At 58.7% G+C, this 56,287-nt stretch carries 54 protein-coding genes and 1 tRNA gene (1 of these 55 only partly in view); 31 read left to right on the forward strand and 24 right to left on the reverse strand.

The features are described 5' to 3' along the window. Together dnaK and dnaJ are read left to right on the forward strand one after the other, a co-directional pair. Positions 1–576, forward strand: the final stretch of a protein-coding gene (gene dnaK / locus ACYVI2_RS13950) for a molecular chaperone DnaK (RefSeq protein ID WP_415822495.1). It extends 1,347 nt beyond the left edge of the window; only the last 576 of its 1,923 coding nucleotides appear in the window; its start codon lies off the left edge, out of view; the stop codon is at positions 574–576. Between the two features lie 118 nt (positions 577–694). Beyond that, the gene (gene dnaJ / locus ACYVI2_RS13955) at positions 695–1,825 is read left to right on the forward strand and encodes a molecular chaperone DnaJ (RefSeq protein WP_415822496.1); all 1,131 of its coding nucleotides are present in this window, start codon (positions 695–697) and stop codon (positions 1,823–1,825) included. Between the two features lie 120 nt (positions 1,826–1,945). Here the strand turns inward: dnaJ and ACYVI2_RS13960 are convergent, their stop codons facing one another. The 4 genes from ACYVI2_RS13960 to ACYVI2_RS13975 form a co-directional block, all read right to left on the reverse strand. Further along, positions 1,946–2,284 carry a DUF4148 domain-containing protein gene (locus ACYVI2_RS13960; protein ID WP_415822497.1) on the reverse strand — a complete coding sequence of 113 codons (339 nt, stop codon included), beginning with the start codon at positions 2,282–2,284 and terminating at the stop codon, positions 1,946–1,948. A 398-nt stretch (positions 2,285–2,682) separates the two neighbouring features. Beyond that, positions 2,683–3,012, reverse strand: a complete 330-nt coding sequence (locus tag ACYVI2_RS13965; RefSeq protein ID WP_415822498.1) for a DUF4148 domain-containing protein — start codon at positions 3,010–3,012, stop codon at positions 2,683–2,685. A gap of 307 nt (positions 3,013–3,319) precedes the next feature. Then, positions 3,320–3,901, reverse strand: a complete 582-nt coding sequence (locus ACYVI2_RS13970; protein WP_415822499.1) for a DUF4148 domain-containing protein — start codon at positions 3,899–3,901, stop codon at positions 3,320–3,322. A gap of 639 nt (positions 3,902–4,540) precedes the next feature. After that, on the reverse strand, positions 4,541–7,306 hold the full coding sequence (locus ACYVI2_RS13975; RefSeq protein ID WP_415821941.1) for a M16 family metallopeptidase: 2,766 nt from the start codon (positions 7,304–7,306) through the stop codon (positions 4,541–4,543). 270 nt (positions 7,307–7,576) lie between these two features. Between ACYVI2_RS13975 and ACYVI2_RS13980 the strand changes: the two genes are divergently transcribed. Continuing rightward, on the forward strand, positions 7,577–8,134 hold the full coding sequence (locus tag ACYVI2_RS13980; RefSeq protein WP_415821940.1) for a GNAT family N-acetyltransferase: 558 nt from the start codon (positions 7,577–7,579) through the stop codon (positions 8,132–8,134). A 6-nt stretch (positions 8,135–8,140) separates the two neighbouring features. Here the strand turns inward: ACYVI2_RS13980 and ACYVI2_RS13985 are convergent, their stop codons facing one another. Together ACYVI2_RS13985 and ACYVI2_RS13990 are read right to left on the reverse strand one after the other, a co-directional pair. Further along, the gene (locus ACYVI2_RS13985; RefSeq protein WP_415821939.1) at positions 8,141–9,313 is read right to left on the reverse strand and encodes a vWA domain-containing protein; all 1,173 of its coding nucleotides are present in this window, start codon (positions 9,311–9,313) and stop codon (positions 8,141–8,143) included. 1 nt (position 9,314) lies between these two features. After that, a complete protein-coding gene (locus tag ACYVI2_RS13990; protein ID WP_415821938.1) occupies positions 9,315–10,187 on the reverse strand; it encodes an AAA family ATPase in 873 nt (290 codons plus the stop codon). 153 nt (positions 10,188–10,340) lie between these two features. Between ACYVI2_RS13990 and ACYVI2_RS13995 the strand changes: the two genes are divergently transcribed. Beyond that, a complete protein-coding gene (locus tag ACYVI2_RS13995; protein WP_415821937.1) occupies positions 10,341–10,682 on the forward strand; it encodes a c-type cytochrome in 342 nt (113 codons plus the stop codon). Between the two features lie 14 nt (positions 10,683–10,696). Further along, positions 10,697–11,059, forward strand: coding sequence for a c-type cytochrome (locus ACYVI2_RS14000; protein WP_415821944.1), 363 nt, complete (start codon positions 10,697–10,699; stop codon positions 11,057–11,059). A 76-nt stretch (positions 11,060–11,135) separates the two neighbouring features. On the opposite strand, the gene ACYVI2_RS14005 is transcribed toward ACYVI2_RS14000, so the two are convergent. Further along, positions 11,136–11,561 (reverse strand): DUF1841 family protein, encoded by a 426-nt coding sequence (locus tag ACYVI2_RS14005; RefSeq protein ID WP_094820078.1) that lies wholly within the window; start codon positions 11,559–11,561, stop codon positions 11,136–11,138. Between the two features lie 193 nt (positions 11,562–11,754). Between ACYVI2_RS14005 and icd the strand changes: the two genes are divergently transcribed. From icd to ACYVI2_RS14025, 4 genes are all read left to right on the forward strand, one after another. Then, entirely contained in the window at positions 11,755–13,011 is a 1,257-nt protein-coding gene (gene icd, locus ACYVI2_RS14010) for an NADP-dependent isocitrate dehydrogenase (RefSeq protein ID WP_415821936.1), read from the forward strand. Positions 13,012–13,619: 608 nt separating this feature from the next. Then, the gene (locus ACYVI2_RS14015; RefSeq protein WP_415821935.1) at positions 13,620–14,756 is read left to right on the forward strand and encodes a porin; all 1,137 of its coding nucleotides are present in this window, start codon (positions 13,620–13,622) and stop codon (positions 14,754–14,756) included. 438 nt (positions 14,757–15,194) lie between these two features. Further along, positions 15,195–15,473: a DUF4212 domain-containing protein gene (locus ACYVI2_RS14020; protein ID WP_415821943.1), complete on the forward strand. Its 279-nt coding sequence runs from the start codon at positions 15,195–15,197 to the stop codon at positions 15,471–15,473. Further along, a complete protein-coding gene (locus ACYVI2_RS14025) occupies positions 15,473–17,554 on the forward strand; it encodes a sodium:solute symporter family protein (protein WP_415821934.1) in 2,082 nt (693 codons plus the stop codon). The genes ACYVI2_RS14020 and ACYVI2_RS14025 overlap by 1 nt, the downstream gene beginning before the upstream one ends. An 84-nt stretch (positions 17,555–17,638) precedes the next feature. Here the strand turns inward: ACYVI2_RS14025 and ACYVI2_RS14030 are convergent, their stop codons facing one another. The 3 genes from ACYVI2_RS14030 to trxB all read right to left on the reverse strand — a co-directional run bounded on the left by ACYVI2_RS14030 (position 17,639) and on the right by trxB (position 19,708). After that, complete coding sequence (locus ACYVI2_RS14030) at positions 17,639–17,968, reverse strand: DMT family transporter (RefSeq protein ID WP_415821933.1); 330 nt, start codon at positions 17,966–17,968, stop codon at positions 17,639–17,641. A 77-nt stretch (positions 17,969–18,045) separates the two neighbouring features. Beyond that, positions 18,046–18,762, reverse strand: a complete 717-nt coding sequence (locus ACYVI2_RS14035; protein WP_415821932.1) for a Smr/MutS family protein — start codon at positions 18,760–18,762, stop codon at positions 18,046–18,048. Next, the gene (gene trxB, locus ACYVI2_RS14040) at positions 18,752–19,708 is read right to left on the reverse strand and encodes a thioredoxin-disulfide reductase (RefSeq protein WP_415821931.1); all 957 of its coding nucleotides are present in this window, start codon (positions 19,706–19,708) and stop codon (positions 18,752–18,754) included. The genes ACYVI2_RS14035 and trxB overlap by 11 nt, the downstream gene beginning before the upstream one ends. Positions 19,709–19,750: 42 nt before the next feature. Between trxB and ACYVI2_RS14045 the strand changes: the two genes are divergently transcribed. The 6 genes from ACYVI2_RS14045 (at position 19,751) to ACYVI2_RS14070 (ending at position 27,283) form a co-directional block, all read left to right on the forward strand. Beyond that, a complete protein-coding gene (locus ACYVI2_RS14045; RefSeq protein ID WP_415821930.1) occupies positions 19,751–22,111 on the forward strand; it encodes a DNA translocase FtsK in 2,361 nt (786 codons plus the stop codon). Next, on the forward strand, positions 22,111–22,758 hold the full coding sequence (lolA, locus tag ACYVI2_RS14050; protein WP_415821929.1) for an outer membrane lipoprotein chaperone LolA: 648 nt from the start codon (positions 22,111–22,113) through the stop codon (positions 22,756–22,758). The genes ACYVI2_RS14045 and lolA overlap by 1 nt, the downstream gene beginning before the upstream one ends. Before the next feature lie 47 nt (positions 22,759–22,805). Continuing rightward, positions 22,806–24,143, forward strand: coding sequence for a replication-associated recombination protein A (locus ACYVI2_RS14055; protein ID WP_415821928.1), 1,338 nt, complete (start codon positions 22,806–22,808; stop codon positions 24,141–24,143). Positions 24,144–24,283: 140 nt separating this feature from the next. Continuing rightward, entirely contained in the window at positions 24,284–25,633 is a 1,350-nt protein-coding gene (gene serS, locus ACYVI2_RS14060; protein WP_415821927.1) for a serine--tRNA ligase, read from the forward strand. A gap of 14 nt (positions 25,634–25,647) precedes the next feature. After that, the gene (locus ACYVI2_RS14065) at positions 25,648–26,835 is read left to right on the forward strand and encodes an HPP family protein (RefSeq protein ID WP_415821926.1); all 1,188 of its coding nucleotides are present in this window, start codon (positions 25,648–25,650) and stop codon (positions 26,833–26,835) included. Positions 26,836–27,034: 199 nt separating this feature from the next. Next, positions 27,035–27,283 (forward strand): hypothetical protein, encoded by a 249-nt coding sequence (locus ACYVI2_RS14070; protein WP_415821925.1) that lies wholly within the window; start codon positions 27,035–27,037, stop codon positions 27,281–27,283. Positions 27,284–27,490: 207 nt separating this feature from the next. Here ACYVI2_RS14070 and ACYVI2_RS14075 read toward each other — a convergent pair whose 3' ends face one another. Then, positions 27,491–27,814: a virulence factor gene (locus tag ACYVI2_RS14075; RefSeq protein ID WP_415821924.1), complete on the reverse strand. Its 324-nt coding sequence runs from the start codon at positions 27,812–27,814 to the stop codon at positions 27,491–27,493. A 278-nt stretch (positions 27,815–28,092) separates the two neighbouring features. Here ACYVI2_RS14075 and ACYVI2_RS14080 point away from each other — a divergent pair, with 278 nt between their 5' ends. Continuing rightward, complete coding sequence (locus tag ACYVI2_RS14080) at positions 28,093–28,290, forward strand: hypothetical protein (protein ID WP_415807065.1); 198 nt, start codon at positions 28,093–28,095, stop codon at positions 28,288–28,290. 23 nt (positions 28,291–28,313) lie between these two features. Here ACYVI2_RS14080 and ACYVI2_RS14085 read toward each other — a convergent pair whose 3' ends face one another. Genes ACYVI2_RS14085 through ACYVI2_RS14095 form a run of 3 tightly spaced genes read right to left on the reverse strand, consistent with a single transcriptional unit; the run spans position 28,314 to position 31,158 of the window. Next, positions 28,314–29,018: a MarC family NAAT transporter gene (locus ACYVI2_RS14085; RefSeq protein WP_415821923.1), complete on the reverse strand. Its 705-nt coding sequence runs from the start codon at positions 29,016–29,018 to the stop codon at positions 28,314–28,316. Next, complete coding sequence (locus ACYVI2_RS14090) at positions 29,015–30,445, reverse strand: sensor histidine kinase (protein WP_415821922.1); 1,431 nt, start codon at positions 30,443–30,445, stop codon at positions 29,015–29,017. The genes ACYVI2_RS14085 and ACYVI2_RS14090 overlap by 4 nt, the downstream gene beginning before the upstream one ends. Continuing rightward, positions 30,442–31,158, reverse strand: a complete 717-nt coding sequence (locus tag ACYVI2_RS14095; RefSeq protein ID WP_415821921.1) for a response regulator transcription factor — start codon at positions 31,156–31,158, stop codon at positions 30,442–30,444. The genes ACYVI2_RS14090 and ACYVI2_RS14095 overlap by 4 nt, the downstream gene beginning before the upstream one ends. Positions 31,159–31,314: 156 nt before the next feature. Between ACYVI2_RS14095 and ACYVI2_RS14100 the strand changes: the two genes are divergently transcribed. Then, the gene (locus tag ACYVI2_RS14100; RefSeq protein ID WP_415821942.1) at positions 31,315–31,749 is read left to right on the forward strand and encodes a MarR family transcriptional regulator; all 435 of its coding nucleotides are present in this window, start codon (positions 31,315–31,317) and stop codon (positions 31,747–31,749) included. On the opposite strand, the gene flhC is transcribed toward ACYVI2_RS14100, so the two are convergent. The 5 genes from flhC to ACYVI2_RS14125 all read right to left on the reverse strand — a co-directional run bounded on the left by flhC (position 31,743) and on the right by ACYVI2_RS14125 (position 34,383). Then, entirely contained in the window at positions 31,743–32,366 is a 624-nt protein-coding gene (gene flhC / locus ACYVI2_RS14105; protein ID WP_415821920.1) for a flagellar transcriptional regulator FlhC, read from the reverse strand. The two genes, ACYVI2_RS14100 and flhC, sit on opposite strands and share 7 nt — an antisense overlap. 1 nt (position 32,367) lies before the next feature. Then, positions 32,368–32,727, reverse strand: coding sequence for a flagellar transcriptional regulator FlhD (gene flhD, locus ACYVI2_RS14110; protein ID WP_415821919.1), 360 nt, complete (start codon positions 32,725–32,727; stop codon positions 32,368–32,370). A 262-nt stretch (positions 32,728–32,989) separates the two neighbouring features. Then, positions 32,990–33,643: a YiiX/YebB-like N1pC/P60 family cysteine hydrolase gene (locus tag ACYVI2_RS14115; RefSeq protein WP_415821918.1), complete on the reverse strand. Its 654-nt coding sequence runs from the start codon at positions 33,641–33,643 to the stop codon at positions 32,990–32,992. A gap of 112 nt (positions 33,644–33,755) precedes the next feature. Further along, positions 33,756–34,073: a HigA family addiction module antitoxin gene (locus tag ACYVI2_RS14120; protein ID WP_415821917.1), complete on the reverse strand. Its 318-nt coding sequence runs from the start codon at positions 34,071–34,073 to the stop codon at positions 33,756–33,758. Between the two features lie 10 nt (positions 34,074–34,083). Then, entirely contained in the window at positions 34,084–34,383 is a 300-nt protein-coding gene (locus ACYVI2_RS14125) for a type II toxin-antitoxin system RelE/ParE family toxin (RefSeq protein ID WP_415821916.1), read from the reverse strand. A 165-nt stretch (positions 34,384–34,548) separates the two neighbouring features. Here ACYVI2_RS14125 and ACYVI2_RS14130 point away from each other — a divergent pair, with 165 nt between their 5' ends. Continuing rightward, positions 34,549–35,121: a hypothetical protein gene (locus tag ACYVI2_RS14130; RefSeq protein ID WP_415821915.1), complete on the forward strand. Its 573-nt coding sequence runs from the start codon at positions 34,549–34,551 to the stop codon at positions 35,119–35,121. A gap of 267 nt (positions 35,122–35,388) precedes the next feature. On the opposite strand, the gene gcvA is transcribed toward ACYVI2_RS14130, so the two are convergent. Further along, positions 35,389–36,318 (reverse strand): transcriptional regulator GcvA, encoded by a 930-nt coding sequence (gene gcvA, locus ACYVI2_RS14135; protein WP_415821914.1) that lies wholly within the window; start codon positions 36,316–36,318, stop codon positions 35,389–35,391. Positions 36,319–36,495: 177 nt separating this feature from the next. Between gcvA and ACYVI2_RS14140 the strand changes: the two genes are divergently transcribed. Then, the gene (locus ACYVI2_RS14140; protein WP_415821913.1) at positions 36,496–37,935 is read left to right on the forward strand and encodes an amidase; all 1,440 of its coding nucleotides are present in this window, start codon (positions 36,496–36,498) and stop codon (positions 37,933–37,935) included. Positions 37,936–38,008: 73 nt separating this feature from the next. Continuing rightward, positions 38,009–39,250: an MFS transporter gene (locus tag ACYVI2_RS14145; protein ID WP_415821912.1), complete on the forward strand. Its 1,242-nt coding sequence runs from the start codon at positions 38,009–38,011 to the stop codon at positions 39,248–39,250. A gap of 110 nt (positions 39,251–39,360) precedes the next feature. Here the strand turns inward: ACYVI2_RS14145 and ACYVI2_RS14150 are convergent. Further along, positions 39,361–39,450 (reverse strand) — tRNA-Ser (locus ACYVI2_RS14150). Between the two features lie 223 nt (positions 39,451–39,673). On the opposite strand from ACYVI2_RS14150, the gene ACYVI2_RS14155 reads away from it, so the two are divergent. The 3 genes from ACYVI2_RS14155 to ACYVI2_RS14165 are packed head-to-tail and all read left to right on the forward strand — an operon-like array spanning position 39,674 to position 42,495. After that, positions 39,674–40,456: a 3-hydroxybutyrate dehydrogenase gene (locus tag ACYVI2_RS14155; protein WP_415821911.1), complete on the forward strand. Its 783-nt coding sequence runs from the start codon at positions 39,674–39,676 to the stop codon at positions 40,454–40,456. A 30-nt stretch (positions 40,457–40,486) separates the two neighbouring features. Further along, a complete protein-coding gene (gene yaaA, locus ACYVI2_RS14160; protein WP_415821910.1) occupies positions 40,487–41,257 on the forward strand; it encodes a peroxide stress protein YaaA in 771 nt (256 codons plus the stop codon). A gap of 14 nt (positions 41,258–41,271) precedes the next feature. Beyond that, complete coding sequence (locus ACYVI2_RS14165; protein ID WP_415821909.1) at positions 41,272–42,495, forward strand: MFS transporter; 1,224 nt, start codon at positions 41,272–41,274, stop codon at positions 42,493–42,495. Between the two features lie 37 nt (positions 42,496–42,532). Here ACYVI2_RS14165 and ACYVI2_RS14170 read toward each other — a convergent pair whose 3' ends face one another. Beyond that, positions 42,533–44,758 (reverse strand): FUSC family protein, encoded by a 2,226-nt coding sequence (locus ACYVI2_RS14170; protein WP_415821908.1) that lies wholly within the window; start codon positions 44,756–44,758, stop codon positions 42,533–42,535. 790 nt (positions 44,759–45,548) lie between these two features. Between ACYVI2_RS14170 and ACYVI2_RS14175 the strand changes: the two genes are divergently transcribed. The 4 genes from ACYVI2_RS14175 (at position 45,549) to pssA (ending at position 49,977) form a co-directional block, all read left to right on the forward strand. Beyond that, positions 45,549–47,264, forward strand: coding sequence for an acetolactate synthase 3 catalytic subunit (locus ACYVI2_RS14175; protein ID WP_415821406.1), 1,716 nt, complete (start codon positions 45,549–45,551; stop codon positions 47,262–47,264). Positions 47,265–47,274: 10 nt separating this feature from the next. After that, on the forward strand, positions 47,275–47,766 hold the full coding sequence (ilvN, locus tag ACYVI2_RS14180) for an acetolactate synthase small subunit (protein WP_415821405.1): 492 nt from the start codon (positions 47,275–47,277) through the stop codon (positions 47,764–47,766). A 63-nt stretch (positions 47,767–47,829) separates the two neighbouring features. Continuing rightward, a complete protein-coding gene (ilvC, locus tag ACYVI2_RS14185) occupies positions 47,830–48,846 on the forward strand; it encodes a ketol-acid reductoisomerase (RefSeq protein ID WP_415821404.1) in 1,017 nt (338 codons plus the stop codon). Positions 48,847–49,203: 357 nt separating this feature from the next. Next, on the forward strand, positions 49,204–49,977 hold the full coding sequence (gene pssA / locus ACYVI2_RS14190; protein WP_415821403.1) for a CDP-diacylglycerol--serine O-phosphatidyltransferase: 774 nt from the start codon (positions 49,204–49,206) through the stop codon (positions 49,975–49,977). A gap of 91 nt (positions 49,978–50,068) precedes the next feature. Here pssA and ACYVI2_RS14195 read toward each other — a convergent pair whose 3' ends face one another. Further along, positions 50,069–50,590 carry a hypothetical protein gene (locus ACYVI2_RS14195; RefSeq protein WP_415821402.1) on the reverse strand — a complete coding sequence of 174 codons (522 nt, stop codon included), beginning with the start codon at positions 50,588–50,590 and terminating at the stop codon, positions 50,069–50,071. 283 nt (positions 50,591–50,873) lie between these two features. On the opposite strand from ACYVI2_RS14195, the gene rpsO reads away from it, so the two are divergent. From rpsO to ACYVI2_RS14215, 4 genes are all read left to right on the forward strand, one after another. After that, positions 50,874–51,143, forward strand: coding sequence for a 30S ribosomal protein S15 (gene rpsO / locus ACYVI2_RS14200; RefSeq protein ID WP_012248532.1), 270 nt, complete (start codon positions 50,874–50,876; stop codon positions 51,141–51,143). 90 nt (positions 51,144–51,233) lie between these two features. Next, positions 51,234–53,393 (forward strand): polyribonucleotide nucleotidyltransferase, encoded by a 2,160-nt coding sequence (gene pnp / locus ACYVI2_RS14205; protein WP_415821401.1) that lies wholly within the window; start codon positions 51,234–51,236, stop codon positions 53,391–53,393. A gap of 148 nt (positions 53,394–53,541) precedes the next feature. Further along, complete coding sequence (locus tag ACYVI2_RS14210) at positions 53,542–54,267, forward strand: hypothetical protein (protein WP_415821400.1); 726 nt, start codon at positions 53,542–53,544, stop codon at positions 54,265–54,267. A 35-nt stretch (positions 54,268–54,302) separates the two neighbouring features. After that, the gene (locus ACYVI2_RS14215) at positions 54,303–55,520 is read left to right on the forward strand and encodes a threonine ammonia-lyase (protein WP_415821409.1); all 1,218 of its coding nucleotides are present in this window, start codon (positions 54,303–54,305) and stop codon (positions 55,518–55,520) included. 23 nt (positions 55,521–55,543) lie between these two features. Here the strand turns inward: ACYVI2_RS14215 and ACYVI2_RS14220 are convergent, their stop codons facing one another. Continuing rightward, positions 55,544–56,092, reverse strand: a complete 549-nt coding sequence (locus ACYVI2_RS14220) for a PIN domain-containing protein (RefSeq protein ID WP_415821408.1) — start codon at positions 56,090–56,092, stop codon at positions 55,544–55,546. Positions 56,093–56,287: the final 195 nt, after the last annotated feature.

Genomic DNA, 56,287 nt, shown 5'->3' on the forward strand with positions numbered 1-56,287 from the left:
GCGGGCAACAAGAGCCTGGGTGAGTTCAACCTCGAGGGTATTCCGCCCGCGCCGCGCGGTCTGCCGCAAATCGAAGTCACGTTCGACATCGACGCCAACGGCATTCTGCACGTGTCTGCAAAGGACAAAGGCACCGGCAAGGAAAACAAGATCACCATCAAGGCCAACTCTGGTTTGTCCGAGGACGAAATCCAGCGCATGGTCAAGGATGCCGAGGCGAATGCCGAGGAAGATCACCGCATTGCCGAGCTGGCTCAGACTCGCAACCAAGCCGATGCGTTGGTGCACGCCACCCGCAAATCGCTGACCGAGTATGGCGACAAGCTCGAGGCCTCTGAAAAAGAGTCCATCGAAGCCGCCATCAAGGAAGTCGAGGATGTGCTCAAGGACGGCGACAAGGCTGCGATCGACGCCAAGGTTGAGGCGCTGTCGACGGCTTCGCAGAAACTCGGCGAAAAGATGTACGCCGATATGCAAGCTGCTCAGGCCGCCCAGCAGGCTGACGGCGCAGAAGCCAAGCCGGCTGACGACAACGTGGTCGACGCTGACTTCAAAGAAGTCAAGCGCGATCAATAAGTCGGGCAATAACGGCCGTCTATGACGCCTGATCTCGCCCGGTACCCGGATTTTCCGGTTACCGGGCGGATTCGTTCTGTATCACCGAGGTTATAGCTCGTTTTTGAGCTTATTCAATATGGCAAAACGCGATTACTACGAAGCTTTAGGCGTGGCAAAAAACGCCACGGACGACGAGCTGAAAAAGGCCTACCGCAAGCTGGCCATGAAATACCATCCGGACCGTAATCCGGACAGCAAAGACGCCGAAGAAAAGTTCAAGGAAATCAAGGAAGCCTACGAAGTCCTGGGCGACGAACAAAAGCGTGCGGCTTACGACCGTTATGGGCATGCGGGCGTTGACCCCAATGCCGCGGGCATGGGCGGCGCAGGCATGGGCGGTGGTTTCGCCGATGCCTTTGGCGACATCTTTGGCGAGATTTTTGGTGGAGCCGGCGGCCGTCGCGGCGGCGGTGGCCCGCAGGTCTATCGGGGCGCCGACCTCAAGTACGGTTTGGAAATCACGCTCGAGCAAGCCGCCCAAGGCTTTGATACCGAAATCCGTGTGCCGAGCTGGGAAAATTGCGATACCTGCCATGGCAGCGGCGCGAAGCCCGGTACCTCGCCCAAGACCTGCCATACTTGCGGCGGCTCAGGGGCCGTGCGGATGCAGCAAGGCTTTTTCAGCGTGCAACAGACTTGCCCGACCTGCCACGGCAGCGGCAAAGAAGTCACCGATCCATGCGCTGCATGCGATGGTGTCGGCCGCATTCGCCGGAACAAGACCCTGCAGGTCAAGATCCCGGCCGGTATCGACGATGGCATGCGCATTCGATCGAGCGGCAATGGCGAGCCCGGCATCAACGGCGGACCGTCGGGGGATCTCTACGTCGAGATCCACATCAAGCAGCACAAGATCTTCCAGCGCGACGATGATGATCTGCATTGCGAATTGACCATTCCGTTCACCACGGCGGCATTGGGTGGCGAGCTGCAGGTGCCGACGCTCGGCGGCAAGGCCGAAATCTCGATCCCCGAGGGGACGCAATCGGGCAAGACCTTCCGGCTGCGTGGCAAGGGTATTCGTGGCGTGCGCGCCAGCTATCCGGGTGATCTGTATTGCCACGTGGTTGTTGAAACGCCGGTGCGGCTGAGCGACGAGCAGAAAGCGATTCTGCGCCAGTTCGAGGCCTCGCTTAGCGATGGTGGCGAGCGGCATTCGCCGCAAAGCAAATCCTGGACGGATCGGGTCAAGGAGTTTTTTAGCTGATCCCTGACTGATCCTGGTTCTGTATGAAGAAAGCCCCCTGTCACATCACGTGACAGGGGGCTTTTGCCTTTGCACTGCGCTCCGTACTACTTGCTTCACATCGCTCGGAACGCTTTGCAATTAGCGGGCAACGGGCGGGTAGTCCAGTTCACCGAACGTGTATTGGCCCGTGGCTTTGGCTTCGGCCAGCTCGGCACGTACTTGTTCGCGGGTCTTGCCGGACGTGGCGGAGACTTGAGGGGTAGGCGGGTAGTCTTCTTCGCCAAAACTCACCAGGCCAGCAGCCTTGGCTTGGGCCAGATCGGCTACGACTTGGGCGCGGGTCGGGGCGTTGGGATCGACGCGACCATAAACGCCTTGGAAAGGCACGTTGTTAGGTTCGATATTGGGCGAGGCGGCGTAGGCGCCGGCGCTCAACAGGCTCATCGAAACTAGCAGGGCAGAAGTTAGGGTTTTCATGATAAGACCTCCATTTGTCTGAATTTGGGATGGAATCCGGCGGTCTTCCGTCGTGGTTCGTGTTTGTTTCCCGATGACTTCATTGTCCTCTTGCCAGAACCTGGGATAAACCCGGGTTTGTTGGAAATATTTTTCCATTTTTGTCGGAAATCCAATTGGTTTTAATGATTATCGGTAAAAATGGAATTGATACGTTGGCGTGATGAACAAATAAAAGCCCCGCCACACGGGTGTGACGGGGCTCGGCTTGCTACTACAACCATCAGGACTGCAACTTCAACTACCTACTTCAACTGCGTACAGCACTTTCACTACTTGGTACTGCTACTGCTCGGTACTGCTACATCAACTGCAGGCACTGCTACCGCCACGCCTTGTGAGCGGGCGACGCTTACTGCTTAGCGAACAATGGGATAGTCCAGTTCGCCGAAGGAGTATTGGCCATTGGCCTTGGCTTGAGCCAGCTCGGCAACGACTTGGTCGTGGCTCTTGTTCGAGTGGCTGGCGATTTCTACGGGGTACTCTTCTTCGCCGTAGGTCACCAGGCCAGCGGCCTTGGCTTGGGCCAGATCGGCCACAACTTGGGCGCGGGTCGGAGCGTTGGTATCGACTTGGCCATAAACGCCTTGGAAAGGCACATTGTTAGGTTCGATATTGGGGGAGGCGGCGTAGGCGCCAGCGCTCAACAAGCTCATCGAAACTAGCAGGGCAGAAGTTAGGGTTTTCATGATAAGACCTCCATTTGTCTGTGAATGTGGGATGGAGTCCGGCGGCTTTCCGTCGTGGTCCGTGTTTGTTTCCCGATGACTGAATTGTGCGCTTGTCAGTACCTGGGATAAACCCGGATTTAATGAAAATATTTTTCCATTTTTACGAGTAATCAAATAAATAACGTGGATTTTTGGTGAAAATGGAATTGATATGTTGGCGTGACCAACAAATAAAAGCCCCGTCACGTGCACGTGAGGGGGCTGGGGCGCTGCGCGAAGCTATCGATATGGCGCGTCTGCTAATAAGAAAATGCCGGAATATCAGCTATTTACCGTATCCCCACAGCGTTTTGAGCGTGTCTCGGAGTTTATCGATTAGTGACGACCCAGGAGCAGGCTCGCCGATCTTGGCCTGAGCAGGCCGGGCCGGTGTCGCCGGGTATTCTTGTTCGCCATAGGTCACCAGGCCGGCGGCCTTTGCCTCGGCCAACTCCGCGCGTACTTGTTCACGGGTCTTGCCGGGCGCCGATGAGGTTGCCGGCACGGGATATTCTTGTTCACCGTAAGTCACTTGGCCGGCGGCTTTGGCATCGGCCAGCTCAGCGATGACTTGTTCCCGGCTTTTGCCGGGAACGGATGATGCCTTGGGCATGGGGTAAGGCTGCTCGCCGCGGGGTATCTCGCCTGCCTTGTTCGCTCGGACTGCCTCAGCGTGAACCTCTGCGCGGGTCGGGGCATGGGGGTCGACCCGGCCGTAAACCCCTTGGAAAGGAATATTGTTCGGTTCGATATTGGGCGAGGGCGTTTTGATTTGATTAGGTGAGGGCGTCTCACGGTCGAGGGGCGCCTCGATGTCGGCATCTGCTACGTTGGTTGGGAGTGGCTGGCCTGAGGTTACGGGTCTCATGGGGGATCTCCATTTGTCTTGGACCTTAAAACAATTCAGCGGCTTTTCCATGTCTCGTGCCTCGTGATAACAAGGGCCTCGCCGCTTATCCGAACCTGGAGACGATCAGGCTGGCTGGAAAATATATTCCCATCGCCCATGGTAAGGGATTTCATCGCGCACCTTTGGCTCCGAAATCGGACGCTTGTAGTGCGGAGTTCTTTTGGCGCAGGAGGTCGGTGTGTAAGAGCCCCACCGGGCCTATCGCATTAGCAAAGACAGCTTTAAAAAAATGCTGATGGCCATCTGCCCTCGTTGCATTCCCTCATCATGAGTCCCTGTCGCGTGCCTGGGCGTGGTGCCGGGCCGTTGAGCACGGATTTAGTCCGCGCAGCGGACCGAGGCCCCTGGTCATGGGCCGAGTCCGTGCGATAGGCCCGGCGCCACGCCCAGGCACGCGGCAGGGACGCCTTCAGAGAGACAATCAAGAGCAGCAAACGCCCCACAACACCAACAGCGATAAAAAATGCCCCCACGCTGCGCCTTCGGCTTGCTGCCCCAAGGGGGGGCGGCCCCGGCAACAAAAAACGCCGGCATCAAGCCGGCGTTCCGAGGGAATTACACCCATCGATTTAGACGGGTGTTTGATGCAGCAAGCGGCTAGGGCGCCTTCTTTTTCTGTTGAGCGGCAAAATCCCCCGCCACAGCCGTGCTGAAGGCTGAAGGCTGCAGATACTTGCGCAAAGCGGCATTGACCGAATCGGGGGTGAGTGCCTCGATTTTCTGGTCGAACTGCGCAGACCATTCGAACGTCCGGCCACGGCTCAGGTAGTCGACCCAGGCAGAGGCCAGCACGCTGTCTTGGGCGCGGGACAGCTTGCGATAGTTCAGCAGGGCGGTGATGCCGTCTTCGATTTCTTTGGCCGTGAAGCCGTCTTTCACCGCGCGGGCGAGTTCCTCTTTGATGGCGGTTTCCAGGCGCTCACGGTTTTGCGGCGCGTAGATTGCATAGACCGTCCAACTGCCCGAAGGCTCGTACGAGGACACCGACAGATTGCTGCGTACGTTGTACGAGAGGCCTTCTTTTTCGCGGACGCGTTCCCACAGGCGTGAGGTTTCCGAGGTGCCCAGCAGGAAATTCGCCAAATAAAGCGCCGGGAAATCCGGATCGGTATCCTGCAGCTTGAGAGGCAACCGCGAAATGTAGAAGGCATTGGCCTTGTCGGGCGTCTCGATATCGAAGTTCTGCGCTTTGATGTCGTGGTAAGGATCATCCAGGCGGGTGTACGCTGGTGCCTTTTGCCAGCCTTTCAGCCCCTCGGTCAGGGATTGCTTGACCGCATTGGCGTCAAATTCACCCACCGCGGAGAACTTCACCGTGCCTGCGCCGTAGAACCGCTTGTGAAACGCCGCCAGTGCATCGCGTTTGATGGCTTCGGTCTGCGCCAGCGCCTCGTCAAAGGTAGGTACATAGCGCACGTCGTCGGCAGGCCACGGGTTGTCCTGGCGCGCCAGCGCACGCGAGGCCAGAGCCGTAGGCTCGGTCATGGCGCTGCGTATCGAGGTCAGTGCTTGACGTTGATACTCCTCGATTTCGGCTTCCGGGAAATTGGCATTGCGCACGATATCCAGCACCAGGCTGACCAGCGCGGGCAAATGTTCGCCAGCGGCTGACATCGAGACGGTCAGGTCGGTGCCGGAGCCGCTGAACGAGACCTGCGCTTGCAGCGCGTCGAAACGATCCTGAATTACCTGGCGCGACAAGGCAGGCGTGCCGCGTTCGAGCAGATCGGCGACCGCCGCGGCATTGATACGCTGGCCGCGCAGGCTCGCCGCATCGCCAAATTGGACAAGCAATTCGGCCTGCACGCGCCCACCGCGCGTGGTTTTGGGCAGCAAGGCCAGTTGGACCGCGCCATTGGGCAGATCCAGGCTGTCGCGTTGCGTCAGTTTGTCGATGTTGGCCGGTGAGGGGTCAAAGGCATCGGCTTGTTTGAAGTCGGTATCGCCTTTGTAGTCTTTCAGTGCCGCACTCAAATCGGCGCGCAGCAGTTGCGGCGAGCGTTTGGGTTTTTCCGTGGGGATGTAGCGGCCTTCGGTGCGATTGCTGGCGGTCAAATACTCGGTCGCAACGCGTTGTACGTCTTCGAGCTTGGCTTGGCGCACGCGGTCACGGTGCAAAAAGAGCAGGCGCCAGTCACCGCCCGCAATGGCCTCTGACAGCGCGACGCCGATTTGCTCGGGGTCTGCGTAGAGCTGTTGCCATGCGGTCAGCCACTTGCTGCGGGCGCGATCCAGTTCCTCTTTGGTAAAAGGCTTTTTATCCAGCGATTCCAGGGTGGCGGTGAGGGTTTGCAGCGCTTTGTCCTGATCCATGCCTGGCTGCAACTGAGCGCCGAACATGGCGACACCGGGATCGTGTTGATCCATGGTGAAACCGAAGACTTCCGCGGCCAACTTGGTCGGCACCAGGGCCTGGTACAGACGGCCCGATGGCGTATCGGCCAGGATGGTCGCGGCCAGGTCAAACGGGATGTAGTCGGGACTGCCGGCCGAGGGAATGTGGTACATCGCGGCCACCAGCGGCGTGCCGCCCGCGCGTCGCAGGGTCACGGCACGCTCGCCGTCCTGCACCGGCTCGACCGTGTATTCCGGCGGAAGCTTGCGTTCCGGTTTGGGCAATTTGCCCAGCGTTTCGCTGATGGCTTCGAGCGTCGTTTGCGGATCGAAGCTGCCGGCCACGATCAGGACGGCGTTATCGGGTTGGTAATACTCATGATAAAAGGCGCGCAATTGCCCGACATCGACGTTTTCTACATCGGTGCGCGCGCCGATGGTGCTCTTGCCATAGCTGTGCCACTGATAGGCGGCGGCTTGCATTTTCTGCATCAGCACGCGAAAGGGGTTGTTTTCACCGCTTTCCATTTCGTTGCGCACCACGGTCATCTCGGAGTCGAGATCCTCTTTGGCAATCAAGGAGTTGACCATGGCGTCGGCCTGCCAGCCCAGATACCATTTCAGCGTCTCGGGGTTGGCCGCGAAGCTGGCAAAGTAATTGGTGCGATCGCTGGAGGTCGAGCCGTTGGCCTGCAGGCCGCGGCGGGAAAACTCACCCAGCGCATTACGCGTGGTGGGCGTGCCCTTGAACAACATGTGTTCCAGCAAATGCGCCATTCCGGTCTGGCCGTAGTTTTCCTGGCGTGACCCGACCAGATAGGTCATGTTGACCGTGGTGGTGGGCTTGGAGGCATCCGGCGCCAGCAGCACGCGCAGTCCATTGGATAGCCGGTATTCCGTGATGCCCTCAACAGAGGTGACCTCTGTGATCCCAGTGGGTGTGGGCGCGGCACCTGCCTGAAAGGCGAGAAATGACGTGACCAGCAGGGCGTTCAAGCGGGCGAATAGCCCCGAAAGCGAAAAACGCATAGCAAGCATCCATAACGGGCGAAAGTCGTTGGAGTGTATACGCAACGGATGGTTCCTATCGCCACGCCGTGATCAAACGGTTCAGTTCCATACAAGACTGAGCGAAGGCGCAGGCTGTCTCGCGGTATAAGTTGCGTCGCTTTACAGTCAGAGAAACCCTGCAAACCTCGCCGTTATAATTCGTTCGAATCAGCATGGCGCCTGGCTTGGCTAAAGGCCGATATGTATGTCGTCGTCTCACCCAGAGAGGTGGGCCTCACGGACTTTCAGATGAATTCTTTCCTATCTCATGCATTGCCTGCCGGGGCCGTGTTGGTCGAGTGCACTTGCGAACGCCATGGTCCGGCGATTCTGGAAATTTTCAACGACGCTATCCTGACCTCGACGGCCCTGTACGACTACAAACCGCGCACGTTGGCCTCGATGCAAGCCTGGTTTCAGGCGAAAGCGGCGGGCGGCTTCCCGGTTGTTGGCTTTGAAAACGAAGCAGGCGAGTTGATGGGCTTTGCCAGTTACGGCTCATTTCGCGCCTATCCTGCCAACAAATATACAGTCGAGCATTCGGTGTATGTCCAGAGCCGTTTTCGTGGCAAAGGACTGGCCGAGGCGCTGATGCGTATCGTGATTGATCGCGCCCGGCAAGCGCAATTGCATGTGTTGGTCGGCGGAATTGACGCCACGAATGCAGGCAGCATCAGGCTGCATGAAAAACTCGGCTTCGTGCATGCCGGGACGATCCGGCACGCAGGGTTCAAATTCGGACGCTGGCTGGATCTGGCGTTTTACCAGTTGATCCTGGATACGCCCGTCGAGCCAGTCGACGGTTGAGCGGGATCATTTCGATAACTGCCGCATCGCCTGTTCCAGGCCTGCTACCGTCACCGGGTACATGCGCTGTTGCATGATGTCGCGCAGCAGTGCGATGGACTGGCGATACTGCCACGATGCCGTGGGCTCGGGGTTGAGCCAGGCGGCCTTGGGCCAGGTATCGAGCAATCGGCGCAGCCAGACTGCGCCAGGTTCTTTGTTGTAATGCTCCACCGAGCCGCCGGGTTGCAGAATCTCGTACGGGCTCATGGTCGCGTCGCCCACGATGATCAGCCGCCAATCGGGGTTGTATTTGCGCAGCACGTCCCAGGTGTCAAAGCGTTCGCTGTTGCGCCGGCGGTTGTTTTGCCACAGCGTCTCGTAAGGGCAGTTATGGAAGTAATAGACGTCCAGATTGCGAAACTCGCTGCGTGCAGCGGAAAACAGCTCTTCGACACGCGCGATATGGTCGTCCATGCTGCCGCCGACATCCAGCAGCATGAGGACTTTGACCGTGTTGTGGCGTTCGGGCACGAGCCGCAAATCGAGGTGACCCGCATTGCGTGCGGTGCTGGTGATGGTGTCGTCCAGATCCAGTTCGAGCTCAGCGCCTTCGCGTGCAAAACGGCGCAGGCGTCGTAATGCGACTTTGAAATTGCGCGTCCCCAGTTCGATTTGATTGTCGTAGTCGCGGAACTGCCGCATGTCCCAGACTTTCACGCCGGTGCGGTTGCCGGCGGAGTCGCCGCCTACGCGGATGCCTTCGGGGTGATAGCCGCCATTGCCAAAGGGGGATGTACCGCCTGTGCCGATCCATTTGCTGCCACCGGCATGGCGTTCTTTTTGTTCTTCGAGGCGCTCTTTGAAGAGCTCCATCAGTTTGTCCCAGCCGTGCTTTTCGATCGCGGCTTTCTCTTCGGGTGTCAGGCTTTTTTCGAATTGCTTGATCAACCAGTCGAGCGGAATGTCCTTGTCGGCGGGCAACGCCGCCTCGATGCCGCGATAGTATGCGCCAAAGGCGGCATCGTAGCGGTCGTAGAGCGACTCGTCTTTTACCAGTGCAGTGCGCGCCAGGAAATAAAAGTCATCGAGCGTGGGCGACATGACCTGGTGTTGCAGGGCTTCCAGCAGGGTCAGGTATTCCTTGACCGAGACCGGCAGCTTGTGTGCGCGCAGATGGTAGAAGAAGTCGATCAGCATATCAGCGCCGGGCGTTGCCGCGGGTCATGGCCGCCAGGCGTTCCAGCAGTTGCACGTCCTGTTCGTTCTTGAGCAGCGCGCCTGCCATCATCGGGACGGAGGCTGCGGCGTGCGCATCGATTTGCGACGCCGTCGCGCCCTCGGCCAACAGCAGGCGCAGCCAGTCCAACAGCTCGGACGTGGAGGGCTTCTTTTTCAGCCCGGGGGCTTCACGCAAGGCAAAGAAGGTGTCCATCGCCGCACGCAAGACGTCTTGCTTCAGATCAGGAAAATGCACCCCGACAATGTCGCGCATCGTTTCGCGATCCGGGAACCGGATGTAGTGGAAAAAGCAGCGGCGCAGAAACGCGTCAGGCAGGTCTTTTTCGTTGTTCGAGGTGATGATCACCAACGGGCGGTGCCGTGCGGCAATGGTTTGACGCGTTTCGTAGACATGGAATTCCATGCGATCGAGTTCGCGCAGTAAATCATTGGGGAATTCGATATCGGCTTTGTCGATCTCGTCGATCAACAGCACCACGGGCTCGGGGGCGTCAAAGGCCTGCCATAGCGTGCCTTGCACAATGTAGTTGCGGATGTCGCGCACCTTTTCGTCACCGAGTTGCGAGTCGCGCAGGCGCGATACGGCGTCGTATTCATACAGGCCCTGATGCGCCTTGGTGGTGGACTTGATATGCCATTGCAGCAGGGGGCGCCCCAGCGCGAGCGCGACTTCTTCGGCGAGCATGGTCTTGCCGGTGCCGGGTTCGCCCTTGATCAGCAAGGGGCGTTGCAGCGTCAGCGCAGCGTTGACGGCTAGTTTGAGATCGTCGGTCGCGACGTAGCGGTCGGTTCCTTCGAAGCGGGATGCAGCAGGGCTCTGGGCAGCGGACATAGGCGATGGCAGCGAAAGAAGGGCGGAGGAAGTCCCCGCGTGGGTTAGTATGGCTCAGCAACAATTATCGTACAATCGACCGGGTTTGTAGCTGGGTTCAGGCCCGGCCGCTCATCCCGAGCACAGTTTTCAGCCTTACAAAGAGCCATTCCAATGAAGTTGAAAACCTTTCTGTCCTCGCTGGTTGTAGTGGTGTCCTGTGCTATCGCTGGTCAGGTGGCTGCTGCTGAGGCAGCACCGACCGGCAATATCCAGAACGCCAAAAGCAAAGTGTCCATGTGCATTGGATGCCATGGCATTCCTGGCTACAAAGCCAGTTTTCCCGAGCTCTATCATGTGCCGATGATTGCTGGCCAAAACGCCAAATACATCGAAGCCGCCCTCAATGAGTACAAAAAAGGCGCGCGCAGCCATCCGACCATGGATGCCATCGCGGGCAGCCTGAGCGACCAGGACATTGCTGATCTGGCCGCTTATTACTCTAATCTCAAGTGATGCGAGGGCACATGATGAAACGCTATACGTTGATCCTGGCAGGGGCCATGCTGGCCGCCGCCAGTGGTGGTGTGCAAGCCGGGGATCTGGCTGCCGGTAAAGCGGTATTTGATAAATTCAACTGCGCCTCGTGTCATGGCGCTGATGCCAAGACATCTGTTGACCCGGCTTACCCTGTACTGGCCGGGCAGCACGAAGACTATCTTATCCAGGCACTGAAGGCTTACAGGCGGGGTGCTGCCGGCACGCCGGCCACGGCCAACGTGCGCAAAAATCCCATCATGGGAGCTTTTGCGGCGCAGCTGTCGGATCAGGATATCGAACACGTGGCGCAGTGGCTGTCCGCGCAGCCGAGCGATCTCGGTGTGCGCAAATAACGCACGCCAAGTATCGCCGCGCCAGACTGGCTGATTTCTGTTCTGGGTTGTTATGGCCGCCGGTTTACGGTGGCCCTTAACGCTCGGCGCGTTGCCGGATCAGGTCGATGTAGACATCGCTATCGAGTTCGGTGCCAAGTCGTTGGGCTTCCCAGACGACCTGGCCCAGACAGTCCATGATGTCGTGCGCGGCCTGATGCGCGTCACTGCGCGCGACCAGTTTTTGGTAGGCGGCACGAATGCCGCGCGGGTGGTCGATCGACAATTGTTCTGCGATGGCCAGATGCATCGACAAATGCAAAAACGGATTCGTACGGCCTTTTTCGACTGGATATTCCGCTGTCATGGCTTCGGGATGTTCCAGATCGCCGTGATATTCGGGGTGCTCGATGATCCAGTCCAGCGCCATCGATTCCAATGGCGTCAGAATTTCATTGGCACGGTGTTTGCGCCAAGTCTCGATAAAGAACTCGCGGACTTGATCCCGGGACGGGTTGAACATGTGACGTAACGTCTATAAAGACAGAAAGGAAAGTCTTCATTTTACGCCGGCGGGATTTCATCCCCGCACGGGCGTCAGAATGGGCGCTAGAATGAGCTACGGCCCGCCGTCTGGCTCGGTGGCTAGCGATATCATGCTGGCCACAGCGATCTGGTGGCGAGCGAGCAACCCCCCAGGAGCAATAGGAGCATTCATGTCCTACCAACATATCAAGGTTCCCTCTGCGGGCCAGAAAATCACGGTCAATGCTGATTTTTCTCTGAACGTGCCTGATCAGGCCATCATTCCATACATCGAGGGGGACGGTACGGGGGCGGACATTACGCCTGTGATGATCAAGGTCGTGGATGCTGCAGTTCAAAAGGCGTACGGCGGCAAGCGCAAGATCCACTGGATGGAAGTCTACGCTGGCGAGAAAGCCACCAAGGTCTACGGGCCGGACGTGTGGCTGCCTGATGAAACGCTGGATGTAGTCAAGGATTATGTGGTGTCGATCAAAGGACCGTTGACGACGCCGGTGGGAGGTGGGATCCGTTCGCTGAACGTGGCGTTGCGTCAGCAGCTCGACCTGTATGTCTGCCTGCGTCCGGTACGTTACTTCAAGGGGGTGCCTTCGCCTGTGCGCGAGCCCGAAAAGACCGATATGGTGATCTTCCGCGAGAACTCGGAAGACATCTACGCCGGGATCGAATACGAAGCGGACAGCGAGCAGGCCAAGGAACTGATCCAGTTCCTGCAGACCAAGCTGGGTGTCAAAAAAATCCGTTTTCCCAATACCTCGTCTATTGGCATCAAACCGGTGTCGCGCGAAGGCACCGAGCGCCTGGTGCGCAAGGCCATTCAATATGCGATCGACAATGACCGGGCATCGGTCACGCTGGTGCACAAGGGCAACATCATGAAGTTCACCGAGGGTGGCTTCCGTGACTGGGGCTATGCGTTGGCACAAAAGGAATTCGGTGCGCAATTGATCGACGGCGGTCCGTGGTGCAAATTCAAAAACCCCAAGACGGGCCGGGAAATTACTATCAAGGACTCCATTGCCGATGCCTTTCTGCAGCAGATTCTGTTGCGCCCGGCAGAGTACGACGTCATTGCCACACTGAATCTGAACGGCGACTACATCTCCGACGCCCTTGCCGCGCAGGTCGGTGGAATCGGGATCGCCCCGGGCGCCAACCTGTCTGACTCGGTGGCGATGTTCGAGGCGACCCATGGCACGGCACCCAAATACGCCGGCAAAGACTATGTCAATCCGGGATCAGAGATCTTGTCCGCTGAAATGATGCTGCGACATCTGGGCTGGGTCGAGGCCGCCGACCTGATTATTTCCAGTATGGAGAAATCGATCCTGTCCAAGCAGGTCACCTATGACTTTGCCCGTTTGCTCGAGGGGGCGACCCAGGTGTCGTGCTCCGGCTTTGGTCAGGTGATGATCGACAATATGTGAGGTGCTTTGCGCGAAACCATGGTTTCGCTGCCAGGTCGTCATGAAAACCGCCCCAAAAGGGGCGGTTTTTGTTTTGGGCCGCCCCCAAAACAAAAACGCCCCCTTGGGGGCAGCAAGCTGAAGGCGATGCGCCGCGTGAAGCGGTTCTGTGGCCTGAACGAATCCTGTCAGATGGTAGCGTTTGTGAGCGATGGCGGCGCACTTTATTGCAGATCTTTGCGTCTCAATCTGTCATGTGATGAGTTATTACCCGGACATATTTGATCGAAAACACCCCTTATCCCGCAATATCTACACCGTAAATAGGCCTAATACCAAAAGAGAGGTTCTTGCATGGAGTGAGTTTATAAGTCGGACTATGTCGCCCCATGGCTGTTGTTAACACGCAATAAAGACGTGATTTCTAAATGTGTATTACGTAACTTAATAATTTACACAAAAGCCATTATTCCCATAAAAAACAATGAATTAATGCTTTTGTAAGAAATATTTAGATTCATTATGTAGTTCCTGGTTTTGGGGCGGACAAAACGTTTCCCTAAGGTATGGGTTCTGGCAGTCTCCACGGGTGGGGACTAGCGGCTTTCTCTACTGATCGGGATGAGGATATGAAACTAACAAAAACTCTGCTGGCTGGCGCGATCCTCGCCGGCATGGCCGGCACTGCGTACGCTGAGACGCAAGTGACCTTGTACGGCTTGATCGACGTGGGTATCACCTATCAACGCAACAAGGTTGGCACTGAAGACAGCAACCGTGCGTTGTACGGCGGTAACTACCAGTCTCGTATCGGCATGACCAACGGCATCCAGAGCGGCTCGCGCTGGGGTCTGCGTGGTACCGAAGATCTGGGCGATGGCCTGCAAGCTGTGTTCGTGCTGGAAAGCGGTTTCGGCGCCAGCAATGGTAACAGCGCTCAAGGCGGCCGCCTGTTCGGTCGTCAAGCCACCATCGGTCTGCGCAGCGAATCTTGGGGTCAAATTGATTTGGGCCGCCAAACCAACATCGCTTCCAAGTACTTTGCCAGCATCGATCCGTTCTCGCTCAGCTACTTGAACTCGACCATGGGTTCCGCGTTCAGCGCCGCCAACACGGTTCGCTACGACAACATGGTCATGTATCAAACCCCGTCGTTCAGCGGTTTCCAAGCCGGTATCGGTTACTCGTTCAACGTGGATGACGAAGAGCGTCCGGGCGAATTCAAGACCAGCGACAACAGCCGTGCTATCACCGCTGGTATCCGTTACGCCAATGGCCCGTTGAACGTTGCTTTGACGTACGACCGCCAATTCCTGTATCCGAGCCAACCGCAACCCCAACAGTTCATCATTGGTGGTTCGTATGACTTCGAAGTGCTGAAGCTCGCATTGGCCTACGGCCGCACCTCCGACGGCGTGTTCGCTGGTCAAGACTTTGACGTGATGGGCGGTCTGGGCAATCCCAACACCCCCGCCAAGGGCCAAGGCGGCACGAACGACGCCTTCACCTGGGACGGTCTGAAGATCAATTCGTACTTGGTCGGTGTCAGCGCTCCGATCGGCGGTGCCAGCAACATCTTCGCTTCGTGGCAACGTGCTGATCCTAACAAGGGTCTGGAAGCCATGGACATCTACAGCCTGGGCTACACCTACGACTTGTCCAAGCGCACCAACCTGTATTCGGTCGCTTCGTATGCTGACGCTGCTGATTTCGTAGACGGCAACAAGGCGCTGACCGTTGGCGTTGGTATCCGTCACCGCTTCTAAGATCTAGGTACGGGTCGCCCTTTTTCCGAGCGGAGTCGGGGCACCTTGTTCTTAGCCACCTACTTTGTAGGTGGCTTTTTTTTATCTTCAAAAAGGGTTTTTGCTGGAAAAGCGGTGCCGTCAGGACGGGACGATTTTTTCGTCTAAAATGCACCAAACTGGTGCGACAAGGGAGATGTATTTGCGCCACCTTAGGGCATTCCCCTAGTGTGACAATCCCGCTCATGGTGCACAATCATGTTCATGCAGGTGAGGAGACAAATAGCCCAAAAAGGGCAACCGGCGGCACCGGTATAAATAAACTGGCAGTACCCTAATAAGAGCAAAACGCACAACGGCCGGCACCCATCAGGTGCCGGCCGTTGTCGCATATAAGCCCGCCCGGCCCGATGTTGCAAAAATGGGCATACTGCGGCAACGTGGATACGAATGAATAATATGCCGGATTCCCCGAGTTCCACTCCCTCTGCGATGCGGCGCTATTGGCGGCGTAATCTGATCTTGATCGGCGTGCTTGTCCTCTGTTGGCTGGCGCTGACGTTTCTTCCTGCTTATTTCGCCCGCGAGCTCTCTTTCGACTTCATTGGCTGGCCGTTTGCGTTCTGGATGGCTGCCTACGGGGCGCCGTTGTCTTATTTGGTGCTGATCGGCATCTACGCCCGTTTGATGAATCGGGCCGATGCGCAGGCCCGCAGTGACGCCGAGCGGGGCGATTGATGCCGTTTTCCGGAGACAACGCACGCGAGTTCAAGATCCGGCTGCGCCGCATTTACGTGTTGTATACCGCAGGTTTCGCCTTGCTGATCGTACTGCTGGCATTAGCCGAGATCGCGGGCATGGCGCGCGACTGGATTGGCTATGTTTTCCTCTTGGTCACGGTCAGCCTGTATGCCGGTATCGGTATCGTGTGCCGTACGTCCGATCAGGTGGAGTACTACGTCGCGGGCCGCCGCGTTCCGGCGGTCTATAACGGGATGGCCACCGCCGCCGATTGGATGTCGGTAGCCTCGTTCATCGGGGTGGCGGGAACGCTGTACCTGACGGGATACGGCGGCCTGGCGTACATCATGGGATGGACGGGGGGCTATGTGCTGGTGGCCCTGTTGCTGGCGCCTTATCTACGCAAATTCGGCCAATACACGATTCCGGATTTCATGGGCGCCCGTTATGGCGGTAATTTGGCGCGTTTGGCCGGGGTGGCGTGTGCGGTGCTGTGCTCGTTTACGTATCTGGTTGCCCAGATTTACGGTGTAGGGATCATCACGACCCGTATGACGGGTATTTCGTTCGAGCTCGGCATTTTTGTCGCGCTGGGCGGCATGTTGGTGTGTTCCTTTTTGGGGGGCATGCGCGCGGTGACGTGGACACAAGTCGGTCAATACATCATCTTGGTGGTGGCGTATCTGGTGCCTGTCGTGTGGTTGTCGATGAAGCATACCGACATGCCGCTGCCTCAGTTGTCCGCAGGCAAGGTGCTGCAAGAAATCACTGAGCGCGAAGCGCAAATGGGCAAGGATGTGTCCGAGTTGCAGGTACGCCAATTATGGAAAGCGCGCGCGGATGAAATGACGCAGCGGCTGCAGGCCCTGCCGCAATCCTGGGCCCAGGAAAAAGACCGGTTGCGCAGCCGTCTGGCGCAACTGACGGCTGCGAACGCGCCCATGATCGATATTCGTACGCTGGAGCGCGAACTCGAAACCTATCCGGCCAGTGTCGAAGAAGCCCGTGCCGTGTGGTCGCAAGCCAGGGCGATTTACGAGGCACGCGGATCGCCGCCTGTGCCTCATGCCGAGCCGTTCCCGTCGAAAGATCCCCAAGAACGGCAGGATATGCGTACCAATTTTCTGGCGCTGGTGTTATGCCTGATGCTGGGGACAGCCGGCATGCCACATATTTTGATGCGTTCATACACGACGTCGTCGGTGGTCGAGGCGCGGCGTTCGGTGTGCTGGTCGTTGTTGTTCATCCTGCTGCTGTATTTCATGGCGCCGGCGCTGGCGCTGCTGATCAAATACGAGGTCTATACGCAGGTGGTGGGCTCGAAATTCGCGTCCCTACCGAGTTGGGTGCATGCCTGGAGTGCGGTGGACGTCAATTTGCTCGATCTGGTCGATGTAAATCGTGATGGCCGGGTACAGTTGGGTGAGCTCAGCATGGGGGCCGATGTGGTGGTGTTGGCCATGCCCGAGATCGGTGGCCTGCCCTATGTGATTTCTGGTTTGGTGGCCGCAGGCGGGCTGGCCGCTGCGTTGTCGACGGCCGACGGCTTGTTGCTGACCTTGTCGAATTCCCTGTCGCACGATATGTGGTATCGAGTCGTATCGCCACGCATGTCGGCAGCGCGTCGCGTCATGGTGTCCAAAATACTCTTGCTGGTGGTGGCGTTCGGCGCGGCCTGGGTGGCGGCGCGCAAGCCCGCAGATATTCTGTTCATGGTGTCGGCGGCTTTTTCTTTTGCGGCGTCATCGTTTTTCCCCGCATTGGTCATGGGCATCTTTTGGCGCCGGGCGAATAAATGGGGCGCCACGTTCGGCATGGTTGTCGGATTGGCGGTGACATTCACCTATATGGCGCACACGCATCCTTGGTTGCGGGAATGGGTGTTCGGGATTGACCGGGCCCAACCAATGGATCTGTGGTGGGGAATTCAGCCGATTGCGGCGGGGGTATTTGGCGCGCCAGCGGCGTTCTTGACGATCATCGTGGTGTCATTGCTGACGCCGCTGCCCGATCGGGCGACGACGATGTTGGTGCAGTATTTGCGCGAACCGGACGGCAAGCCGCCCACATCACCGTGAGCGCGCGAGGTGGGCAATAGCTCTGTGAGCGTGTCATTGTCCAGAGAGCAGTGCGGCGCGTGGATCTGCTCTCAGTTCCACGTGTCAGTGGCTGACGGATTTCGAAAACACGTTCATGATCACTACCCCTGCGATGATCAACGCAATGCCCAGGATCGCCGGGGCATCAAGGTGCTGTTTAAAAAACAGCGCGCCCACCAGCGAAATCAGCACAATGCCCACGCCAGACCACACGGCGTAGGCAATACCCACGGGTATTTCGCGCAAGGTCAGGGCCAGAAAATAAAAGGCCACGGCATAACCTGCCACCGTGATTACCGATGGAACCAGCCGAGTAAAACTGTCGGAGCTTTTTAGTGCGCTCGTGGCAATGATCTCAGCCACGATGGCGATGCCCAGATAAACCCATTTCATCTTTGAATCTCGCAAAGCATTGGTGCTCGTGCCGAAGTAGAGCAGGCCGCAGGCGCGGCGTTGCCCGATGATTCTGATCAGCGCCTGGCCCCGGTCTGGCGCAGCAGAACCAGCAAAGCTCCCGCGCCGCCCTCACGTTCCGAGGCCTGAGAAAAAGCCATGACTTCGGCTTTCTGGACCAGCCAGGTCCGAACTTTGTCTTTGAGTACTGGTTCCAGGCCTTGCGAACCATGGCCCTTGCCGTGCACGATGCGCACGCAGCGGATGCCATGTTCCAGGCATTCGTCTAAAAAGGACAGGACGGCATGGCGAGCCTGCTCGACACGCAGGCCGTGCAGGTCCAGTTCCGCACCGGCGGGCCATTGGCCCCGACGCAGGTTGCGGGCGGTATCGGGCGCCGCGTCAGCGCGTACAAAAGCGGTGCCACTCTCTGAGAGCAGGTGGGCGACTTCGGTCCCGTCAGAGACACCGGCATCGGCGCGGTTAGGCGTCTCGCCCATGGCCGCTGCGCGGCGCATGGCGACGGCAGCGCTGACCGGGGCAAGTCCGGCAGGGGGCTTTCCAGGCTGAGGCGAGGCGGCAGGACTGGCCGGCTCGGGTATGCGACGCCCGGATTGCTTGAGGGGCGTGACGGCCTTGGCCGCACGACGGAACGCATGGGGATCGCTGTCTGCTGCATTGGCCTCAGCCGTCTGGCGCGCAATCCGTGTCGCCTGCTCGGCCCGCGCCCGGGCTTGTTGCGAGGCCTGGTGCAAACGTTTCAGATCGCCCAGGCCGCCTTTACTATTGCGCATTCTCCAGCCACCGCTGTGCGTCCAGAGCCGCCATGCAACCCGTGCCGGCGCTCGTGATGGCCTGGCGATATACGTGGTCTTGCACGTCGCCAGCCGCAAAGACACCGGGCACCGAGGTCATCGTTGCCATGCCCGACAGACCGCTCTTGGTCACGATATAACCGTCTTTCATTTCGAGTTGTCCCTCGAAAATGCCGGTATTCGGTTGGTGGCCGATCGCAATGAAGGCGCCCATGACGTCGAGGTCTTCGGTTTCGCCGGTTTCGGTGCTGCGAATACGCACGCCGGTCACGCCGCTATCGTCGCCCAGGACTTCGTCCAGCGTATGGAACAGCTTGAGCTCCATATTGCCGTTGGCGACCTTGTCCATCATCTTGTCGACCAGGATGGGTTCGGCGCGGAATTTGTCACGGCGATGAATGACGGTGACCTTGCGGCAGATATTGGACAGATAGAGGGCTTCTTCGACCGCGGTATTGCCGCCGCCCACCACCACGACGTCCTTGTTGCGGTAAAAGAACCCGTCGCAGGTCGCGCAGCCCGACACGCCGCGGCCCATGAAGGATTCCTCGGATGGCAGGCCGAGATATTTGGCCGAAGCCCCCGTCGCAATAATCAGTGCATCGCAGGTATACAGATTGCCGGTATCGCCCGTCAGTGTGAAGGGGCGCTTGGACAAATCCACCTTGGCGATATGGTCAAACACCATCTCGGTGTTGAATCGCTCGGCATGCTGCTGAAAGCGCTGCATCAGGTCGGGGCCTTGTACGCCGTCGACGTCAGCAGGCCAATTATCGACGTCGGTGGTGGTCATCAACTGGCCGCCTTGGGCCAGACCTGTAACCAGGACGGGGGACAAATTTGCCCGTGCCGCATAGACGGCAGCCGTGTAACCGGCCGGGCCGGATCCTAGTATCAAAACTTTAGCGTGTTTGGGCGTGGACATAGGTCATTATCTTTAAGGGGATGCCCAATTATAATGAGCCCTATGCCGCGTATTTCAACTGCTTCTCCGCGCGCCTCGCGCAACACCCGTAACGGCCCTTCGCCGCTGCAAACGCGTATTTCCGCTTTGCTGCGAGAGGCCCGCTGGATCTTGTTCGCCGCCCTGGCCGCCTGGCTGACACTGGTGCTGGCCACCTGGTCACCCTCCGACCCGGGATGGTCGCATTCTGTGACCAATGGTGCGATTCACAACCGAGGGGGCACCTTTGGGGCCTACCTGTCGGACATTTTGTTGTATTTGTTCGGGTATTCCGCCTGGTGGTGGGTGGTGTTGCTGTTGCATCGAGTGCGGGCCGGCTATCGCCGCCTGGCCAGCCAACTGCGCGCCGATGGCAAGCAGCCCGAAGTCCTGCCGCGTGTCCACTGGGAAGAAGGCGTCGGATTTTTCCTGGTATTGATCGGGTCGCTCGGCATCGAGGCATTACGGCTGTATAGCTGGGGCATGCATTTGCCGGGCGGTACCGACGGTGAAAGCGGTGCAGGCGGCGTGATCGGTCAGATGCTGGCCAGCAACTTGGCGCAGGGCGTCGGTTTCACGGGGGCGACCCTGGCGCTGCTGGTATTGATAGCGATTGGCCTGAGCCTGTTTTTCTCATTCTCGTGGCTGCATGTGGCCGAGCGCGTCGGCACCTGGCTCGAGGGCGTAATACGTCGTATACGCGAGTCCTATACCGCCCGCCAGGACCGCAAGGTCGGCGAGGTCGCCAAGGCCGTACGTACCGAGCAGGTCGAAGCCAAACACGAAAAACTGACGCACGAACAGCCCGTGCGCATCGAGCCCGCGATCACGGTGGTGCCGCGCTCGGATCGGGTCGAAAAGGAAAAACAGCAGACTTTGTTTGCTCCGCCGTCAGGCGAGGGCGATCTGCCCGCGATCAGTTTGCTGGATCCTCCTACGCAGAACCAGGAAACGGTGTCGGCCGAGACTATCGAGTTCACGTCTCGCCTGATCGAAAAGAAGCTCGCCGACTTTGGCGTGAGCGTCACCGTGGTGGCCGCCCAGGCTGGGCCTGTCATTACTCGTTACGAAATTGAGCCCGCCACCGGGGTGAAAGGCAGCCAGATCGTCAATCTGGCGAAAGACCTGGCGCGTGCGCTGAGTCTGGTCAGTATCCGTGTGGTGGAAACCATTCCCGGCAAGAACCTGATGGGGTTGGAACTCCCCAATCCGCGCCGTCAGATGGTCAAGCTCTCGGAAATCCTGGGCTCGCAAACCTATCACGCCAGCCATTCTGTCGTGACGATGGCCTTGGGCAAAGACATCGCCGGTAATCCCGTGGTCGCCGATTTGGCCAAAATGCCTCACTTGCTGGTGGCCGGTACCACAGGCTCGGGCAAGTCGGTCGGGATCAATGCCATGATCCTGTCGCTGCTGTACAAGGCCGGCCCGGCCGACACGCGACTGATCCTGATCGATCCCAAGATGCTTGAAATGAGCGTCTACGAGGGCATCCCGCATCTGCTCGCGCCGGTGGTCACGGACATGCGCCATGCCGCCAACGCGCTGAACTGGTGCGTAGGCGAAATGGAAAAACGCTATCGCCTGATGAGCAAAATGGGCGTGCGCAACCTGGCCGGCTACAACACCAAGATCCGTGACGCGATCAAGCGTGAGGCCCCGATCCCTAACCCGTTCTCACTGACGCCGGATCAGCCCGAGCCGCTCTCGCCGCTGCCCACGATTGTGGTGGTCATCGACGAGTTGGCCGATCTGATGATGGTGGTGGGTAAAAAGATCGAAGAACTCATCGCTCGCCTGGCGCAAAAAGCCCGGGCGGCCGGCATTCACTTGATTCTCGCGACGCAGCGTCCCAGCGTGGACGTGATCACGGGTCTGATCAAGGCCAACATTCCCACGCGTATCGCATTCCAGGTGTCGTCCAAAATCGACTCGCGCACCATTCTGGATCAGATGGGCGCGGAAACGCTGCTGGGGCAGGGCGATATGTTGTACATGCCTCCCGGCACAGGTTTGCCGGTGCGAGTGCACGGCGCCTTTGTGCATGACGACGAGGTTCACCGCGTGGTCGAGCACCTGAAGGGGCAAGGCGAGCCCAACTACATCGAGGGCTTGCTCGAGGGCGCTCTCGAGGGTGAGACGGGCGATGGCGTGGGCAGTGTCACGGGTATGAACGACGCCGAAAGCGATCCGATGTATGACCAGGCATGCGAGGTTGTCCTGAAGCATCGCCGTGCGTCGATCTCGCTCGTGCAGCGCCATCTGCGAATTGGTTACAACCGTGCGGCCCGGTTACTGGAGCAAATGGAGCAATCGGGTATGGTGTCTCCAATGCAATCCAACGGCAACCGGGAAATCCTGGTGCCGTCCAAAGAGGAAGCCTGATGCTCGGTTCTCGTCGTCCTTGGGCTGTCGCCATTGCGACGGCCACTACCGCCGCCTGGTTGTCGCTCAGCCCCTTGGCTGCGCTGGCCGCCGATGCGCGCACGCAACTCAAGGCCTTTGTCTCGCAAGTCAACAGCGCGACGGGCAAGTTCACGCAAACCACCACGGGGCCACAGGGCGGCGCGCAGCGTGCGCAGAGCGGCGACTTTGCCTTTCAGCGGCCGGGTAAATTCAAATGGGCGGTGAGTCAGCCCTATGAGCAATTGGTGATATCCGACGGACAGCAGTTGTTCCAATACGATCCTGACCTGGCCCAGGTCACGACCCGCCAGGTGGATCAGGCCATTGGTACTTCGCCAGCCGCCATTTTGTTTGGCTCCGGCGATCTGGAGCAGGCGTTTGACGTGACGCCCTTGCCGGCTCGGGATGGTCTGGAATGGCTGCGTGCGAAACCTCGCAACGCCGACGCAGGGTTTGCACAAGTCGACATCGGTCTGCAAAACAACCTCCCTTCACGAGTCGAATTGCTGGACTCGTTTGGGCAAACCACTCGCGTCGATCTATCTCAGATTCAATCCAACCCGTCCTTGCCCGCTAACGAATTCCGCTTTGTGCCGCCAGCGGGCGTGGACGTGGTCAAGATGTGATTGGGGCGCCGTGCAACCTGCCGTAATTCTGCCGTAGCGCTGTTGTCATGAGCGACGATCTCTTTGCTGCCGATCCCGCACACCGGCCTTATGTTCCACTGGCCGAGCGATTGCGGCCGCGTACGCTCAGCGAAGTCGTCGGGCAGTCCCATTTGCTGGGGCCCGACAAGCCGCTACGCGTGGCATTTGAATCCGGCCGTCCGCACTCCATGATTTTCTGGGGGCCGCCAGGGGTGGGTAAAACCACGTTGGCGCGCTTGATGGCGGATGGTTTTGATGCGCAATTCATTGCCATTTCTGCCGTATTGGGCGGGGTCAAGGACATCCGCGACGCGGTCGTCACGGCGCAAATTGCCCAAGGGCAGGGTCGTCGCACGATTTTGTTTGTCGATGAGGTGCATCGGTTCAACAAGGCGCAGCAAGATGCGTTTCTGCCCTATGTGGAAAGCGGCCTGTTCACTTTTATTGGTGCCACGACAGAAAACCCGTCTTTCGAGGTGAACTCGGCGCTGCTGTCGCGCGCGCGCGTTTACGTGCTGCAGTCGCTCAACGCCGAGGAATTGCAGCAGCTCATCGACCGCGCTATCGAGGCGCTGAACGAAGGGCGTGATACCTCAAACCAGGTTCGCATCCAGCCTGACGCTCGCGAGCAATTGGCCGCGTGGGCTGATGGAGATGCGCGACGATTGATCAGCGCCGTCGAAGTCGTGGCCGAGTCGGCCCAGGCCGCGGGCCGTGACGAGATCGATGCGGAATGGCTGGAAATTTCGCTGTCGCAGAACTTGCGCCGCTTTGACAAGGGCGGCGATGCGTTCTACGACCAGATCAGTGCTCTGCATAAATCCGTGCGAGGCTCGAACCCCGATGCGGCTTTGTACTGGCTGTCCCGCATGCTCGATGGCGGAGGCGATCCGCGTTATCTCTCTCGTCGGCTCGTGCGCATGGCGTGGGAGGACATCGGCCTGGCAGACCCGCGTGCCATGCAGATTGCCAATGACGCTGCATTGACCTACGAGAGGCTGGGCAGCCCCGAGGGCGAGCTCGCGCTCGGGCAAGCTGTGATTTATCTTGCCGTCGCGGCCAAGAGCAACGCGGGCTATAACGCCTACAACCAGGCCAGGGCCTTTGTAAAACAGGACAAGAGCCGCGAGGTGCCGGTGCATTTGCGCAACGCACCGACCAAGCTCATGAAAGAACTCGGCTATGGCCACGCCTATCGCTACGCCCATGACGAGCCCAATGCCTATGCCGCCGGGGAAACATATTTCCCTGAGGGCATCGGCGAACCCCGCTGGTATCGGCCGGTTCCCCGTGGCCTGGAAATCAAAATCGCCGAAAAGCTGGCTTTCCTGAGAAAGCTGGATGAAGAAGCCGGCAAGAAATAAAAGGCTAAAATCCAGAGGTTTGCCGCGAATTGGCTTTAGCGCTTCGCCGCAAAATTGACATTTCTGATTCCAAAGCACCTTTGGAACCGTATCGGTGGCCTCCATGCCACCGTATTTTATTAACCTGACTCCTGCCTCCCATGCTAGACCCGATCCTGCTGCGTAAAGACCTGCAAACCGTCGTAGACCGCCTCAAAACCCGTGGCGTCGAATTCGACACGCAACGGTTCAATGAGCTGGAGTCTCGCCGCAAGGCCGTCCAGACGGAAACGGAATCCTTGCAGGCACGCCGCAACGCGCTGGCCAAACAGATCGGTCAGCTCAAATCGCAAGGCCAGGATGCCTCGGCCGTGCTGGCAGAGTCGCAAGCGATTCCCGGGCAGTTAAAGCAACTCGAAGAAGATCTCGGCACCGTGCAGCAGTCGCTCAATGAGTGGCTGATGTCGATTCCCAATTTGCCGCACGCGAGCGTGCCCACCGGGGCCTCGTCCGACGACAACGTCGAAGTGCGCCGTTGGCTGCCGGGTCAGCCCGCGGCAGATGGCAATCCTCAGCCCCTGGCGTTCGAGCCTAAAGATCACGTTGCGCTGGGCGAGCCGCTGGGCCTGGATTTCGATCTGGCGGCGAAGCTTTCCGGCGCCCGTTTTTCGTTCATGCGCGGTCCGATCGCGCGCCTGCATCGCGCCTTGGCCCAGTTCATGCTGGACCTCCAGACCGGGCAGCACGGCTACACCGAGTGCTATACCCCGTACATCGTGAACAGCTCCACGCTGTTTGGCACCGGCCAGCTGCCCAAGTTCAAGGACGACATGTTCTTTGTCTCCAAAGGCGGCGAAGACGATGACCCCAAGGTCATGGACGATCGCGGCAACGAGGTCGCCCGCGAAGACCAATACCTGATTTCCACCTCAGAAATCACACTGACCAGCTCGGTGCGCGACACGATTGTCGCTGGCGCCGATCTGCCGATTCGCCTGACCGCCCATACCCCGTGTTTTCGTTCCGAGGCGGGCAGCGGTGGCCGCGACACCCGCGGCATGATCCGCCAGCATCAGTTCGATAAAGTCGAAATGGTGCAGATCACGCATCCCGATACGTCGTACGAGGCATTGGACGAGATGGTGGGGCATGCCGAGCATGTGCTGCAATTGCTCGAGCTGCCGTATCGCGTCGTGCTGTTGTGCACGGGTGACATGGGCTTTGGCGCGGCAAAGACCTTTGACCTCGAAGTCTGGCTGCCCGCTCAAAACACCTGGCGTGAAATTTCCTCGGTCTCGAACTGCGAAACCTTCCAGGCGCGCCGCATGCAAGCGCGTTTCCGCGTCGGCCAAGGCAAGCCCGAGTACCTGCACACGCTCAACGGCTCCGGCCTGGCGGTGGGCCGCGCCCTGGTCGCCGTGCTGGAAAATCACCAGCAGGCCGATGGCAGCATCGTCGTGCCGAAGGTCCTGCAACCCTACATGGGTGGTTTGACGATTTTGCAGCCTTGATGTGACCTTGGGTCATGGTTGCGATAAAAACTTCGCTTTATTCCTGGTTGATGCGTTTCTGGCCTCAGCCATTACACGTTCATGGGCGAGAGCGTATCCGGGCTTGCGTGGGGGCCTTGCTGGGGTTGACTGTCACCGGGGTGTTGTCGAGCGCGTTCGGTCATTCAGGGCAGCATTTCCTCTTGATCGCGCCCATGGGGGCCTCGGCCGTCCTGTTGTTTGCGGTGCCGTCCAGCCCCTTGGCGCAGCCTTGGTCGTTGATCGGCGGTAATCTGGTAGCGGCTCTGGTTGGCGTCACCGCTGCGAAATGGTTGCCAGACCCTCTGATGGCGGCATCGGTGGCTGTCGCGGTGTCTATCGCACTCATGTTCTTGTTGCGTTGTGTGCATCCGCCGTCAGGCGCCGTCGCATTGACGGCTGTGCTGGGCGACAGTGCAGTGCATGCGGCAGGATATGCCTTTGTGCTCGAACCGGTGCTGCTGAATTCGTGCGTCATCTTGATCTGTGCGCTCTTCTACCACGGGATTACTCGACATCATTACCCGCACGTGTTGTCTCGCAAGGACGATGAGGCTGCCGTAGAGGACGAGTGGGCAGGGTTCATGCGCCAGGATATCGAGAAAATCCTGGACGAGCGGGACGAGTTGCTCTCGGTCGATTCCGAGGATATTTACTTGGTGCTGCGCGAGGCCGTCTCCCGCGCTCACGAGCGCCGTACCAAAAGCGTACGTTGCAGTGATGTGATGGTGCCTGCCGTGGCGACTTTGCGGCCAACAACCACCATGCGCCAAGCATGGAAGGTACTGAAGCGTCTCGGCGTTCCAGGGCTGCCGGTGGCCGACGGCGCAGGGCGTTATCAGGGAATGGTGACACTAGTCGACCTGCTATTGAGGGCACGTTCGTCAGGCCGGGGCGGCTGGGCGCTTTGGCCTGGGGCCGCCGGGCTGGGAACGCCGTTGCGTGAGGTGTTGTCCACCGACGCACCGACGGTGACGCCCCAGACCCTGTTGTCTGTTGCCGCGCCGAAAGTCCTGAACTCCCCCGCGCACTGTGTGCCCGTGATTGATGGCCTGGGCGCGCTGCGCGGCGTCGTGACGCCTGCGCAATTGGTTCACGATAGCTATCTGGACAACCTGGGTCTGCCGCTGAACTCGCTCTCAGCCGAGTCTTCCGTCATCCGGCCCACCCACATCGCAATCTAGTTGCGCGCGTGGCGGCCGCGTAAATTTTCCGGCCAATTGCCACATTTCTGTCTTGTTGCCTGAGTATCCTTCAACTCATTCTCTAATCTTTGATGTCAGCAAATGTGTGTGCGTAAAATAGGGCCGCATCTTTAAGGCACAATATGCACCGCCCGTTCAAACGGGAATTTGCTGTCAATGATCAAGGGGGTAGATAGAGATGAGTTCGAGGATGATCGGTGATTTTCGGGTGCGTTGCGATGTTATTGAAGACGATGAGTCAGGCTTCAAGGTACGAGTCTGGACGCGTCGCGTTGGCGGCACCGCTCCTGAGAAAAGCTGGCCCGTGCCGGGTCAGTCGCCGTTCTCAACCCGCACCGAAGCCGAGCAGGGCAGCCTGCAGGTTTTCGAAGACATCAATGGAGTGAGATTCAATGGTGAACCAGAGTTCGCGCACACGTCCGCATAACGGCTGGTGGCGTGCGCCCAGCACCCCGCGGCGTTTGCCCAGCAAGCCTGCGGTGCCCGCCGGTGATCAATCGGCCAATTGAGCAGGAATCCCGGCCCGTGTAGCCGAATGGCTTTTGTTTCACCAGGACCGGTTGCTCAATATAAATATAAAAAAGGGCGGCATTGCTATGCCGCCCCAGGTTAACTTGCGTGATGTCGCGCAGGATTAGTCATCGTAATGACGATGATGGCCTCGTCCGTGGCCCTTCCACTTGTGTCCGTGCTTTCCGCCTCTCCAGTGGCGTGGGCCGTCACCATAGTAATAAACGGGCGCTGGGCGAACATAACGCGGCTCGCGGTAAACCACGGGCGGCGGACCGTAATACACGGGCCGGGGCTCGACATAGACCGGTTGTGGCGCTACATACACTGGCGCAGGGTAAATGATGCCCGGCAAACCAATAGAGACGCCAATATCGACGCGTGCCATGGCGGCGCTCGACATCAGCAGCCCCGCAGCGCTGATACCGGCAATAAACCACTTCTTCATATGCACCTGCCTTGCTGCCCGAAGCAGCCGAGTTGATAGGACGGCTCTATTTTCGGGTTTTTCCTCATTCAGAACGTGAGCGAACGTGCTGCAATAGCGACAATCCGCTACAGGCCGGTTTTGTCCGGCCGCCAAATTGATGCGCTGCAGCGCGATGGCTGACATGCGCTCAACAGGGCAGGACTGCCCTCTGTAATTGACTGAAATTTCCTTGGTACACTGGCGCTCAGACGCTGTCGTTACATTTAAACACCAAGGTTTGTCGATATACTGGACTCATGGAAACGAAAACCCACGATCTTAAGCCTGGCTATTACTGGTACACCATGGAGAGCGATCCCCTGGCTGTCATTCATATTCATGATGACGGAGGGGCGACCTTGATGGGAACGGACTATAGACTGCAAGCCCAGGGCGTTGCCGACATGATCCAGCAAGGTGAACGGTTTTTCTGGATCGAGCCTCCCGTCTTGTAATCGGGGAGCAGTGCAGTATCTGCCTACGCCGGCACGGGCTTTCCAATTAATTCGAAAACGCCATTGATGCCGAACTGCACGCCCATGCAGATCAGCAGAAAGCCCATGACGCGCGATATGGCATCGATGCCCGATTGACCCAGAGCGCGATTGATGCGCTCTGCGCTGCGCAGGCAAATCCAGAAAATCGCAGCTACGAGTGCTGCGACGACAATGACCGCCAAGTGCTCGCTGATTTTCAAGCCGCCTTCGCTGTGCATCGTCGAGGCACTGCTGATGATCAAGGCAATCGTGCCGGGTCCTGCAGTCCCCGGCAGCGCCAGAGGAATAAACGAAATGTCGCGCACAGGTGGCCGATGCGGCCCATGGGGCGTGTCGATACGGACAGCAGGTTCATCTGGCGCCATGTCGATCTGGACCGCTGCCTCGGTCTGGCTGATATCGGGAAACAACATGCCAAAACCGATATAAGCCACAATCAAGCCCCCCGCGATACGCAGGCCAGGAATCGAGATTCCGAAGCCCGTCATGATTGCGTTACCGGCATAAAAGCACACCAAAATGATGCCCGCCACGTAAAACGTGGCCCGATCGACTTGACGGTTGCGTTCCTCGCGGGGATAACCCCGGCTCAGCGCCAGCAATAGGGTGACGCTGGTCAAGGGGTTGGCAACGGGCAGCAGCGTGAACAGTCCCAGTCCCACCAGCTTCAGAAAGTCCAGTATCAAGCGATGTCTCCAGAGACGGGCTGGTGTTTGGCCGGCGCCGGTTTAGCGTCCGCCCCCTGGGGAAACTGCAACTGCACACATAGCCCTGGTTCGGCATTGTGGAGCGTCATCTGGCCGGCATGCAAGCGCGCAATCGCCATGACGGTCGCCAGCCCTAGTCCGTAACCCGGGACATGCTGATGTGCGCGGTAAAAGCGCTCGCCAATCCGGTGAATCTTGTCGGCAGGAATGCCTGGGCCATTGTCGGTGACGGTCAGTGTGGTGTGGTGAGCGGTCTGTGCGACCTCGATGTGGATGCGTGCGCCATGGCCCGCGTATTTCAGGGCATTGTCCACCAAGGTCACCAGCGCGCCCGCCAGCAAATCCGGGTCGCCACGCAGGGGGGCGGGGCCGCTGGCTTGCAGCGTGAGCCGGGCGTCTTGCTCCTCGGCCACCGCTTCGTACAAGTCGGCCACGTCTGCCGCGATGACATCCAGGCGTACTGGTTCGAAATGTTTGCGCCGTGCGCCTGACTCCAGTTCGGCGATCTGGAGCAATTTTTCCGAGATTTTGACGAGGTCGTCCAGCTCCGCCGACAGGCGGTCGACATTCGCTCGGATTTCTTGCCGCGTGGCCGTGTTCCAGTCGATAGTGCGTAACCGGACCTGCATACGCGTCAGAGGCGTGCGCAACTGATGCGCCACGGCGTCAGAAACATTGCGTACCCCGTGCATGAGCCGTTCGATGCGATCCAGCATGCCGTTGATGTCGCTGGACAGCAGCGCAAACTCGTCCTGTTTGGGATGCTCCGGGATGCGCTGGCCCCACTGGCCCGCGCCAAACTGGGCGGCCGTATGGCGAATCACCTCGACACGGCGCTGCAAGACCCGGCGAAACAGCGCGGCGCCCAGCAAGACGAGCAGAGCGATCACCCCCGTTGCCGCCAGGCTGACCTTTTGAATCACGTCGGTCAGTTCATAGAGATCGCGCAAATCGTGCCCGATGATCAGGATCGAGCCATCGCGCAGCCTGCGCGCCACCAGATAGCCGTGCGCCGGTTCTCCTCGCAGCAGTACCGAGCGCATCACCCCGCTGCCATTGAGCGGAGCATCGCTGGGGTCCCAGGCGATATTGCCTACCAGCATGCGGCCGACCGGATCCAGCAGCATGAACATCTCTGTGTCGCTGTTGACGTGATCGGCCATTTCCAGCGATATCTCGCGCGCCAGAGCGGGCAGCCCGCCTTGCTCGAAATGCGCGTTCAGGCGCTGGGCTGTGATCTGGACTTGGCGCGAGAACTGCGCTTCCAGGATTTTTACGCTCTGGTAATACACAAACATCAGGGACAGCAATGACGTCAACAACGCCAGGATGCTGTAGTTCAGCGTCAGGCGAAATGCAACCGAGCTCCAGATGGCGCCCAGCATCTGTCCCAGGCGGCGAATCACGCTGGGTCCTGTTTGCCGTCGCCCTCGATGTGGGGCTGCGCGGACAATCGATAACCCACGCCGCGCACCGTATGAATCAATGGCGCATCCGTGTCGCCATCGATTTTTTGCCGCAGCCGGCTGATGTGCACGTCAATGACGTTGGTCTGGGGGTCATAGCGATAGCCCCAGACGGTGGCCAACAGCATGGTGCGAGTCAGCACCTGGCCGACATTGTTCATCATGTAGGCCAGCAGCTTGTATTCGCGCGGCTGCAAGGTGATCTGGCGGCCACCTCGCGTCACACGTCCGCTGACCAGATCCAGAGACAAATCCGCGACGGTCAGTTGACGCTGTTCATATTGAGGTGATGATCGGCGTATCAGCGCCTCAACACGCGCCGCCAACTCCGGAAAGGCAAACGGTTTCGTCAGATAGTCGTCGCCGCCGGCTTTCAGTCCCCGGACCCGTTCATCGAGGGCCGTCAGCGCGCTGAGCACCAGCACCGGCGTTTTCTTGCCCAATGCCCGCAGGGACCACAAAATCGACAGCCCATCGACATCATTAGGCAACATGCGGTCCAGAATGATGGCATCCCAATTTTCCGCGGTAGCGCGTTGCAGCGCGGTCGGACCGTCCATGCAGATGACCGGGTCGTAGCCTAGTTCCTTCAGTCCATTGGCGATATAGCGGGCATTATCGGCGTCGTCTTCGACGATCAGGCAGCGCCACATGGTTCCCCCTTAATCACGGAAAGAGCTGTAGCGGCGCATTCTAACGTACGTGACGGCATGTCCCAGGGGGCGCAGAGCGTAGTCGATAACATTGCGAATCCTTAATGATTCCGTAATGACCATAAGCAGCGTAGCGTGCGTACCATCGTCAGTGCTATGGATACTCTCGCCTCTCACGCATTTGAACAGCACCCTGCGCTGCGGTCGTCGGATTTCGCCATGTTGGCCGATTTCCGTTACGAATTGCGCCGCTTCGCGCTCTTTAGCGAGTCAGAGGCTCAAGCCCACGGCCTGGCGCCCCAGCAGCATCAGGCGCTGTTGGCGATCAAAGGCCAAACGGTGGCTCCGACCGTGACCGAGCTATCCCAGCGCCTCTGCATCAAATCCCACACCGCCGCCGAACTCGTCACCCGGTTGGTGCACATGGGTATGATCACCCGCCACGCGGACCCCAGGGACGGCCGCCGTGCGCTGCTGCACCTGACGCCATTGGCAGAGCGTACCCTGGAATCCCTGGCGGCGGTGCACCAAGAGCAACTGCAGAACATTCGCCCCTTGCTATTGGGATTACTGGAGAAATTCAGTCAATAGCGCCCGGAGGCCGCCGGCATAGCGTTCGAAATAAAGCTTCCGAACCGGTTTTCTTGTTTACCCAGCATGCCGACAATTCGGGCGGGTGGTTTGCACACGGGGCACAGATACTTGCTGGCAATGATGTGCGAGTGCGTCACAAATTCGATGCTGCAATACGTACAGCGGCTCATCTGCAGCATGTCGCTCTGCATGAACCGCAACAAAATCCAGGCGCGCGTGAAACTGAGTACAGGTTCTCCGTTTCTGTGGACCTCGTCATGCTCCAGATAGAGGTTATAGGCGCTGATCAGCGCCGACACACCGCGGGCGGGCGTATGTTGATCGAGAAATTTGAAGATGTTGTAGAAGATCGAGGAGTGGATGTTATTGCGCCACGTAATAAACCAATCCAGAGAAAAAGGCAGCATGCCCTTAGGCGGTGAGCAGCCGTGTATTTCGCGGTAGAGGCGAGATAGCCGGTCATAACTCAGGTTAGTCTCGTTTTCCAGTACCTGCAGCCGCGCGCCCAGTCCGATCATGGTAGTGGCCAGGGCGATGTCTTTCCCTTCTTTGCTCACGCTCTTCTGCGGGGCAGGTTTCCAGTCAGCCACTGACTGGATTGTCGCTTTAGCCATCTCAGATACTCCCGGTGTGCGCTGCTACTGCCTGGAGTTTGATCGCAGGGGCTTTGGCCATGGCCATCGTCATGCGGGCTTGCTGTAGCGAGTCACTCAAACCGGAATGCGTCAGCGCGGCCAGCATCGACGCATCATCCAGACGGAAGCCGCACAGCAGCGTCGTTGAAGATGCAAGCGCCACCGTTTGCTGAAAAGAAAGCTGCAGAAAAATGCGGCCCGTTTCCTCGCTGAGACCGGTGCGGTACAGCCCTACTGCAAAGTCTTCTCGTAGCAGGCGTTGCACGAGGACCAAATAGTTGAGATTCACATCCCCGATCTCGCGCAAGGAGGAACTTTCGATATCTGGTGGTTGTGTCATTTTGATATATATTGAAATTTAAATAGGCTAAGAATTAGCTTGATTCCAGATTCAAGTCAGTTTCAGCCAAATCCGGTGAAAATTTCGCAAATCTGATCAAAAGGTATGCAGAAAACTAATTCTCTAACTACTTTTTAACACAATAAATATCAAAAAATATCTGTTATGTTTTAGTGGGGGACGATGTCAGATATGGCGCGTGTTATTCGCTCAGCGCTTTGAACGAAGGGCGGTCTGAGGCACGCATGTGCTAAGGACAGGGTCATTCTTGCCGGAAATTGTTGAATACCCGCGTGACTTGCGGATCGGCCGCGATACTGGCTGGCGTGACCAGCAACTGCTCTTGAATCCGCTGCCAGCATCCGGTCTGGTCGGTCTCCTGACAGTCTGGGTGCTTTTCCCAGCGGGCCAAGAACAACGCCCGCACTGCCGGATTGTTTACGGCGAGTGTGCCGAAGCGCTCCGTCTTGCCGAGCGTAATCCCCGCTGCCTTGAACGCGTAATAGGGCAGCTCGCTGCAATAAATGGCGTCTGGTTTGAGACGAAAGAAAATATCGTAGGGGCGGTCCGTATAACGAGAGGCTTCGGCAAGCGCTGTCTTGATACGGTCAGGCGTAGCTGTGTTCAGCCGATAGACGGCATACTGGCCCTGTTGGCCGCGAGCCAGGAATTTGGTCAGTGGGGTCTCGCCGACCGTGCGTGCCGCTTCGATGACCACGGGGCCGGATGGAGTCAGCCGAACAATGCCCATGTGGGTGTAGCGGCTTTTTGTGGCGGTGCGGATCGCAGCGGACTGCGGCCCTGCGGAGTCCTGGAACACCAGGTCGCCGGTGCGCCATTCGGTAAAGTCATGGGCGTGCGCTGGCAGAGTTATTAAGGCGAGTGGCAGGAAGATAGTGGCGAGGCGAGTGGGCATAGTGGGGACGAACGATATGCGCTCGCGGCGCAATCGTGATCAGGTTGTATTTAGCAGGGTCGGTTTCGTTGAGCAATGCTGGGCTGTGAGTTATCCCAGAGCATTGCCATCATTAAGCAGTCAATAGGCTGCCCTGAGCCGCTGGCCTTTTGGCGGTCGTTCTGAGGCGAGCGATTTTGACATAGCGTGCGGCATGTTTGGCCTGCCAGAGGTCATACTGGGCCTGCATGCCAAGCCACAACTCGGCGCTTGTCCCCAGGGCCTGGGATAAGCGCAACGCCATGTCTGCACTGATCGCAGCATGGCCATTGAGAATACGCGAAAGCGCCGCACGAGTGATCTGCAGGTGGGCCGCCGCATCGGTGACACTCAGATCACCGAGGTATTCGCGCAACACCTCACCCGGATGAGGCGGGTTGAACATTCGCATGGCGGCACTCCTAGTGATAGTCAAGATAATCAACAAGAACAACATCGACACCTTCAAAGAAGAAAGTCAGGCGCCAATTCCCTGTGACATCAAATGCATAATGACCCTCGACGTTCTGGCCCTTGGGGTTCTGCCCTTTCAGTTGGTGCAGTCTCCAATTTACGGGGGTGGCCAAGTCTGCAACAGAGGCTGCACTGTGAAGTGCGGCGAGTTGAAGTCGAAGTTTTCCGGTATGAGTCGCCTTGATCTTGGCTTTGGAGCCGTTCTCAAAGAAGGCTTGAATTCCCTTATGACGGAAGGTCTTGATCATTTATGATTCATTGTATAGTGAGGCTATACGGTAAACAAGTGCCATTTCTCGATCCTTGTTTGTTTGGAAACCTGCCCCTTGAGGTTGGGGACCTCGTAATCGGCAGCAGTAGTTTGCCGAAGGCGGTGCAGGCCGCCTAGTCGTAGTTACCGAGGTGTAGTCGACGTGGCCATCTATTTGGAAAAGAATGTCGGGGTGAAGATCGCTGACTTCGGCAGCTTTGAAACAGTGCCTCCTCTCGTGACGGCGCTAATCGAGAGCGACATTGCTGCGCTCGATGCTGCCTTGGCGAGGGGGTTGAATATCGAAGCCGAGATCGAGTTGAGCGAGTACACACAAGAGATTCCGCTGGTGCTGGCGCTCGCGGTGCATGCCAGTGCTTCTGTGCATTGGCTGGTCGAACACAGAGCCAATTTGAATCGAGCCGATGCGCCTGCTTTTCCGATCGCCGCTCGATACGCAAACCCGGACATGATGCGCTATCTCGTACAGCACGGCGCTGATGTCCATGCTCGAAAGAAAGTCGGTGGCGATGCCTATCAACAAGCGTTGTATGGCAAAAAGATAGCGCATCTCCCTGTTACACAGCGTGATCAACAAGCTATACGAATTAAAGCCGTACAAGCTGCCGCAGGAACTGGTGGATTTCTTGCAAAGCGAACGACGACGCATCGACTTGCCGGGCTGCGACGTCGGTTTCGTCGAGTTTTTTGGGCTGACGGACACGGTGCCGATTAAGGCCGGTCGCAAGACGATGCTGCGATTAAGTCGCGAATCGGGCGATTATTCGAACACTCTACTTGTATGGAATCCGAAATCCCAGCGCATCGGTTATTGGGATGTCGAGCACCAGGAATACGGCGATATCGCTTCGTTCAAAGACTTTATGGGTCGTCCTGCACAGTATATGAACAAGGTGATCAATGGAGAGTAGGTGACTGATCTGACCCGGAAGCACGATGCCGTGTGAAATGACGTGCGCCGCAGATCCATGCTGGTAAAAAACTAGCGTTGAGGTGAAGGCGCCGCATGATTGCTGAATGATGCGCGAGGACGGTCTTGCGCGCTCAGTATCCAATCGCGAAAGGCGGCAATCTTCCTCACGTGCTGTCTGTTGTCGGGACAGACGAGATAGTAAGCGAACCCCTCCATGTTCGTGGCGGGAAGCAACTGGATCAATTTCCCATTCGCCAGTTCGTCCTCGACCAGGGCTGCTGGCAAAAGTCCTGCGCCTTGACCGGCAAGCACCGCCTTGAGCATAAGTCCGCTGTCGTCGAAGGACGGACCGCGCACCGCTATTCGTTCAGCGACGTTGTGCACGTCAAACCACAAGCTCCAACCTTTTCGTTCGGCATCGTGAACCTGCGGCCAGTGTGCAAGATCAGACGGGTGAGTCGGGGCTCCCAATTTTTCTACCAGATCAGGCGTCGCCGCCGCGATCATCTCTACCGTCACGACACGATCGCTGCGCAGGCCAGGATAACGGCCCATCCCATGTCGAATCGCAACATCCACGTCCGAGTGAGAAAAATCGACGAGTGCATTGCTCGTGACAATCTGAAGATCAATGTCAGGCTGCGCTTCACGAAAGGACGCTAATCGGGGGACCAACCAGGCGGACGCGAAGAAGGGCGTGACGCTAACGGTGAGCAGGCCAGACTCGGTCTGGGCCGCAATCCGCTCGGATGCCTCCGTGATCTGACGAAACGCGTTGCGTATGGCAGGCAGGTAGTCGCGGCCGGCGTCGGTCAAATAGATTCCCCGCGTCACCCGATCGAACAGTTTCACTCCCAGATTTTCCTCCAGAATCTTGAGCATCTGGCTGACTGCTCCCGGCGTCACGCACAACTCTTCTGCGGCGAGCTTGACCGATAGATGACGGGCAGTGGCCTCGAACGCTTTGAGAGCATTAAGAGGGGGAAGTCGGCGAGCCATGAATTAGAAAATCTATCTCAAGAGAATTAATTATTCTGGTTTGTAGAGTGTGATAACGACAGATTAATCTCCATATTTATTGCACGTCAACGTTGTGGCGGGTGAGAAGATATTCAAGTTTTCTAAATCATATGGGCGCTGCTCGATGTGTGCGCTCGGTAAAAAGGGCTAAGACGAATGTCATTCGAGGTGGAATTCCGTGATCTGATCGATGTGGGTGGGCTTATCGCCCAGCGAGCGCTTACCTCTGTGGAGGTCACCACAGGGCTCCTGGCGCGCATTCAACGGATAGACGGTGGATTGAAGGCGTATGCGCGGCTCTTGGGCGACAGCGCAATCCGTCAAGCGGAGACGGCAGATCGGGAAATTGCGGCAGGCATTCATCGAGGGCCGCTCCACGGTGTTCCCATCGCGGTGAAGGACCTCTGTTGGGCCGAGGGCGCCGCTACTGCGGCTGGGACTGCGATCTATAAGGATTTTGTTCCAACTCGAGACGCGACCGTTGTTCGAAAGCTGAAAGAAGCGGGGGCGGTGCTGATCGGTAAAACGCAGCTTACCGAGGGAGCGTATTCTGACTACCATCCTTCGATACCTCCGGTGCGCAACCCGTGGAATGATGACTATTGGGCGGGCATTTCTTCTAGCGGCTCGGCTGTCGCGGCCGCAGCCGGCTTGTGTTTTGGGTCGATTGCCTCCGATACCGGTGGGTCCATTCGCTGGCCTTCGGCCGCTAATGGAGTGAGCGGCCTCAAGCCAACCTGGGGTCGCGTCAGTCGCTATGGAACATTCGACCTCGCGCCTTCGCTGGATCATATCGGCCCGATCGCTCGGAGCGTCGCTGATGTCGCGGCTATCCTCAGAGTAATAGCTGGGCACGATCGGGATGATCCGACGGCAACCCGTCGTCCGGTGGGCGACTACATCGCCGATACGATCGTCGATGTACGCGGCAGGCGGATCGGTATCGACCGGCGTTGGAATAGCGAAGACGTTGATTCCCAGGTGCAGACCGCATTGACCGAAGCCCGCGCCGTCTTCTCTGACCTTGGTGTCGAGATTGTGGACGTGTCGTTTCCTGATGTTCGCCAGATCGTGCCCGATTGGACGCTGAACTGCGCTGTCGAGGCAGCTGTTGCGCATCAAGCGACCTATCCGCTTCACAAGGAGCAGTACGGCTCTATTCTGTCATCGGTCATTGAGAATGGGATGGTAGTTTCGGGGATGGAATATCAACGGATATTGCTCCGCCGGGCGATTTTCCGTGGGCAGGTCGAAACTTTGTTCTCGTCGATCGATGCTATCCTGACTCCCATCCATCCGTTTGCTCCCCTTGCATTAAGCACAATCGCGACGCTCGGAGAGCAGCCGGAACTGATTGCGAAGTTGCAGCGCTATACCTGCCCCTTCGATATGAGCGGACATCCGGCACTCGCATTTCCTGGGGGATTCTCGACGGAAGGGGGGCCAATCGGCCTGCAATTGATCGCGGCCTCATTCGATGAGGCTTCTCTTTTTAGCCTCGGGTCGGCATTTCAGCGCATAACGAATTGGCATCGCCGCCACCCCGATCTTGATGGGCGGCGGATAGGATCTCAGACTCCAGGAGTAGCGGGATGAGCGTGATTGACTGGGGCATCGCCCTGTTTCGTTGCGCGAAAATGCTGCGCTATCCGGCTCATGGGCGTAAGAGATGACCTTCAAAAAGCCGCCTTTCGGCATTTTCTATGGCTGGCTCGTTGTCGCGGCGGCCTTTGTCATAACCTTCGTTGGCTTCGGAAGCGCCTACACGTTCAGTTCGTTCTTTGAGTCGTTTCAGCATGAGTTCGGTGCGTCGCGCGGGTCAGTATCTTTGGTTTTCTCGCTGGCGGGGTTTCTCTATTTTGCGCTTGGTATTGTGTCCGCCCCGCTCGCAGACCGGTATGGCGTAAAGGTGCTTTCCGCGGCCGGGATGATCCTCGTCGGGTCGGGGCTTATTCTGGCCGGACGGGCTCAATCCATTATGCAAGTATATGCAGCCTATAGCGTCGGCATTGGTTTTGGCATTGGTAGTGCCTATGTGCCTGCACTCGGTGCAGTGCAGCGATGGTTTGTCATTCGTCGCGGTTTTGCTTCCGGACTTGCGGTCAGCGGCATCGGCGTCGGAACCCTTCTATTGCCGCCATTTGCGACATGGCTGATCTCGCACATTGGATGGCGCAGCGCTTACACGACGCTCGGCATCATTACCATTATCCTCGGCATTCTGGCGGCCTTGCTGATGGAAGACGATCCGGCTAAACGCGGGCTGCAGCCAGACGGCGCGCATAGTACTCCTGCGTCGCAAGCCCATGCCCCGCAATCGGGCCTGTCCGTGGGGCAAGCCGTCCGAACGCGACGTTTCATTGAGTTGTATCTCGCATCGCTCATTGGCGCGCTTGGTGTATTTGTCCCTTTCGTCCATCTGGCGCCTTACGCGATCGACCACGATGCTTCCGCAGCAACTGCGGTGTGGCTGCTTGGCGCTATCGGCATCGGCAGCACGGCAGGCCGTTTCTTTCTCGGCGGCATTGCCGACAAGATGGGTAGAGAGCGATTTCTGGTGGCCATGTATATCGGCATGGCCGCTTCTTTTGCGATATGGGCTGTCAGCTCGTCCGTCTATCCGCTCGCTTTGTTCGCGATCGCTTTCGGCCTGTTTTATGGGGGGTGGGTTGCGATCCTGCCGGCAGTGGTGGCCGACATGTTCGGCGGGCGCCAAGCCGGCCGCATCATTGGCGTTCTATATACCAGCGTCGCCGTAGGCGCACTCATCGGGCCGAGCGCCGCTGGCTTCGCCTACGATGTCAGCCAGAGCTATTTGATTCCGATCACTGCCAGCGTTGTATTAAATGTTATCGCAGCGATCATCACCGTTATGGCGGCATATCGACCGGCCGCGTCGAAGGCAGACTGACGAAGCGGCTGGTTCAATCAATGCATGCGGCGTCTCTAGCACTAGCAGTTTTTCTAAGCAAAACAAAAGGCCCCTTGCGGGGCCCGATCGTATTCCAGGCAATGGGTGCCTGGCGGAGAGGGTGGGATTCGAACCCACGATACGCCTAAACGTATACCGGATTTCGAGTCCGGCGCATTCGACCACTCTGCCACCTCTCCGGCGGTGCTATACGGGTTATTTATCGATCGGCACCATGGTCTCGCGCCGATGAACGTAGAGCAGCAAAGCCAAGCATTATACCTGAAAATTTTGTAAAGCAACAAACCCGGCTATGCCCCCGATGCGGGTGGGGCCTAGCGCGGGTGTCATGCTGGGGCCAGTTACACTTGGACCCAGCGTCGGCCTGGAGGCCGCGGCCCGATCTCACACAGGAGAACTAGCATGCTCAAAGGAAAAGTTGCGATTGTTACCGGCTCCACCAGCGGTATCGGTTTGGGCATTGCCACGGCTTTCGCGCAGCAGGGCGCGGATATTGTCCTCAACGGTTTTGGCGATGCGGCGGAGATTGAAAAATTACGGGCTGACCTCGCAAGCCAGCATGGCGTGAACGTCCTGTATGACGGCGCGGATCTGTCCAAGGGCGAAGCCGTGCGTCAACTCGTGGCCAATACCGTGCAATCGTTGGGACGCATCGATATCCTGGTGAACAACGCCGGCATCCAGCACACCGCACTCATCGAGGACTTTCCCGTTGAAAAATGGGACGCCATTCTGGCGCTGAACCTGTCGGCCGTTTTCCATGGCAGCGCCGCGGCTTTGCCGCATATGAAAAAACAAGGCTGGGGGCGCATCATCAATATTGCCTCGGCACACGGCTTGGTGGGCTCGGCGAATAAATCGGCTTATGTGGCTGCCAAACACGGCGTGGTGGGATTGACCAAAGTGACCGCGCTGGAAACCGCTGGCAGCGGCGTGACGGCTAACGCGATTTGCCCCGGGTGGGTGCGTACGCCATTGGTGGAAAAACAGATCACGGCCTTGGCGGAACAACACCATGTAGATCAGGATGCAGCCGCTCGCGACCTGCTGAGTGAAAAGCAGCCATCGCTGCAGTTCGTCACGCCCGAGCAGCTCGGCGGGACGGCCGTATTTCTGGCGTCCGACGCTGCGGCGCAGATCACGGGTACGACCGTTTCGGTCGATGGCGGCTGGACCGCGCGCTAACTATTTCTAACCGATCAAGGATTCTGGCACATGCTGTTTTTGCTTTCTCCCGCCAAAAAATTGGATTACGACACGCCGGTTCACATCGAGCAGCACACGCAGCCTTTGTTTGTGAATCAGGCCGCGGGGTTGATCAAGGTCTTGAAGAAACTGTCGGCCTCGGAGGTTTCCGATCTGATGAGTTTGAGCCCCGCGCTGGCTGAATTGAATGTGAGTCGGTATGGAGCGTGGACGACCAAGTTCACGCAGCATAATTCCCGTCAGGCCGTGCTGGCCTTTAATGGCGATGTCTACGAAGGCCTGCAGGCGGAAAGCCTGTCGGCGGCCCGGCTGGAATGGGCTCAAGAGCATGTGGCCATCCTCAGCGGGCTGTACGGTGTGCTGCGTCCGCTGGATTTGATGCAGCCGTACCGCCTGGAAATGGGTACGCGTTTGGTCACGCCCAAGGGCAAGAACCTGTACGAATACTGGGGCTCCACCATTGCGGATTATCTGAACGAACGCCTCGCCACCCAGAAAACCCCGATCATTGTGAATCTGGCGTCCGAGGAATATTTCAAGTCGGTCGACCTGAAAGTCCTCAAGGCACGTGTGGTGCAGTGTGTTTTTCAGGATTGGAAAAACGGCGCCTGGAAGGTCATCAGTTTTCACGCCAAGCGTGCGCGCGGGTTGATGGCGCGGTACGCCATTGAGCACAAGGTCTCCAAACCCGAAGGCCTGCAGAAGTTCGATGTCGAGGGCTATGCCTATGATGCCGCTGCCTCCAGCGCAGACAAGCTGGTGTTTCGACGCAAGGTTTAATACGTCGCTCAACTATGTCCGCTGGATTGCGCGTCTTTCTGTTTTTCTCGCTGGGGTACCTGGTTTCGTACCTGTTCCGTGGCGTCAATATCGGTTTCGGGCCCATTCTGGCGCAGGAACTTCATCTGTCTGCCGGCGACCTGGGGACGTTGACGAGCCTGTATTTCCTGGGGTTTTCGTTGATGCAAATTCCCGCAGGCGTGTTCCTCGACACGTGGGGACCGCGGCGGGTTAACGCACTGATGTTGCTCGTCGCGGCCGCGGGCACCTTGGTTTATGGCTTGTCGGAAACGTTGACGGGCCTCATGGTCGGCCGCTTGTTGATCGGCGCCGGGGTTTGTGTGTGTCTAGGCGCTGCTTTTCAGGCTTTGGCGCAAACCTTTCCATTGGCGCGTCTGCCCATGATCAATGGCTTGGTGATGGCAGTCGGCGGCTTGGGCGGCGTACTTGTCGGATCACCGCTTTCCTGGGCATTGCACAGCAGCTCGTGGCAGGTGATCAGTATCGGGTTGGCAGGCTTCACCGTGGCGGTGGCGGGATTGATCTGGTTTGGCGCGCCTCGCGAAAGCGCACATCATCGCCGGGCACCCAGTTTGTCGTCACAGTTGCGTGGCACGTGGGCCTTGTTGTGTGACGCGCGATATTGGCGTCTGGTGTCCTTGCCGGTGATGACGGGCGGCGCGTTTTACGGTGTGCAGTCGTTGTGGGTGCGACCCTATCTCACCGATGTCAACGGTCTGGACGGCGCGCATGCGGCAGGCTTGGTGTCGCTGTTGGGCTTTGCCATGATGGCCGGAAATGTGGGGCTGGGCGTCATGGCTCGCCGCATGGAGCGCTTGGGATTGGGGTTGTATGGGTTTGGCGGGGTATGCATGGTGTTGTTCGTGCTGACTCAGGCGTTGATCATGCTGCGCGCGCCTGTCCCTCTGGAAATTTTGTGGGCTGGCTATGGCGCGTTCGGCTCGGCCAACATCCTGGTTTACGCCTTCCTGGCGGGAGAGTTCCCACCCGAGCTGTTGGGCCGTGTCGCATCGACTACCAATTTGTTGATGTTCCTGATGATCTTTTTGTGCCAGGTCGGCATCGGCTGGGTGGTCGATTTATGGCCGGGGCAGGGTGGCGCGTATCCGCCGGTGGCTCATTTGGCCGCGTGGGGGATTGTGTTGGCTTTGCAGGTCGCGGCCGCGATTTGGTATTTCTGGCCGGAGCAGGCCCGCAAGCGGCAGCGTGCGGCGTGACCTAACCCCTTGTCGGTGCCACCCAGGCCGCGCGCAATCAGGACGGCGCCGCCACGGCCGCAGGGCGGCTTTGTGGCGGATCGGCGACTGCTGCCATTTCCTGACGGATTTGCGTCGACGCGCGCAGCATTTGCTTGATCGGATATGCCAGCGCCGCCAGCTCACCTGTGGTGTCGAATTGGTTGGGTAAGTCTGTCGATGCCGGGCTGCTGTCGTCGAGCAAATCCACCATGCCCTTGAGTGCTTTGCGCATCGGTTCAGGTGTTTCTTTCAAACCCGCGAGCAGGGGAATGGCGGCCGTGATTTGCGAGGCCATGATGTGGTTTTGAATGAGCAGGTTGTTGAATTCTGGCACGTTCACCTGGTGAGAGCGCGGCTCGCTCATCATGCGATAGAACGCCTCGGCATAATTGCTGAAGGCAATGTGCACGTTTTTGCGCGCGAGGCGCCAAGCGATATCGGCCTGGGCGGGAGATGGCACCTCCTCTGATGGCGGAGCGCCTGCATTCGCCGCATGCATGGCTCTGACGTAACTCATGCCCGTACGCAAATATTCGCGATTGGCGTTGGTGGCCGCGCGTGCCAGTGGCTTCATGTAGCGTGCTTCCCACCATGGCAGCACATAGCTGCATATGAGCGCAATGGCGCAGCCCATTGCGGTATCGAGCGCCCGTTCGCCAATGACCTCCATGGATACGGTGCCCGGGGCGACGAAGTGAAATACCATCACCACGAACAGCGTATTGAAAATCGCGCTGGCCATGTAGTTCAATTGCAGCAAGCTGTTGCCCATGATGCAGGCGATGAGCAGTACGCCAAACAGGATGGTGGGGTGAGCCGTGAAGCGAAACAGCAGCAACGCCAGCAAGCAGCCGATCAATGTCCCCATCAGACGCCAGCCGTTGCGTTGACGGGTCAATGCGAAGCCGGGTTTCATGATGATGACGATCGTCAGCAGCACCCAGTAGCTATGTGCCGAGGACACTTGCGGCGTCATCCATTGGCCGATTAATCCCATCGCCAGCGCGGCGGCCAGCGTGACGCGCACCGCATAGCGAAAATAGGGGGAATCCAGCCGCAGGTTGCTAGTAATCATCCCTATGCGCAGCTCCTGGCGCGACATGAACTGCGTCAGGGATTTGTCGATGCGCAGCTCGTCGGTAGGCTGCGCATCCATGCGCGCGTCGGTATGGTCAGCCAGTTTGTTCACGATGCGCGAGGCGTTGCGCAGCCGTCGTAGTACTTGCACGATGAGGGCTAGCGTTTCGGGTTCGCGTTCGCTCATGCCCTGCTGTTTGAACTGTTCGATTTCGTATTCGATGGCGCGCAATTCCGCCTTGGGGCTGCTGCGATACTGCACGGCGCGTCCGCGCGAAACATCCAGCGCGATGCGGTTCAATTCCAGCGACATTTTGACCAGCGCGTCACGCATGAATAGCAGGCAATCATGGCCGGCCAGTACTCGGCGTAACGACGCATAGTCCGTGTGCGAGGCGACGAGCGTATCGAGCAGCTGGAGCATGTTGACAAACATGTTCCACAGCATGACGCGCTCGCTGTCGCCGTAGCCGCGTCCTCGCGGCAGTGTGCGCAGCACGATATCGCGCGCCGACTGGTGTTTTTCCGTCATCACGGATTGGGATTGGATCAACTCGCGGTAGATGTCGTCCAGATCGGTCGTTTCATCGTAAAAACGGCTGCGCGCAGCCATATAGTCCGCCGTGGCAAATAGCGCTACGGACATGGCCTGACGCTCTTCGCGTAGCCAGAACACGCGGCTGAATGCCAAGCTGAAGGCCAGGTAGAACAGCGCGCCGCCCAAGGTCGCCAACGCATGGGGCAGCACTTGGCTCGGCGTCATCGGCGAATGCATGGTCAGCGTCATGATCAGCAGCCCGCCGAATCCAATCAGGCCGCCGCGTTTGCCAAAGACTGAAAACATCGAAAAAATAAAGCATTGGCCGATGATCGCCAGCCACAGCAGCACGGGATAGGTCGAGACCGCACCTGTGATCGCGACCGCCATCGTAGCCAAGAACGCCCCGCCTAGCATTTCATTGGTGCGGTGCCGTTGGGGGCCGCCGGGCTGATCGATGATGGCCAGGCACTGCGCGCCAAACGTCGCCACCAGGCCATAGGCATATTCGCCAAAGATGCCGCCCAGCACCAACACCGGCAACAACATGCCTACCCCTTGCCGTACCCCGCCAAAAAAGTAGTGGCTGTAAAGAAAGCGAGGAATACTGGCAATGCGAAAGTCCATGAACTGGGCGCTCTGAAGGTGCGATTCCACAAGTATAGAAACAAGTGCGGGGCTTGGGGGGCCGTAGGTGCGTCTGGGAATCCGGTATGGCGGTACAGCGGGGTTCTTAAGCCGTTTGCGGTGGCCCGGCAGGGGTGGCAGGCGGGACTGGTCGGCTGACTCGTCCCCTGAACGGGGACTCGGCCTGCGTCCGTGACTCCTCGGCGGGCCGGGGGCCAAACTCGCGCCGCTGCGCGGCACTCAAACATGGCCCCCGGACTGCCCCCGCCGAGGAGCCACGGACTGGGCGGCCTCCAACAGTCCCGCCTGCCACCCCTGCCGGGCCGCCGCAAACTCACGGTTGGAGAATCGCGTCGGCCCCGGAGGGGCTTTCGTTTTTATGGGGGCGGATGAGTGTGGGGAATATGCTAATCGCCGATTTGCTCGTAATGCCGCAACGCGGTAAATTCGCTTTCTTGCGCCAGTCTGCCTATCCGATGCTGGCGCTCAGGCAAGCGTGCCGCCCAGACTACATTCCAGGCGCTACGCCCCAGTAATTACCTGCTGTTGGCCGCGTCACAAGCGTGTGTTGCCAAAGCTTCCATTTCGACCTCCAGCGTCCCCTTGGGGCGTTTGCACTGCGTTCCCGACGAATGCGTGCCAGGTTGGCAAGGTGTTTGGGTGGCGAGGTTCCGTGAATCTCAAAGCGCCAGATCATGTTGTCGGCGTTGGTATTTGTTCGGTTGCTGCCGTATCAGGGCGTGCAACAGTCAGGAAAACAGGGCCGGTCCTGAAACAGGAAATGAATATCATGGAAACCATAGGCGCCGATATACTCGTGCGCTGCCTGGCCGAAGAAGGCGTCGAGCACGTTTTCGGCTATCCCGGCGGCGCTGTGCTGTACATCTACGACGCAATTTTCAAGCAAGACAAATTTCAGCATATCCTGGTGCGCCACGAGCAAGCTGCCGTGCATGCCGCCGATGCCTATTCGCGCGCGTCGCAAAAGGTCGGCGTATGTATCGTGACTAGCGGCCCCGGCGTGACGAATGCCGTCACGGGCATCGCCACCGCCTATATGGACTCGATCCCGATGGTCATCATCAGCGGACAGGTCCCCACGGCGGCCATAGGCGAGGATGCCTTCCAGGAATGCGATACCGTGGGGATCACGCGTCCTTGCGTCAAGCACAACTTCCTGGTGCGCGACGTCAAGGATCTGGCCGATACCCTGCGCAAAGCCTTTTACATCGCCCGCACCGGCCGGCCCGGCCCCGTGTTGGTGGATGTCCCCAAAGACGTCAGCCTGCAGCCGTGTAAATACGTCCCTGCCAAGGGCGAAATCAGCATGCGCTCGTATGCGCCTGTCAACAAGGGGCATCAAGGACAGATCAAAAAAGCCGTGCAGATGCTGCTGGCTGCCGAACGCCCCATGATCTACTCGGGCGGTGGCGTGATTCTGTCCGATGCTTCGGATGAGCTGCGCCGCGTGGCGGATTTGTTGGGCGCGCCTTGCACCAACACGCTGATGGGCTTGGGCGCCATGCCGGCGACCGACCGTCAGTTTGTGGGCATGCCGGGCATGCATGGCACCTACGAGGCCAATATGGCGATGCAGCACTGCGATGTGCTGTTGGCCGTGGGCGCACGCTTTGACGACCGCGTGATCGGCAACCCTCGCCATTTTGCGCAAAATGCGCGCAAAATCATCCACATCGATATCGATCCTTCGTCGATTTCCAAGCGGGTGCGGGTCGATGTGCCGATCGTGGGCAACGTGAAAGACGTGCTGGTCGAGCTCATCGCGCAATACAACGCTGCGCGCGCCGAGACCAAGCCGGCTTCCCTGGAAAAATGGTGGCAGCAGATCGAGACATGGCGAGGCAAGGAATGCCTGAAATACGCCAATTCCGACGAAGTCATCAAGCCGCAATTCGTGGTGGAAAAGCTCTGGGAAGTCACCGGCGGCGACGCTTTCGTGACCTCCGATGTGGGCCAGCACCAGATGTGGGCGGCACAGTACTACAAGTTCGACAAACCGCGTCGCTGGATCAATTCCGGTGGCCTGGGCACCATGGGCGTGGGCTTGCCGTACGCCATGGGGGTACAGATGGCGAATCCGGGATCGGAAATCGCCGTGATCACGGGTGAGGCATCGATTCAGATGAACATCCAGGAGCTGTCCACCTGCCAGCAATACCACCTGACGCCCAAAATCATCTGCCTGAACAACCGTTTCCTCGGCATGGTCCGGCAGTGGCAGCAGATCGATTACGGCTCGCGCTATTCCGAGTCGTACATGGATTCTCTGCCTGATTTTGTCAAAGTGGCCGAGGCATATGGGCACGTGGGATTGCGTATCGAACGTCCGGCGGATGTCGAGCCTGCGCTGCGCGAAGCATTCAAGAAGCACAAGGATCGCCTGGTCTTCCTGGATTTCATTACGGATCGCACCGAAAACGTGTGGCCGATGGTGAAAGCCGGCCGCGGGCTGACCGAGATGCTGCTCGGTTCCGAAGACCTGTAAGGAGGCGATCATGAAACACGTGATTTCCGTGCTGATGGAAAACGAACCCGGCGCGCTGTCGCGCGTGGTGGGCCTGTTCTCCGCGCGTGGCTACAACATCGAAACGCTGACCGTGGCGCCCACTGAAGACGCGACCTTGTCGCGCCTGACAGTGGTGACGGTCGGCTCGGACGAGGTCATCGAGCAGATCACCAAACACTTGAACCGTCTGGTCGACGTGGTCAAGGTCGTTGATCTGACCGAAGGGCCGCACATCGAGCGCGAGCTGATGTTGATCAAAGTGCGGGCTGTCGGCAAGGAGCGCGAGGAAATGAAGCGCATGGCCGATATTTTCCGTGGCAGCATCATCGATGTGACCGACAAGACGTACACCATTGAACTGACCGGCACGCAGGACAAGGTGCAGGCATTCATTGACGCCCTGGATCGCAGCGCCATCCTGGAAACCGTGCGCACCGGCGTGTCCGGCATCGGGCGCGGCGAACGGATCCTGAAGATCTAACAGGCATTTTTGCCTACACCCCTACTGCATTAACTGAATTCAAAATAATCCGGAGTACACAACATGAAAGTTTTCTACGACAAAGACTGCGACCTCTCCCTCGTTAAAGGCAAAACCGTTGCCATCATCGGCTACGGCTCGCAAGGCCATGCCCACGCCCTGAACCTGCATGACTCGGGTGTGAAGGTCGTGGTCGGTCTGCGCAAGGATGGCGCTTCGTGGAAAAAAGCCGCTAACGCCGGCCTGGAAGTCAAAGAAGTCGCCGAAGCCGTCAAGGCCGCCGACGTGGTCATGATGTTGTTGCCTGACGAAAACATCGCTGCGGTCTACCGCAACGAAGTCCACGCCAACATCAAGGCTGGTGCCGCTCTGGCATTCGCTCACGGTTTCAACGTGCACTACGGCCAAGTCGTGCCCCGTGACGACATCGACGTCATCATGATCGCCCCGAAGGCCCCCGGCCACACCGTGCGTTCGACCTACGCTCAAGGCGGCGGCGTGCCCCACCTGGTGGCCGTGTACCAAGACAAGTCCGGCTCTGCCCGTGACGTGGCCCTGTCGTACGCCAGCGCCAACGGCGGTGGCCGTGCCGGCATCATCGAAACCAACTTCCGCGAAGAAACCGAGACCGACCTGTTCGGCGAACAGGCCGTGTTGTGCGGCGGTACGGTCGAGCTGATCAAGGCGGGTTTCGACACGCTGGTCGAGGCAGGCTACGCTCCGGAAATGGCTTACTTCGAGTGCTTGCACGAGTTGAAGCTGATCGTTGACCTGATCTACGAAGGCGGCATCGCCAACATGAACTACTCGATCTCGAACAACGCCGAATTCGGCGAATACGAGACCGGTCCCAAGGTTGTCACCGAGCAAACGCGCCAAGCCATGCGTCAATGCCTGACCGACATCCAGACCGGCGAGTACGCCAAGAAATTCATCCTGGAAAACGCCGCTGGCGCTCCGACCCTGACCTCGCGCCGCCGCATCAACGCGGAATCGCAGATCGAACAAGTCGGCGGCAAACTGCGCGCCATGATGCCTTGGATCGCTGCAAACAAGCTGGTCGACAAGTCCAAGAACTAAGATCGCATTAGTCACGCTTTCCCCCGCGAAGGGGTAGGGCAAGAAAGGCATCCTTTCCCAAGGATGCCTTTTTTTGTCGCCGGGCCGCCCCGAGGCAAAAAGCGCCCCCTTGGGGGGGCAGCAAGCCGAAGGCGCAGCGTGGGGGGCTTTTTTGCCGCCAGGCGGACCCCGGGGAAAGACGCAGGCGTTGGAAATAAGTCCCGGCGCAGCGCAGCCTAGGTGGATCGTTGCGTGTCACGGCAATCCTGCTGGCACGCCAATTGCGGTGAGCCAACCAGCCGCTTGTACAGCGTTAGGGGCCTTTTTTCCTTACGAATGGGTTAACCTTTCAGCTGTTCGCCGCCATTTTTTGTAAATATGCCCAATTTTTCAATGCGAGATTCCGAAAATCGTCACCGCAGCATCTATTTGCTGCCCAACGCCTTTACCACTGCGGCACTGTTTGCCGGCTTTTATGCCGTGGTGCAGGCGATGAACGATCGTTTTGAGACTGCCGCGATCGCGATTTTCGTCGCCATGGTGCTGGATGGGATGGACGGCCGGGTGGCGCGGCTGACCAATACCCAATCGGCGTTCGGCGAGCAATACGACTCTCTGTCGGACATGACCTCGTTCGGCGTTGCGCCGGCACTGGTGATGTACGAGTGGGCGCTGCATGATCTGGGCCGTTGGGGATGGCTGGCCGCATTCGTGTATGTGGCGGGGGCGGCGCTGCGCCTGGCCCGTTTCAATACCAATATCGGGGTCGTCGATAAACGCTATTTCCAGGGGTTGCCCAGCCCGGCTGCTGCTGCGCTGGTGGCGGGTTTTGTCTGGCTGGCGATCGATAACAAGCTGCCCCTGCACGACAGCGTGCTGAGCTGGGTGGCGTTCGCCCTGACCATGTATGCGGGCGTCAGCATGGTGTCGAATGCCTCGTTCTTCAGCGGCAAGAGCTTTGCCTTGGGCCGCAGCGTGCCGTTCTGGGGCATTTTGCTGGTGGTCGCCGTATTCGTCTTCGTGTCCAGCGACCCCCCGGTTGTCCTGTTCGGCTTGTTTGTACTCTATGGCCTGTCGGGCTGGGTGGTGATGTTCTGGCGCTGGAATCGCGCCCGGCGTTTTCAACAAGAGCGCCGCTCGCACTCGGACTGAGTCTGGCCGTTTTGACTCGAAAAGCGCGCATCGCCAGGTCATCTGGCATGCGCGCTTTCTTTTTTAGGCCCGGGTAGTGTCTGGGGCCGTCTCAGCGCCAGCGCCTATCCTCGTCGTACAACGGATCAGGGCCGGGGTGATAGCGGGTCACGTGGTTGCCGTCACGCCCCATATACACATACATCAGCGAATTCCAGACGCCCGACTGCTTGTAGCGGTACGCCCAGACAGTTTCGCGCACGCTAGGCAGACCCACACCCGAGATATCGGCCGGCGGACCGAACTCGCACTGGACTTGCTCCGCCGTCATACCTTGCGCCAAATGCTGCTTGAAATAGGGATCGGTCAGGATCGGAACGATCTGCTCGGTGCGTCCGTCGGCCGTGAGATCCGTGCCCCAGGCGTACTGGCCGGACGGTTGGGTGGTCCAGATGACGCGATGCGTGCCGTCGGCCCGGTTGCATTCAAAATTGGGCCGGCCAAACTGGCTGGTGACCTCTGCCATCGGGGCGCCGGGCGGTACCTGGGCAAGATTGGCGCAGGCCGACAGGGCGCCCAGCACGGCGGTCAGCGCCACGGCGCGGCTTGCCAAGCGGTAAATATGACGGGGCATGGCGATTCTCCGGCGGGCGGCGGCCATGGGGCCAGCGCCCGAAAAAGGCGGCCAGACAACGGGTATTCCGGCCTAGTAGGGTAATTCTAGCGAATCGGCTATAATTCCATCCTTGATTTGCCCGGCTATTGTGTATGGCCGGGCAAATTAATATTGAACGCACGTCAAAAAGTTGTACAAAAAGTCGTATTTCGCGCATGCCAGCGCCTGCGCAACTGTTTGCCGTTTTTTAAAACCACGGTAGGGCACCTCGGCCCTGCCGCCAGTCCGAAGAGGTCATTCCATGTCCGTAGCTGACATCAAAAAAGCCGACATCGTCGCTCAGTTTCAACGCGCCCAAGGCGATACCGGTTCCCCCGAAGTCCAAGTAGCCCTGCTGACCGCTCGTATCAACGAGTTGACCGGTCACTTCAAAGAACACATGAAGGACCACCATTCGCGCCGCGGTCTGCTGCGCATGGTCAGCCGTCGTCGCAAACTGCTCGACTACCTCAAGGGTCGCAATCCCGATTCGTACCGCGCACTGATCGAAAAACTCGGTCTGCGCAAGTGATCGACGGGGCAGGCTCCCCATGACACAACCGTGGTCGGTGCGGCGTTCGTCGCAGCGGCCACGGTTTTTCATTTGTAAGGAATTCTCGTCATGTTCAATAAAGTGACTAAATCGTTCCAATACGGCCAGCATACGGTCGTGCTGGAAACCGGCGAGATCGCCCGTCAGGCCTCCGGCGCTGTGCTGGTGTCCGTGGACGATACGGTTGTATTGGCCACCGTCGTGGCTGCCAAAAAGGCAAAACCCGGTCAGACGTTCTTTCCGCTGACGGTCGACTACATCGAAAAAACCTACGCCGCGGGCCGTATCCCCGGCGGTTTCTTCAAGCGCGAAGGCAAACCCTCCGAAAAGGAAACCCTGACCTCGCGCCTGATCGATCGTCCGTTGCGTCCGTTGTTCCCCGAAGGCTTCTACAACGAAGTCCAAGTGGTACTGCATACCCTGTCGGTCAATCCCGACATCGATCCCGATATCCCGGCCATGATCGGCGCCTCCGCTGCTTTGGCGATCTCGGGCATTCCGTTCAATGGTCCGATCGGCGCCGCTCGCGTGGCCTACATCGATGACCAATACGTGTTGAACCCCACCGCGTCGCAACTGAAGTCGTCCAAGATGGACCTGGTGGTCGCCGGTACCGAAAATGCCGTGCTGATGGTCGAGTCCGAGGCTCAGCAACTGTCCGAAGAAGTCATGCTCGGCGGCGTGGTGTATGGCCACGAGCAAATGCAGGCTGCCATCAACGCCATCCACGAGCTGGTGCGCGAGGCTGGCAAGCCCGACTGGGAATGGCAAGCTGCTCCCAAAAACGAAAGCCTGATTGCCGCAGCCTCCACGGCTGCCCAAGACAGCTTGGCGGCGGCGTATCAGATTCGCGAAAAGCAGGCCCGCACGACGAAATTGCGTGAAGCCTACGCCGACGTGCATGCCAAGCTGGCCGAGCAGGCCGCCGCTGCTGGCCAAGACGCTCCTGACGCGGTCGAAGTCGACAACATTCTGTTCGACCTCGAGGCCCGCATCGTTCGCGGTCAGATCCTGAACGGCGAGCCCCGCATCGATGGCCGCGACACCCGCACCGTGCGCCCCATCAGCGTGCGCCTGGGCGTGTTGCCGCGTGCACACGGCAGCGCCTTGTTCACCCGCGGTGAAACACAGGCTCTGGTGATCGCTACGCTGGGCACCAAGCAAGACGAGCAGATCATCGACGCGCTCATGGGCGAATACCGTGACCGTTTCATGCTGCACTACAACATGCCTCCGTTTGCGACCGGCGAAACTGGCCGTATCGGTGTGCCCAAGCGCCGCGAAATCGGCCACGGCCGTCTGGCCAAGCGCGCCTTGGTGTCGCTGCTGCCTCCCCATGAGGATTTCCAGTACACCATCCGTCTGGTGTCGGAAATCACCGAGTCCAACGGCTCCTCGTCGATGGCGTCGGTGTGCGGTGGCTCGTTGGCTATGATGGACGCCGGCGTGCCGCTCAAGGATCACGTGGCCGGTGTGGCCATGGGCTTGATCCTGGACGATGGCAAATTCGCTGTCCTGACCGACATCCTGGGTGACGAAGATCACCTGGGCGACATGGATTTCAAGGTGGCCGGTACGCAAAACGGTATTACCGCGCTGCAGATGGACATCAAGATCCAGGGCATCACCAAGGAAATCATGCAGGTTGCGCTGGCCCAGGCCCGCGAAGGCCGCCTGCACATCCTGGGCAAGATGACCGAGGCCCTCGAGGGTTCGCGTGGTGAGCTGTCGGCCTTTGCGCCGCGCATGCTGACCATCAAGATCAATCCGGAAAAGATCCGTGACGTGATCGGCAAGGGCGGCGCTACCATTCGCTCCCTCACCGAAGAAACCGGCACCCAGATCGACATCTCCGATGACGGCACGATCGTGATCTCCAGCGTGGACGAGGCTCAGGCTAAAGAAGCCCAACGCCGTATCGTCGAGCTGACCGCGGATGTCGAAGTCGGCCAGGTCTACGACGGTTCCGTCCTGCGCCTGCTGGATTTCGGCGCCATCGTGCAAGTGCTGCCGGGCCGTGATGGCTTGCTGCACATCTCGGAAATCGCCAACTACCGCATCGCCAACATCAACGATGTGCTCAAGGTCGGCCAACAGGTCCGCGTCAAGGTCATCGAGGCTGATGACAAGGGCCGTCTGCGTCTGTCCATCAAAGCCATCGGCGGGATCGAGCAACAGCAGCAACCCGGTGCTGAAGCCGCCCCTCAATCGGCGCCGCAAGCTGAATAAGCTTTGCGTTTCTTGAGCAAAAACGGCACCGCGAGGTGCCGTTTTTGTTTTGTTTACGGTAAATTCCTGGACGCGAGGATGCAGGAACATGGGGTGCCTGCCACGACACGACGGAGCACTCATTGGTCAGCACAGGAATCATACGGGCATGAGGTGCCCACGGTGGGTAGCCTGGATGTGTGCGAGCGGCAGCCTGTTGTGGCTGGCCGGCTGTTCGCTAGGTCAGCCCGAGGCGGTTGGACCGGAAAGCGAAACGATGTCCATGGATCAGTTTGCACAAACTGATTTCAACCGGACCGTCACCCTGGAAATTCGCGACAACCTGGACAGCCTGTACAGCCTGTTGGACAAGCTGTATCGCCGCAATCCCCGCGAATGGCGCAAAGCCGGTGTCTCCACACAAGAGGCAGCCGTGGCCCGAGTGCGAAAAATGATCGAAACCCGCACACCGCCTGCCGACCTGAGTGGGTTACGCGATATTCAGATCCTGGCTGTCTCGCTAGATCCTGCTTATACCCGCGACCGGGTCGCTGCCTTTATTTATGGCCTGGCAGATACACTGATCGCTGCCCACAACGACAAAACGCGTATTTACGTGTCCGATGTGCTGCATGGGCAACGGGTCTACAACGCCGCGCGCAACGTCGAGGCTGCTGCCTGGTTGCTGGCATCTCGCCGCAATCTGGCGGGTGAGCCTTTGTTATTGGCCAACGAAATATCGCCCACCGTCACCAACCTCAGTTTCGAGCGCGAATTCGGCGCCATTATTGGCCGACTGGATTTGATTGCCAACCTGTTGGGCGAGAACGACCGGCGCATCGGGATCAATTATGCGCAGGGACTATTGTTCTTTAATTTCCTGCCCGTGCGCTGAGGATTTACACTCAGGAATTCTGATTGGATTCGACCGTGATCGATCTCGCCGCCATACAAGCCGCCCGAGCCCGTCTACAAGGGCAAGTGCATAAAACGCCGTTTACGCACTCGCGGACGCTCTCCGATATCCTGGGCGCCGAGATCTGGCTGAAATTCGAAAACCTGCAGTTCACCGCCTCGTTCAAAGAGCGCGGTGCGTTAAATCGAATGCTGGCGCTGACGCCGCAGGAGCGCAGCAAGGGCGTCATTGCTGTGTCCGCCGGAAACCACGCGCAGGGCGTGGCCTATCACGCGCAGCGCATGGGTGTGCCTGCCGTGATCGTCATGCCGCGATTCACGCCTACGGTCAAAGTCGCCAATACGCGGCGTTTCGGCGCGGAAGTCGTCCTGCATGGCGATACCTTTGACGATGCGCAGGCGCATGGCTACGAACTCGTGCGTGAGCGTGGCCTGATCATGATCCATCCCTACGACGACGAGGCCGTCATCGCGGGGCAGGGCACCCTGGCGCTGGAAATGCTGGAGGACCAGCCGGACCTGGACGCCATGGTCATCGCCATCGGTGGCGGTGGCTTGATCAGCGGCATTGCGACCGCTGCGAAAGCGATCAAACCCGGTATCGAAGTCGTCGGCGTACAAACCGAGCGCTTTCCGTCCATGTACGCTGCCGTGAAGGGGGCATCGATGACGCCTGGGCATTACACGATCGCCGAAGGCATCGCAGTGAAATCCCCTGGCGTCATCACCCAAGAAATCGTTCGCCGCACCGTCGATCGTATCGAACTGGTCAGCGAGAGCGATATCGAGCACGCTATCGTCGTGCTCCTGGAAATCGAGAAAACCGTTGTCGAGGGCGCGGGAGCAGCCGGCTTGGCCGCACTGCTGCGCGATCAAGCCGAAGGCGGGCAACGTTTTCGCGGCAAACGCGTTGCGCTGGTGCTGACCGGCGGCAACATCGATCCGTTGATGCTGGGTGAGTTGATCGAACGCGGCATGGTGCGCGCGGGCCGCCTGGCGCGTATCCGGGTGGATTTGCGCGACTTGCCCGGCGCCTTGGCGCACGCCACCAAACTGATCGCAGATGCCCAGGCCAACATTACCGAGGTGCATCACCAACGCGCCTTTACCGCGCTACCGGTACGGAACGTCGAAGTCGATTTCGTATTACAGACTCGCGGTCCTGAGCATATTCAGGAAGTGATCGATATATTGAACGCTGCAGGATTTGCGGCGAGCAATCACGACCATTGAACGCCCTGGCGGGCGTCTCAGTTTCATAGACCGTCGCGAGCGACCAGCGCCTTCAGGCGATATAGCCGCTCGCGATGCAGTGTCGCGTCCAGCGGTTCCGGATCCCGGCCCAGCGCAATATAGTCCGCCGGTATCGCCCGAATCGACTCTCGCAACTGGTCCGCATTGTCTTGCCACCACTGCGACAACAATTTATCCGGGTTAAATACGTCCAGCCCCTGGCGTCGCAGCTCAGAACGGCGAAAGTCCTTCAGATTCCAGGTGGTCACCAGTACCTGGGGCGGTTGTTGCAGCCCGCAACGCGCTCGCCGCGCCAGTCCCGCTGCAATGACATGAAAATCCTTGGGATCGCTGTAACGTAACCCGGCTTCGTAGATCTCCAGATCGTGTTCTGTCGCTTGCGGAAAGCGGTCATTCATCTCCGCCCATTGCATTTCCAACACATCCAGAGGGATCGCCCATAGCCGGGCGGCATTTCGGCGCCATTCCTCACCGATACGTTCGCTCCATACGGGCTGGTAAACCCCGTGAGCAGCCAGGCTCAACATCAGGCGGCGCATGATGCCGGACATCAGCACGCAGGCGTCCAGCACAACAAAGGGGGGCGAAGCAGGGGGAAGGACGGGCACGGCAGGTGGCGCCAGGCAGCGCCTCAAAAATGGTGACGGCCGTCACTGTAACAGGAACGCGTTCAGGCTTTGTGGTAACAAGAGGTAGCCGCTGGCCGACGCGCTCTATTGGGCAGATTCTTCTGGCGTTTCAGACAG

Source organism: Bordetella tumbae, assembly GCF_054780995.1.

Excerpts from the sequence above, each read along its gene's own strand:
- ACYVI2_RS14120 (WP_415821917.1), bottom strand. The coding sequence starts at position 34,073 with ATGCGAATGTTCAACCCGCCTCATCCGGGTGAGGTGTTGCGCGAATAC.
- ACYVI2_RS13995 (WP_415821937.1), top strand. The coding sequence starts at position 10,341 with ATGAAGTTGAAAACCTTTCTGTCCTCGCTGGTTGTAGTGGTGTCCTGT.
- dnaJ (WP_415822496.1), top strand. The coding sequence starts at position 695 with ATGGCAAAACGCGATTACTACGAAGCTTTAGGCGTGGCAAAAAACGCC.
- ACYVI2_RS14170 (WP_415821908.1), bottom strand. The coding sequence starts at position 44,758 with ATGGACTTTCGCATTGCCAGTATTCCTCGCTTTCTTTACAGCCACTAC.
- gcvA (WP_415821914.1), bottom strand. The coding sequence starts at position 36,318 with ATGGCTCGCCGACTTCCCCCTCTTAATGCTCTCAAAGCGTTCGAGGCC.
- ilvN (WP_415821405.1), top strand. The coding sequence starts at position 47,275 with ATGAAACACGTGATTTCCGTGCTGATGGAAAACGAACCCGGCGCGCTG.
- ACYVI2_RS14000 (WP_415821944.1), top strand. The coding sequence starts at position 10,697 with ATGAAACGCTATACGTTGATCCTGGCAGGGGCCATGCTGGCCGCCGCC.
- ACYVI2_RS14145 (WP_415821912.1), top strand. The coding sequence starts at position 38,009 with ATGACCTTCAAAAAGCCGCCTTTCGGCATTTTCTATGGCTGGCTCGTT.
- ACYVI2_RS14020 (WP_415821943.1), top strand. The coding sequence starts at position 15,195 with ATGCCGGATTCCCCGAGTTCCACTCCCTCTGCGATGCGGCGCTATTGG.
- icd (WP_415821936.1), top strand. The coding sequence starts at position 11,755 with ATGTCCTACCAACATATCAAGGTTCCCTCTGCGGGCCAGAAAATCACG.
- ACYVI2_RS13970 (WP_415822499.1), bottom strand. The coding sequence starts at position 3,901 with ATGAGACCCGTAACCTCAGGCCAGCCACTCCCAACCAACGTAGCAGAT.
- ACYVI2_RS14095 (WP_415821921.1), bottom strand. The coding sequence starts at position 31,158 with ATGTGGCGCTGCCTGATCGTCGAAGACGACGCCGATAATGCCCGCTAT.
- ACYVI2_RS14015 (WP_415821935.1), top strand. The coding sequence starts at position 13,620 with ATGAAACTAACAAAAACTCTGCTGGCTGGCGCGATCCTCGCCGGCATG.
- ACYVI2_RS14065 (WP_415821926.1), top strand. The coding sequence starts at position 25,648 with ATGGTTGCGATAAAAACTTCGCTTTATTCCTGGTTGATGCGTTTCTGG.
- ACYVI2_RS13985 (WP_415821939.1), bottom strand. The coding sequence starts at position 9,313 with ATGCTGATCGACTTCTTCTACCATCTGCGCGCACACAAGCTGCCGGTC.
- ACYVI2_RS14195 (WP_415821402.1), bottom strand. The coding sequence starts at position 50,590 with ATGCCCCGTCATATTTACCGCTTGGCAAGCCGCGCCGTGGCGCTGACC.
- ilvC (WP_415821404.1), top strand. The coding sequence starts at position 47,830 with ATGAAAGTTTTCTACGACAAAGACTGCGACCTCTCCCTCGTTAAAGGC.
- ACYVI2_RS14165 (WP_415821909.1), top strand. The coding sequence starts at position 41,272 with ATGTCCGCTGGATTGCGCGTCTTTCTGTTTTTCTCGCTGGGGTACCTG.
- ACYVI2_RS13965 (WP_415822498.1), bottom strand. The coding sequence starts at position 3,012 with ATGAAAACCCTAACTTCTGCCCTGCTAGTTTCGATGAGCTTGTTGAGC.
- yaaA (WP_415821910.1), top strand. The coding sequence starts at position 40,487 with ATGCTGTTTTTGCTTTCTCCCGCCAAAAAATTGGATTACGACACGCCG.
- ACYVI2_RS14025 (WP_415821934.1), top strand. The coding sequence starts at position 15,473 with ATGCCGTTTTCCGGAGACAACGCACGCGAGTTCAAGATCCGGCTGCGC.
- flhC (WP_415821920.1), bottom strand. The coding sequence starts at position 32,366 with ATGGCTAAAGCGACAATCCAGTCAGTGGCTGACTGGAAACCTGCCCCG.
- pssA (WP_415821403.1), top strand. The coding sequence starts at position 49,204 with ATGCCCAATTTTTCAATGCGAGATTCCGAAAATCGTCACCGCAGCATC.
- ACYVI2_RS14175 (WP_415821406.1), top strand. The coding sequence starts at position 45,549 with ATGGAAACCATAGGCGCCGATATACTCGTGCGCTGCCTGGCCGAAGAA.
- ACYVI2_RS14030 (WP_415821933.1), bottom strand. The coding sequence starts at position 17,968 with ATGAAATGGGTTTATCTGGGCATCGCCATCGTGGCTGAGATCATTGCC.
- ACYVI2_RS14125 (WP_415821916.1), bottom strand. The coding sequence starts at position 34,383 with ATGATCAAGACCTTCCGTCATAAGGGAATTCAAGCCTTCTTTGAGAAC.
- lolA (WP_415821929.1), top strand. The coding sequence starts at position 22,111 with ATGCTCGGTTCTCGTCGTCCTTGGGCTGTCGCCATTGCGACGGCCACT.
- ACYVI2_RS14055 (WP_415821928.1), top strand. The coding sequence starts at position 22,806 with ATGAGCGACGATCTCTTTGCTGCCGATCCCGCACACCGGCCTTATGTT.
- ACYVI2_RS14035 (WP_415821932.1), bottom strand. The coding sequence starts at position 18,762 with ATGCGCAATAGTAAAGGCGGCCTGGGCGATCTGAAACGTTTGCACCAG.
- flhD (WP_415821919.1), bottom strand. The coding sequence starts at position 32,727 with ATGACACAACCACCAGATATCGAAAGTTCCTCCTTGCGCGAGATCGGG.
- ACYVI2_RS14100 (WP_415821942.1), top strand. The coding sequence starts at position 31,315 with ATGGATACTCTCGCCTCTCACGCATTTGAACAGCACCCTGCGCTGCGG.
- ACYVI2_RS14220 (WP_415821408.1), bottom strand. The coding sequence starts at position 56,092 with ATGTCCGGCATCATGCGCCGCCTGATGTTGAGCCTGGCTGCTCACGGG.
- serS (WP_415821927.1), top strand. The coding sequence starts at position 24,284 with ATGCTAGACCCGATCCTGCTGCGTAAAGACCTGCAAACCGTCGTAGAC.
- ACYVI2_RS14075 (WP_415821924.1), bottom strand. The coding sequence starts at position 27,814 with ATGAAGAAGTGGTTTATTGCCGGTATCAGCGCTGCGGGGCTGCTGATG.
- ACYVI2_RS14005 (WP_094820078.1), bottom strand. The coding sequence starts at position 11,561 with ATGTTCAACCCGTCCCGGGATCAAGTCCGCGAGTTCTTTATCGAGACT.
- ACYVI2_RS13975 (WP_415821941.1), bottom strand. The coding sequence starts at position 7,306 with ATGCGTTTTTCGCTTTCGGGGCTATTCGCCCGCTTGAACGCCCTGCTG.
- ACYVI2_RS14080 (WP_415807065.1), top strand. The coding sequence starts at position 28,093 with ATGGAAACGAAAACCCACGATCTTAAGCCTGGCTATTACTGGTACACC.
- ACYVI2_RS14070 (WP_415821925.1), top strand. The coding sequence starts at position 27,035 with ATGAGTTCGAGGATGATCGGTGATTTTCGGGTGCGTTGCGATGTTATT.
- ACYVI2_RS14045 (WP_415821930.1), top strand. The coding sequence starts at position 19,751 with ATGCCGCGTATTTCAACTGCTTCTCCGCGCGCCTCGCGCAACACCCGT.
- pnp (WP_415821401.1), top strand. The coding sequence starts at position 51,234 with ATGTTCAATAAAGTGACTAAATCGTTCCAATACGGCCAGCATACGGTC.
- trxB (WP_415821931.1), bottom strand. The coding sequence starts at position 19,708 with ATGTCCACGCCCAAACACGCTAAAGTTTTGATACTAGGATCCGGCCCG.
- ACYVI2_RS14155 (WP_415821911.1), top strand. The coding sequence starts at position 39,674 with ATGCTCAAAGGAAAAGTTGCGATTGTTACCGGCTCCACCAGCGGTATC.
- rpsO (WP_012248532.1), top strand. The coding sequence starts at position 50,874 with ATGTCCGTAGCTGACATCAAAAAAGCCGACATCGTCGCTCAGTTTCAA.
- ACYVI2_RS14210 (WP_415821400.1), top strand. The coding sequence starts at position 53,542 with ATGAGGTGCCCACGGTGGGTAGCCTGGATGTGTGCGAGCGGCAGCCTG.
- ACYVI2_RS14140 (WP_415821913.1), top strand. The coding sequence starts at position 36,496 with ATGTCATTCGAGGTGGAATTCCGTGATCTGATCGATGTGGGTGGGCTT.
- ACYVI2_RS13980 (WP_415821940.1), top strand. The coding sequence starts at position 7,577 with ATGAATTCTTTCCTATCTCATGCATTGCCTGCCGGGGCCGTGTTGGTC.
- ACYVI2_RS13960 (WP_415822497.1), bottom strand. The coding sequence starts at position 2,284 with ATGAAAACCCTAACTTCTGCCCTGCTAGTTTCGATGAGCCTGTTGAGC.
- ACYVI2_RS14115 (WP_415821918.1), bottom strand. The coding sequence starts at position 33,643 with ATGCCCACTCGCCTCGCCACTATCTTCCTGCCACTCGCCTTAATAACT.
- ACYVI2_RS13990 (WP_415821938.1), bottom strand. The coding sequence starts at position 10,187 with ATGTCCGCTGCCCAGAGCCCTGCTGCATCCCGCTTCGAAGGAACCGAC.